Origin of the sequence: Streptomyces sp. SolWspMP-5a-2 (genome assembly GCF_900091845.1) — a bacterium.
GTDB classification, from domain to species: Bacteria; Actinomycetota; Actinomycetes; order Streptomycetales; family Streptomycetaceae; genus Streptomyces; species Streptomyces doudnae.
Genome location: NZ_FMCI01000089.1, coordinates 1 through 50,420, shown reverse-complemented (window position 1 = coordinate 50,420; position 50,420 = coordinate 1). Strand labels below are relative to the sequence as shown.

General features: G+C 70.8%; 45 protein-coding genes and 5 pseudogenes. 23 read left to right on the top strand and 27 right to left on the bottom strand.

The genetic code is table 11. The annotated features are described in order from the left end of the window. The 6 genes from GA0115242_RS08795 to GA0115242_RS08770 form a co-directional block, all read right to left on the bottom strand. On the bottom strand, window positions 1-1,398 hold a 1,398-nt coding region (locus GA0115242_RS08795; protein WP_161353051.1), incomplete at its 3' end, for a DoxX family protein. Window positions 1,399-1,515: 117 nt separating this feature from the next. Beyond that, on the bottom strand, window positions 1,516-2,454 hold the full coding sequence (gene rlmB, locus GA0115242_RS08790) for a 23S rRNA (guanosine(2251)-2'-O)-methyltransferase RlmB (protein WP_093826306.1): 939 nt from the start codon (window positions 2,452-2,454) through the stop codon (window positions 1,516-1,518). Window positions 2,455-2,544: 90 nt separating this feature from the next. Then, window positions 2,545-3,948: a cysteine--tRNA ligase gene (cysS, locus tag GA0115242_RS08785; RefSeq protein WP_093826304.1), complete on the bottom strand. Its 1,404-nt coding sequence runs from the start codon at window positions 3,946-3,948 to the stop codon at window positions 2,545-2,547. 73 nt (window positions 3,949-4,021) lie between these two features. Next, window positions 4,022-4,519, bottom strand: a complete 498-nt coding sequence (gene ispF, locus GA0115242_RS08780; protein ID WP_093826302.1) for a 2-C-methyl-D-erythritol 2,4-cyclodiphosphate synthase — start codon at window positions 4,517-4,519, stop codon at window positions 4,022-4,024. After that, window positions 4,509-5,261, bottom strand: a complete 753-nt coding sequence (gene ispD / locus GA0115242_RS08775; RefSeq protein ID WP_093826299.1) for a 2-C-methyl-D-erythritol 4-phosphate cytidylyltransferase — start codon at window positions 5,259-5,261, stop codon at window positions 4,509-4,511. Before ispD ends, ispF begins: the two co-directional genes overlap by 11 nt. Window positions 5,262-5,549: 288 nt before the next feature. After that, window positions 5,550-6,032: a CarD family transcriptional regulator gene (locus GA0115242_RS08770; RefSeq protein ID WP_003953493.1), complete on the bottom strand. Its 483-nt coding sequence runs from the start codon at window positions 6,030-6,032 to the stop codon at window positions 5,550-5,552. A gap of 622 nt (window positions 6,033-6,654) precedes the next feature. Between GA0115242_RS08770 and GA0115242_RS08760 the strand changes: the two genes are divergently transcribed. Then, window positions 6,655-7,332, top strand: coding sequence for a DUF461 domain-containing protein (locus GA0115242_RS08760; RefSeq protein ID WP_093826298.1), 678 nt, complete (start codon window positions 6,655-6,657; stop codon window positions 7,330-7,332). Window positions 7,333-7,410: 78 nt separating this feature from the next. Here GA0115242_RS08760 and GA0115242_RS08755 read toward each other — a convergent pair whose 3' ends face one another. Together GA0115242_RS08755 and GA0115242_RS08750 are read right to left on the bottom strand one after the other, a co-directional pair. Beyond that, window positions 7,411-8,091: a response regulator transcription factor gene (locus tag GA0115242_RS08755; RefSeq protein ID WP_015659563.1), complete on the bottom strand. Its 681-nt coding sequence runs from the start codon at window positions 8,089-8,091 to the stop codon at window positions 7,411-7,413. Continuing rightward, a complete protein-coding gene (locus tag GA0115242_RS08750; RefSeq protein ID WP_093826296.1) occupies window positions 8,088-9,350 on the bottom strand; it encodes a sensor histidine kinase in 1,263 nt (420 codons plus the stop codon). The genes GA0115242_RS08755 and GA0115242_RS08750 overlap by 4 nt, the downstream gene beginning before the upstream one ends. A gap of 237 nt (window positions 9,351-9,587) precedes the next feature. Here GA0115242_RS08750 and phoU point away from each other — a divergent pair, with 237 nt between their 5' ends. Together phoU and GA0115242_RS40665 are read left to right on the top strand one after the other, a co-directional pair. Next, window positions 9,588-10,289 (top strand): phosphate signaling complex protein PhoU, encoded by a 702-nt coding sequence (phoU, locus tag GA0115242_RS08745; RefSeq protein WP_093826295.1) that lies wholly within the window; start codon window positions 9,588-9,590, stop codon window positions 10,287-10,289. Window positions 10,290-10,410: 121 nt separating this feature from the next. Beyond that, window positions 10,411-10,563: a hypothetical protein gene (locus GA0115242_RS40665; RefSeq protein WP_176729772.1), complete on the top strand. Its 153-nt coding sequence runs from the start codon at window positions 10,411-10,413 to the stop codon at window positions 10,561-10,563. Window positions 10,564-10,638: 75 nt separating this feature from the next. On the opposite strand, the gene GA0115242_RS08740 is transcribed toward GA0115242_RS40665, so the two are convergent. Both GA0115242_RS08740 and GA0115242_RS08735 read right to left on the bottom strand, forming a co-directional pair. Beyond that, the gene (locus GA0115242_RS08740; RefSeq protein WP_093826293.1) at window positions 10,639-14,376 is read right to left on the bottom strand and encodes a WD40 repeat domain-containing protein; all 3,738 of its coding nucleotides are present in this window, start codon (window positions 14,374-14,376) and stop codon (window positions 10,639-10,641) included. A gap of 664 nt (window positions 14,377-15,040) precedes the next feature. Beyond that, window positions 15,041-15,526, bottom strand: a complete 486-nt coding sequence (locus tag GA0115242_RS08735; RefSeq protein ID WP_093826316.1) for a DUF4265 domain-containing protein — start codon at window positions 15,524-15,526, stop codon at window positions 15,041-15,043. 190 nt (window positions 15,527-15,716) lie between these two features. On the opposite strand from GA0115242_RS08735, the pseudogene GA0115242_RS08730 reads away from it, so the two are divergent. Next, window positions 15,717-16,314 (top strand): annotated as a pseudogene (locus GA0115242_RS08730) (site-specific integrase); the annotation flags it as partial. Window positions 16,315-16,361: 47 nt separating this feature from the next. Next, entirely contained in the window at window positions 16,362-16,637 is a 276-nt protein-coding gene (locus tag GA0115242_RS08725; protein WP_093826291.1) for a ribosomal protein L7/L12, read from the top strand. A 104-nt stretch (window positions 16,638-16,741) separates the two neighbouring features. Here the strand turns inward: GA0115242_RS08725 and GA0115242_RS08720 are convergent, their stop codons facing one another. Further along, a complete protein-coding gene (locus GA0115242_RS08720) occupies window positions 16,742-17,503 on the bottom strand; it encodes a phosphoglyceromutase (protein ID WP_093826289.1) in 762 nt (253 codons plus the stop codon). A gap of 162 nt (window positions 17,504-17,665) precedes the next feature. On the opposite strand from GA0115242_RS08720, the gene GA0115242_RS08715 reads away from it, so the two are divergent. Then, entirely contained in the window at window positions 17,666-19,027 is a 1,362-nt protein-coding gene (locus tag GA0115242_RS08715; protein WP_093826287.1) for an MDR family MFS transporter, read from the top strand. Window positions 19,028-19,085: 58 nt separating this feature from the next. Here GA0115242_RS08715 and GA0115242_RS08710 read toward each other — a convergent pair whose 3' ends face one another. Beyond that, window positions 19,086-19,577, bottom strand: a complete 492-nt coding sequence (locus tag GA0115242_RS08710) for a DUF2000 family protein (RefSeq protein ID WP_370672258.1) — start codon at window positions 19,575-19,577, stop codon at window positions 19,086-19,088. Here GA0115242_RS08710 and GA0115242_RS08705 point away from each other — a divergent pair. Next, on the top strand, window positions 19,576-20,394 hold the full coding sequence (locus tag GA0115242_RS08705) for an AraC family transcriptional regulator (protein WP_093826283.1): 819 nt from the start codon (window positions 19,576-19,578) through the stop codon (window positions 20,392-20,394). The genes GA0115242_RS08710 and GA0115242_RS08705 overlap by 2 nt on opposite strands. Window positions 20,395-20,621: 227 nt before the next feature. Here the strand turns inward: GA0115242_RS08705 and GA0115242_RS08700 are convergent, their stop codons facing one another. Both GA0115242_RS08700 and mshA read right to left on the bottom strand, forming a co-directional pair. Next, window positions 20,622-21,131 (bottom strand): YbjN domain-containing protein, encoded by a 510-nt coding sequence (locus GA0115242_RS08700; protein ID WP_093826282.1) that lies wholly within the window; start codon window positions 21,129-21,131, stop codon window positions 20,622-20,624. Further along, the gene (mshA, locus tag GA0115242_RS08695; RefSeq protein WP_161353049.1) at window positions 21,124-22,461 is read right to left on the bottom strand and encodes a D-inositol-3-phosphate glycosyltransferase; all 1,338 of its coding nucleotides are present in this window, start codon (window positions 22,459-22,461) and stop codon (window positions 21,124-21,126) included. The genes GA0115242_RS08700 and mshA overlap by 8 nt, the downstream gene beginning before the upstream one ends. 398 nt (window positions 22,462-22,859) lie before the next feature. On the opposite strand from mshA, the gene GA0115242_RS08690 reads away from it, so the two are divergent. From GA0115242_RS08690 to GA0115242_RS08680, 3 genes are all read left to right on the top strand, one after another. After that, entirely contained in the window at window positions 22,860-23,678 is an 819-nt protein-coding gene (locus GA0115242_RS08690) for a class I SAM-dependent methyltransferase (protein WP_176729771.1), read from the top strand. Between the two features lie 340 nt (window positions 23,679-24,018). Continuing rightward, a complete protein-coding gene (locus GA0115242_RS08685) occupies window positions 24,019-25,167 on the top strand; it encodes a C40 family peptidase (RefSeq protein WP_093826276.1) in 1,149 nt (382 codons plus the stop codon). A 458-nt stretch (window positions 25,168-25,625) separates the two neighbouring features. Beyond that, on the top strand, window positions 25,626-27,047 hold the full coding sequence (locus GA0115242_RS08680; protein ID WP_161353047.1) for a PP2C family protein-serine/threonine phosphatase: 1,422 nt from the start codon (window positions 25,626-25,628) through the stop codon (window positions 27,045-27,047). 259 nt (window positions 27,048-27,306) lie between these two features. Here GA0115242_RS08680 and GA0115242_RS08675 read toward each other — a convergent pair whose 3' ends face one another. The 3 genes from GA0115242_RS08675 to GA0115242_RS08665 form a co-directional block, all read right to left on the bottom strand. After that, window positions 27,307-27,639 (bottom strand): DUF2516 family protein, encoded by a 333-nt coding sequence (locus tag GA0115242_RS08675; protein WP_161353056.1) that lies wholly within the window; start codon window positions 27,637-27,639, stop codon window positions 27,307-27,309. 144 nt (window positions 27,640-27,783) lie between these two features. Then, complete coding sequence (locus tag GA0115242_RS08670) at window positions 27,784-28,458, bottom strand: hypothetical protein (RefSeq protein ID WP_093826272.1); 675 nt, start codon at window positions 28,456-28,458, stop codon at window positions 27,784-27,786. Window positions 28,459-28,551: 93 nt separating this feature from the next. Beyond that, window positions 28,552-29,262, bottom strand: a complete 711-nt coding sequence (locus tag GA0115242_RS08665) for a helix-turn-helix domain-containing protein (protein WP_093826270.1) — start codon at window positions 29,260-29,262, stop codon at window positions 28,552-28,554. Between the two features lie 309 nt (window positions 29,263-29,571). On the opposite strand from GA0115242_RS08665, the gene GA0115242_RS08660 reads away from it, so the two are divergent. From GA0115242_RS08660 to GA0115242_RS08630, 8 genes and pseudogenes are all read left to right on the top strand, one after another. Next, complete coding sequence (locus GA0115242_RS08660; protein ID WP_093826268.1) at window positions 29,572-30,570, top strand: hypothetical protein; 999 nt, start codon at window positions 29,572-29,574, stop codon at window positions 30,568-30,570. Next, window positions 30,567-30,749: a hypothetical protein gene (locus GA0115242_RS08655; protein WP_093826266.1), complete on the top strand. Its 183-nt coding sequence runs from the start codon at window positions 30,567-30,569 to the stop codon at window positions 30,747-30,749. The genes GA0115242_RS08660 and GA0115242_RS08655 overlap by 4 nt, the downstream gene beginning before the upstream one ends. A gap of 270 nt (window positions 30,750-31,019) precedes the next feature. Continuing rightward, the gene (locus GA0115242_RS08650) at window positions 31,020-32,171 is read left to right on the top strand and encodes an HNH endonuclease (RefSeq protein ID WP_237548932.1); all 1,152 of its coding nucleotides are present in this window, start codon (window positions 31,020-31,022) and stop codon (window positions 32,169-32,171) included. Next, entirely contained in the window at window positions 32,168-32,989 is an 822-nt protein-coding gene (locus GA0115242_RS08645; protein ID WP_093826262.1) for an SMODS domain-containing nucleotidyltransferase, read from the top strand. Before GA0115242_RS08650 ends, GA0115242_RS08645 begins: the two co-directional genes overlap by 4 nt. A gap of 18 nt (window positions 32,990-33,007) precedes the next feature. Further along, window positions 33,008-33,502, top strand: a complete 495-nt coding sequence (locus tag GA0115242_RS08640) for a nucleotide-binding domain-containing protein (protein WP_161353053.1) — start codon at window positions 33,008-33,010, stop codon at window positions 33,500-33,502. A 222-nt stretch (window positions 33,503-33,724) separates the two neighbouring features. Beyond that, window positions 33,725-34,027, top strand: a pseudogene (locus tag GA0115242_RS41520) (IS1380 family transposase); the annotation flags it as partial. Between the two features lie 71 nt (window positions 34,028-34,098). Continuing rightward, the gene (locus GA0115242_RS08635; protein WP_093826258.1) at window positions 34,099-35,595 is read left to right on the top strand and encodes an RNA-directed DNA polymerase; all 1,497 of its coding nucleotides are present in this window, start codon (window positions 34,099-34,101) and stop codon (window positions 35,593-35,595) included. 18 nt (window positions 35,596-35,613) lie between these two features. Then, window positions 35,614-36,399 (top strand): SMODS-associated NUDIX domain-containing protein, encoded by a 786-nt coding sequence (locus tag GA0115242_RS08630; protein WP_237548931.1) that lies wholly within the window; start codon window positions 35,614-35,616, stop codon window positions 36,397-36,399. A gap of 345 nt (window positions 36,400-36,744) precedes the next feature. Here GA0115242_RS08630 and GA0115242_RS08625 read toward each other — a convergent pair whose 3' ends face one another. The 6 genes and pseudogenes from GA0115242_RS08625 to GA0115242_RS08600 form a co-directional block, all read right to left on the bottom strand. Beyond that, complete coding sequence (locus GA0115242_RS08625; protein ID WP_161353043.1) at window positions 36,745-38,043, bottom strand: TniQ family protein; 1,299 nt, start codon at window positions 38,041-38,043, stop codon at window positions 36,745-36,747. After that, window positions 38,036-39,295 (bottom strand): AAA family ATPase, encoded by a 1,260-nt coding sequence (locus GA0115242_RS08620; protein ID WP_093826313.1) that lies wholly within the window; start codon window positions 39,293-39,295, stop codon window positions 38,036-38,038. Before GA0115242_RS08620 ends, GA0115242_RS08625 begins: the two co-directional genes overlap by 8 nt. Continuing rightward, complete coding sequence (locus GA0115242_RS08615) at window positions 39,273-41,525, bottom strand: transposase (RefSeq protein ID WP_093826312.1); 2,253 nt, start codon at window positions 41,523-41,525, stop codon at window positions 39,273-39,275. Before GA0115242_RS08615 ends, GA0115242_RS08620 begins: the two co-directional genes overlap by 23 nt. Continuing rightward, entirely contained in the window at window positions 41,525-42,280 is a 756-nt protein-coding gene (locus GA0115242_RS08610) for a TnsA-like heteromeric transposase endonuclease subunit (protein ID WP_093826255.1), read from the bottom strand. Before GA0115242_RS08610 ends, GA0115242_RS08615 begins: the two co-directional genes overlap by 1 nt. A gap of 435 nt (window positions 42,281-42,715) precedes the next feature. Continuing rightward, window positions 42,716-43,254: pseudogene (locus GA0115242_RS41515) on the bottom strand (hypothetical protein). A gap of 62 nt (window positions 43,255-43,316) precedes the next feature. Then, window positions 43,317-43,640: a hypothetical protein gene (locus GA0115242_RS08600; protein WP_093826311.1), complete on the bottom strand. Its 324-nt coding sequence runs from the start codon at window positions 43,638-43,640 to the stop codon at window positions 43,317-43,319. 373 nt (window positions 43,641-44,013) lie between these two features. Here GA0115242_RS08600 and GA0115242_RS41510 point away from each other — a divergent pair. From GA0115242_RS41510 to GA0115242_RS08570, 4 genes and pseudogenes are all read left to right on the top strand, one after another. Further along, window positions 44,014-44,613 (top strand): annotated as a pseudogene (locus tag GA0115242_RS41510) (DUF6461 domain-containing protein). 78 nt (window positions 44,614-44,691) lie between these two features. After that, the gene (locus GA0115242_RS08580; RefSeq protein ID WP_093826309.1) at window positions 44,692-45,096 is read left to right on the top strand and encodes a nuclear transport factor 2 family protein; all 405 of its coding nucleotides are present in this window, start codon (window positions 44,692-44,694) and stop codon (window positions 45,094-45,096) included. A 146-nt stretch (window positions 45,097-45,242) separates the two neighbouring features. Continuing rightward, window positions 45,243-46,310 (top strand): annotated as a pseudogene (locus GA0115242_RS08575) (FAD-dependent oxidoreductase); the annotation flags it as partial. 257 nt (window positions 46,311-46,567) lie between these two features. Beyond that, the gene (locus tag GA0115242_RS08570; RefSeq protein WP_093826247.1) at window positions 46,568-47,431 is read left to right on the top strand and encodes a GNAT family N-acetyltransferase; all 864 of its coding nucleotides are present in this window, start codon (window positions 46,568-46,570) and stop codon (window positions 47,429-47,431) included. 54 nt (window positions 47,432-47,485) lie between these two features. Here the strand turns inward: GA0115242_RS08570 and GA0115242_RS08565 are convergent, their stop codons facing one another. The 3 genes from GA0115242_RS08565 to GA0115242_RS08555 all read right to left on the bottom strand — a co-directional run bounded on the left by GA0115242_RS08565 (window position 47,486) and on the right by GA0115242_RS08555 (window position 49,010). After that, window positions 47,486-47,752, bottom strand: coding sequence for a hypothetical protein (locus tag GA0115242_RS08565; RefSeq protein ID WP_093826244.1), 267 nt, complete (start codon window positions 47,750-47,752; stop codon window positions 47,486-47,488). Then, window positions 47,736-47,987, bottom strand: a complete 252-nt coding sequence (locus GA0115242_RS08560; RefSeq protein ID WP_093826242.1) for a DUF6400 family protein — start codon at window positions 47,985-47,987, stop codon at window positions 47,736-47,738. Before GA0115242_RS08560 ends, GA0115242_RS08565 begins: the two co-directional genes overlap by 17 nt. Before the next feature lie 297 nt (window positions 47,988-48,284). Next, a complete protein-coding gene (locus GA0115242_RS08555; RefSeq protein WP_093826240.1) occupies window positions 48,285-49,010 on the bottom strand; it encodes a class I SAM-dependent methyltransferase in 726 nt (241 codons plus the stop codon). A gap of 287 nt (window positions 49,011-49,297) precedes the next feature. On the opposite strand from GA0115242_RS08555, the gene GA0115242_RS08550 reads away from it, so the two are divergent. Then, on the top strand, window positions 49,298-50,179 hold the full coding sequence (locus GA0115242_RS08550; protein ID WP_093826238.1) for a nitroreductase/quinone reductase family protein: 882 nt from the start codon (window positions 49,298-49,300) through the stop codon (window positions 50,177-50,179). On the opposite strand, the gene GA0115242_RS41225 is transcribed toward GA0115242_RS08550, so the two are convergent. Beyond that, on the bottom strand, window positions 50,176-50,420 hold a 245-nt coding region (locus GA0115242_RS41225), incomplete at its 5' end, for a hypothetical protein (protein ID WP_141721545.1). The two genes, GA0115242_RS08550 and GA0115242_RS41225, sit on opposite strands and share 4 nt — an antisense overlap.

Sequence of the window (50,420 nt, the reverse complement as noted above, 5' to 3'; positions counted from 1 at the left end):
CGTGGAGCCCGCCGAGGTGGCGCCCTGCGTGGGCGAGGTGGCCGCGGACGGCGCCGTCCGCCGCGGGGCGCCGGGCTCCTCCGGGAGCGGCGAGCCGGGCATCTGGTTGCGCGGCGTCTCCCCGGGCCCGGGGACGACGACCCGGTCGGCGTCGCGGACCGCGCCGCCGAGCAGCGAGCCGAGCAGCAGCGTGATGCCGCAGACGATCGCCGTGACCAGGGCGCCCCGGCGCAGCACGAAGACGCGCAGCTCCCAGATGTCGGAGCGGGGCCCGAGCCGCCGCCAGGCGCTGCCCGCGAGCCTGCCGTCCACGGAGTAGACGGGGGCACCGGCGATGATCAGCGGCGACCAGGCGGCGAGGTAGATGATGTCGGGCGCGTCGTAGGCCGGGACCGTCTTCCAGCTGACGGTGACGATGAGCGCCGCCGACAGCAGCACACCGCCCGCGGCGGCCACCCGCTGCCAGCAGCCGAGCACCGTCAGGACGCCGACCAGGACCTGCGCGAAGGCGATGACGAGCCCGGAGCCGACGGGGTGGTGCAGGGCGAACTGGCGCAGCGGCTCGGCGACCTCCCACGGGTGGAGGGTGTTGAGCCACTTCATCATCGAGCCGCGCTTGCCGCCGTCGAAGTAGACGGGGTCGCACAGCTTGCCCATACCGGCGTAGATGGAGATGAAGCCGAGGAAGATCCGCAGCGGCAGCAGCACCACGCCCAGGTTCATCCGGCGGCCCGGGTAGTAGGCGTGCCGGGCCGGGTCGTCGCCGTGGCGGCGGGAGCGCCGGTCGCCGCGCGCGGGCGCGTCCTCGTCGTCGTACCCGGTGAACTGCCGGTCCTCGTACGGGGGTTGCTCGTCGTAGGCGCTGCCGACCGTGCGCATGGGGGGCAGCAGGCGCCCGCCGCCGCTCTCCCCCGAGGTGCGCTGGGGGCCGACGACGGGGTTCTCGACGGTCTGGTCGAGCTGCTGGTAGACGTCGTCGTAGCCGCCCGGCTCCTGCCCGACGCGCGGGATGACCTGGGTGGCGCCGGCGTCGCCCGCGCGCTCGTCGGGGTGCCTGACGCTGCCGCCCCGCACGGCCTGCAGGAGGCGGTGGGCGCCGGTGTCGTCCGGGGCGGACCTGCCGCTCCAGACGACCGGACGGCGGCGGGCGCCGGCGGGCGCGGCGCCTCTGTTCGCCGGGCCGGCGGCGCCCCGGGCGAGGCCCTCGGCGCCGGTCAGGGACCGCGAGGACTGCGGGCGCCGCGACGACGCGCCCAACTGCACGCGGAAGCTCGCATGATTGACGATGACCTGCGCCGGATCGCTCGGCACCTTCACCATGCTCAGCGCGGGAGCGTCGTCGAATCCCGACGAGCGGTCCCCCGTGGGTGTGCGGGGTGTTCTGGTGTCCACACTCATCTAACCGAGTGACGTGTGTTTAGGACACTGCTTTGACCCGCCGGAAGTGTCCGGACCCCGTCAAGCTCGCGCGGGACGCCGGGATTGACCCGCCCGGGTGAGGGCGGGCACAGGTGTTCAGTCGCGTCGGCGTGCCGCCTCGTACAGCACGATGCCCGCGGCGACCCCGGCGTTGAGCGACTCGGCGCCGCCCGGCATCGGGATCCTGACCAGGTGGTCGCAGGTCTCCCCGACCAGCCGGGACAGGCCCTTGCCCTCGCTGCCGACGACGATGACGACCGGGCCGTGCAGCGCCGGGAGGTCGCCGACCTCGGCGTCGCCGTCGGCCGCCAGACCGACGACCGTGATCCCGGCCTTCTTGTACGCCTCCAGGGCGCGCGTCAGGTTGGTGGCACGGGCGACCGGGGTGCGGGCCGCGGTACCGGCGGAGGTCTTCCAGGCACCGGCGGTCATCCCGGCCGCGCGCCGCTCGGGCACGACGACGCCGTGGCCGCCGAACGCGGAGACGGACCGGACGACCGCGCCGAGGTTGCGCGGGTCGGTGACGCCGTCGAGCGCGACGATCAGCGGGTCCTCACCGGCGTCGTAGGCGGCGCTCGCGAGGTCCTCGGGGTGCGCGTACTCGTACGGCGGGACCTGGAGGACCAGGCCCTGGTGGTTGAGGTTGTTGGTCATGCGGTCCAGCTCGGGGCGGGGCGCCTCCATGAGGTGGATGCCGCCGCGCTCGGCCGCGAGCTGCAGCGCCTCGCGGACCCGCTCGTCGTTGTCGATGAACTGCTGGACGTAGAGCGTGGAGGCGGGCACGCCGCCGCGCAGCGCCTCGACGACGGGGTTGCGGCCGACGACCATCTCCGACGTGCCCTTGCCGCCCCGGCGCGGGGTGGGCCTGCGCACGGCCTGCCGGGCCTGGGCGTTGGCGACGCGGTTCTTCTTGTGCCCCTTGCGCATCTCGGCGGGCGGGGTCGGGCCCTTGCCCTCGAGGCCCCGGCGCCGCTGGCCGCCACTGCCGACCTGCGCGCCCTTCTTGCCGGACATGCGGCGGTTGTTAGCGGCCATGACCTACCTGTCTGTGGGAGACGTGCGTGTGTACGTATATGCAGTGTGCCGCCCGGGGGGCCGGGCGGCACAGTCGATCAAGGACGGGACCTACCGGGGGCCGAGGCTCCAGCGGGGTCCCTGTGGTCCGTCCTCGATGGCGAGGCCGGACTGGTTGAGCTGGTCGCGGATGGCGTCGGCGGTGGCCCAGTCCTTGCGTCCGCGGGCCGCCTCGCGCTGGTCGAGGACGAGCCGGACGAGGCTGTCGACGACGCCGTGCAGGTCCTCGCCGCGCTCGGCGCTGTCCCCGGCCCAGTGCGGGTCGAGGGGGTCGAGCCCGAGGACGGCGAGCATCGCGCGCACCTCGGCGAGCCGGGCGACGGCGGCTTCCTTGTCGTCGGCGGCGAGCGCGCTGTTGCCCTGCCGGACGGTGGTGTGGACGATGGCGAGGGCCTGCGGCACCCCGAGGTCGTCGTCCATCGCCTCGGCGAACGCGGGCGGCACCTCGGCGGCCGGTTCGACGGCGGAGCCGGTCTTCTCGATGACGCGCTGCACGAAGCCCTCGATCCGCGCGAACGCCGACTCGGCCTCGCGCAGCGACTCCTCGCTGTACTCGATCATCGAGCGGTAGTGCGGGGTGCCGAGGTAGTAGCGCAGCACGATGGGCCGCCACCGCTTGACCATCTCGGAGACGAGCACGCTGTTGCCGAGCGACTTGGACATCTTGTCGCCCGCCATGGTCACCCAGGCGTTGTGGACCCAGTACCTGGCGAACTCGTCGCCGAAGGCCTTGGCCTGGGCGATCTCGTTCTCGTGGTGCGGGAAGATCAGGTCGAGGCCGCCGCCGTGGATGTCGAAGGCGGAGCCCAGGTACTTGTGGGCCATCGCCGAGCACTCCAGGTGCCAGCCGGGCCGCCCGGGACCCCACGGGGTGGACCAGGTCGGCTCGCCGGGCTTCGCGGACTTCCACATCGCGAAGTCGCGCTCGTCCCGTTTCCCGGTCTCGCCGTCGCCCGAGGGCTGGCGCAGGTTGTCCAGCTCCTGCCGGGAGAGCTGGAGGTAGCCGGGGAACGAGCGCACGTCGAAGTAGACGTTGCCGTCGGCCTCGTACGCGTGACCGCGTTCGATGAGGCCCTGCATCATCTCCACCATCTCGGTGACGTGCCCGGTGGCCCGCGGCTCGTAGCTGGGCGGCAGGCAACCGAGGGCGGTGTAGCCGTCGTTGAAGGCGCGCTCGTTCTCGTAGCCGATGGACCACCACGGGCGGCCCTGCTCGGCCGCCTTCGCGATGATCTTGTCGTCGATGTCGGTGACGTTGCGCACGAACGTGACGTCGTAGCCGCGGTAGGTGAACCAGCGGCGCATGATGTCGAAGTTCAGCCCCGAGCGGATGTGCCCGATGTGGGGTGCCGCCTGCACGGTGGCACCACACAGGTAGATCGAGACACAACCCGCGCTGAGCGGGACGAAGTCACGGATCTGCCGGGCGTCGGTGTCGTACAGGCGAATGGTCACCCCACCAGGGTAGTGGGCGCGGGGCAGTGAAACGCACCGGACTTGTGACTTCGCGACCGACTTGGGACGTCTGTCAGCCCGCGCGCACCACCAGCGCCGTCGCCACCGCCATCAGTCCCTCGCCGCGGCCGGGGAAACCGAGCCCGTCGGTGGTCGCCCCGGAGACCGACACCGGCGCCCCGGCCGCCTCGGAGAGGAGCTTCTCCGCCTCCGCGCGCCGCCTGCCGATCTTCGGGCGCGGCCCGACGACCTGGACGGCGACGTTGCCGATGGCGAAGCCCGCCTCCCGGACGATCCGGGCGGCCTCGGTGAGCAGCACGGTCCCGGAGGCGCCGGACCACTCGGGGCGCCCGGTGCCGAAGTGCGCGCCGAGGTCGCCGAGTCCGGCCGCGGAGAACAGCGCGTTGCAGGCGGCGTGCGCGACGACGTCGGCGTCGGAGTGCCCGGCCAGGCCGGGCCCCTCGCCCTCCCACTTCAGGCCCGCGCACCACAGCTCGCGGCCCTCCTCGAAGGCGTGGATGTCGGTGCCGATGCCGACCCGGGGCAGCAGGGGCGGCCGGTCAGAAGCCATCGTTGAGCCTCCTGCGGGTGAGGACCGCCTCCGCGAGGACCAGGTCGAGCGGCCGGGTGACCTTGAACGCCTCCTCGTGACCGGGCACGACGACGACGCCCAGGCCGAGCTTCTCGACCATGCCCGCGTCGTCGGTGACCTCGTCGGTGACCGTCCGGTGCGCCCTGACCAGGGTCTGCCGGTCGAACCCCTGCGGGGTCTGGACGGCCCGCAGCCGGGCCCGCTCCGGGGTGGCGACGACCGGTTCGGGCGCGCCGGGCGCGGGCGCGGCCCCGACCTCCTTGACGGTGTCGGCGAGCGGCAGCGCGGGCACCACGGCGAGGGCGCCGTCGCGCACCGCCTCGATGACCGCGTCGACGGTGTCGACGGGGACCAGCGGCCGGGCCGCGTCGTGGACCAGCACGATGTCGTGGCCCTCGGGCAGCGCGTCCAGGCCGAGCCGCACGGACTCCTGGCGGGTCTCGCCGCCGGGCACCACCAGGAAGTCGGTGCGCTCGGGCAGCGCGTGCGCGTCCAGCAGCGACCTGACCTCGGCCGCGCCGTCCGGCGGGGCCACGACGACGACCAGGGAGACGGCGCGGGAGGCCGCGAGCGCCCGCACGGCGTGGATCAGCATCGGGGTGCCGCCCAGCGCGCGGAGCGCCTTGGGGGCGCCGGGACCGAGGCGTACACCGCGTCCGGCGGCCGGGATCACGGCCGCCGTCCGGGTTCCCGCGGGCGAAGGGAGCGAATCGTCAGACATCGGTTCCTGTCAGGTTTGTGTGCCGGTCCGGCGTGGGTATGGCCTGGGAAGTGCCGGGCACGACGCCTTGACCGGACCCTTCCGTGACCCCGGTCGAGCCTGCTGCCCGGGCCCGGCACGCCCAGTATCGGGGCTTCCCCGGCATGCGTGGTGCGACGGCTTCCGGGTACGAACATGCCGCAGCGCCCGGCGACAGCTGAGATGTCATCGGGCACCGCGGCATTTCGGTGTGCTTCGTGCTTCGGTGTACTGAGTGCCGAGGCGGGCGGGTGGCCTGCCGTCATGCGTTCAGGACGCGAGAACCTCGTCGAGCAGGGCCTCGGCCTTGTCCTCGTTCGTGTTCTCCGCGAGGGCCAGTTCGCTCACCAGGATCTGGCGCGCCTTGGCGAGCATGCGCTTCTCGCCGGCGGACAGTCCGCGCTCGCGCTCACGACGCCACAGGTCACGCACGACTTCCGCGACCTTGATGACATCGCCGGAGGCGAGCTTCTCGAGATTTGCCTTGTAGCGACGGGACCAGTTCGTGGGCTCCTCGGCGTACGGCGCGCGCAGCACCTCGAAGACCCGGTCGAGCCCGTCCTGACCGACCACATCACGCACGCCGACGAACTCCGCATTGTCCGCTGGCACACGTACCGTCAGGTCGCCCTGGGCGACCTTCAGCACCAAGTAGGTCTTGTCCACGCCTTTGATCTGGCGAGTTTCGATAGCCTCGATCAGCGCGGCCCCGTGATGGGGATAGACCACGGTGTCGCCAACCTTGAACGTCATGTGACAGGTACCCCTTCCGTGGCTATCCAGGGTAACACGGAAACTGCGGGTTCTGAATGGCGTTTTCGCAGGTCAGGGCATATCTCGGGGCTTGACAACAGCAACAGGAACGTGCTTCGCGGGCCGACCGGAAGAAGGTATTCGCAGGTCGGAGCCACTGTTCGAGGGAGCCGAAACCCGTACGTCACACGCATCCGGAGGCCCTCACGAGGGGACGAACGTCCCCATATGTCTGGTTGCAAGCGTGCGACTTCCGCTACTCCGTTCGATGCACGGGAGGCGGGTACGAGACGTTTCCGGAAATGGATCACACCCGCCGCACGGTTCGGCCCGTGATCAATTTCCGGCCGCACCCGGATTCCCCGGATTCCCTTCCGGGGGATTTTCCGGGTGCCGCCATACGTATGCCGAACCTATGACGGAGCTATGCCGGGCGCGGATATGCGAATGACCGGCGCGCGGTCCGGCGCCGCCGCGCGGGCCCCCCTCGGGAGGAACCGGTGCCGCCAGGGGGAGGGTCGGGTGCGGCGGCGCGCGAACGGCTCGGTAACCTGAAGCCGCCGACACATACTTAGGGCGGCTTTACACGTCGCCACGTTCGAGTCAAGGAGTTGCCGCCGCCGTGAGCAGCAGCCTTCGACGCGGCGCCCCCGCCGCCGCCGTCATCGCGTTCTCGATCGCCTCGCTCGCCTCGTGCGCGGCCGGCAACAACGCCCAGACCCTGGAGGTCAAGCCGGACAACGCGGCCACCCAGGTCGGGGTCATCAAGATCCAGAACGCCATCGTCATCACCCAGCCGGACCTGAAGTCGACCGGTCCCGCGGTGGTCTCGGCGACCCTCTTCAACGGCGGCCGCACCGCCCAGACCCTGGACTCGGTCACCCTGCCGGGCACCGGGAAGACCGCGCAGCTCAAGCCTGCGAAGGGCGGCGGCAAGCTGACCGTCCCGGCCGGCGGCTCCCTCGTCATCGGCGGCAAGGGCAACGCGTCCGCGGTCGTCTCCTCCAGCCGTGAGGCCGTCCAGGACGGCAACGCGCAGAAGGTCACCTTCACCTTCAGCAAGACCGGCGCCGTGAGCCTGCGCGCCTTCGTGGTCCCGGCCGAGAGCTACTTCTCGACCTGGGGCCCGACGTCCGTCCCGGCCGCCCCCGGCACCACGCCGAGCGGGTCGTCGTCGCCGTCGGCCTCGGAGTCGTCGTCGCAGAGCGCGGACCCGGCCTCCGGCACCGGCGAGGCCTCGGGCAGCCCCTCGGGCGAGGCGTCGGCGTCGCAGTCGGAGTCGGCCCCCGCCGGTCACTGACCGCGGCGTCCACCCGTACGTGGAGAAGGGCGGGCCCCCGCGAGGGGGGCCCGCCCTTTCTTGTGTGCGCGGGTCGGTCTACGGCTCGAACTTGTAGCCGAGACCGCGGACCGTGACGAGGTAGCGCGGCGCGCCCGGGTCCGGCTCGATCTTGGCGCGCAGGCGCTTGACGTGGACGTCGAGGGTCTTGGTGTCCCCGACGTAGTCGGCGCCCCAGACCCGGTCGATGAGCTGCATGCGGGTCAGCACCCGGCCCGCGTTGCGCAGCAGCATCTCCAGCAGGTCGAACTCCTTCAGCGGGAGGTCGACCTTGGAGCCGGAGACGGTCACCACGTGCCGGTCGACGTCCATCCGGACCGGGCCCGCCTCCAGGGCGGCCGGGGTGACCTCCTCGGGCTCGCCGCGGCGGCGCAGCACGGCGCGGATGCGGGCGACCAGCTCGCGCGAGGAGAACGGCTTGGTGACGTAGTCGTCGGCCCCTATCTCCAGGCCCACCACCTTGTCGATCTCGCTGTCCTTGGCGGTGACCATGATCACGGGGACGTTGGAGCGGCCGCGCAGCTGACGGCAGACCTCGGTGCCGGGCAGGCCCGGCAGCATCAGGTCGAGCAGGACGAGGTCGGCGCCGTTGCGCTCGAACTCGTCGAGTCCGTCGGGTCCGGTGGTCGCGACGGCGACCTCGAAGCCCTCTTTGCGGAGCATGTAGGACAGGGCGTCGGAGAAGGACTCCTCGTCCTCGACGACGAGCACTCGGGTCACGGAAGGACCTCCGGGGCGGGAAGCGGTTCGAACGGGGATGACTCGTCGGACGAGTCGGGGTGTCCGGCCTCGTCGTCGAGGTCGGGGTGCTGCTGTGCGCGGTCGCGGGCAGCCCCCGCCTCCGGCAGTCTCAGGGTGAACGTGGAGCCCTGGCCTTCGGAGCTCCACACGGTGACCTCCCCGCCGTGCGAGGCGGCCACGTGCTTGACGATCGCGAGCCCCAGGCCCGTGCCGCCGGTGGCACGGGAGCGGGCCGGGTCGACGCGGTAGAAGCGCTCGAAGACGCGCTCCTTGTCCTTCTCCGAGATGCCGATGCCCTGATCGGTCACGGCGACCTCGATGGAGTCCCCGCCGGGCGCGCTGGTCCTGCGGGCGGCTATGCCCACGCGGGTGCGGGCCGGGGAGTAGTTGACGGCGTTCTCGACCAGGTTGCCCAGGGCGGCGGCGAGCTGGCCGCGGTTGCCCCAGACGTGCAGGTCGGCGGTGCCGCCCGCGGCCATGGTGATCTGCTTGGTGCCCGCCGCGTGCCGGCAGCGGTCGATGGCCTCGGCGACCAGTTCGTCGACCCGGACCGGCTCGGCGTCCTCCAGCGGGTCGTCGTTCTGCACCCGGGAGAGGTCGATGAGCTCCTGCACCAGGTTGGTCAGCCGGGTCGCCTCGATCTGCATGCGGCCCGCGAAGCGCTCGACGGCCTCGGGGTCGTCGGAGGCGTCCATGACGGCCTCGGAGAGCAGGGAGAGGGCTCCGACCGGGGTCTTCAGCTCGTGGCTGACGTTCGCGACGAAGTCACGGCGGACCGCCTCGATGCGGCGGGCCTCCGTGAGGTCCTCGACGAGCAGCAGCACGAGCCGCGACCCGAGCGGGGCCACCCGGGCGGAGACGGCGAGGGCGTCGCCCCGGCCGGTACCCCTCCTGGGCAGGTCCAGCTCCACCTGCCGTATCTCGCCGTCCCGCCGGGTGTCCCTGGCCATCTGGAGCATCGGCTCCACGGAGAGCCTGCCGCCGCGGACCAGTCCCAGCGCGTACGCGGCGGAGCTGGCCTTGACGACGGCGTCGGCCTCGTCGAGCACGACGGCGGAGGACCGCAGGACCGACAGGACCGTGTCCACGCCGGGCGGGAGCACGGGATCGGTGTGCAGGGAGGTGCGGGTGGGGCGTTTCAGGTCGCGTTCGCTCCAGCGGAACGCCAGCATGGCGATGACACCGGTGAGTACCCCGGCGATCGCTGCCGCTGCGGCGACCGCCGCGTTCACGTCCATGCGACCAGGTTAGGCATGGACGAGCCGCTGGCCACAGCCTCGGAGGTGCGACCTCGAACACTCGTCGCCCAGAGTTCACCTAGGAGCCAGTGGTGGTTCATTTGAGGTGGCGGAAACGGACGCGTACAGGCCGGAACGTGGGAGCGTGGGGGTGCGAAGCGCCGCTTTTCGGCCTTGCCCCTGCCCCGTGGGCCTGCCCCGGGCAGCCCCAGATGATCACGTAGGAGAGGGAACCTGATGCGGGACGCGTACCACGAGGAACTTGATTCGATCGGTGACGGTCTGGTGGAGATGGCCCGGCTGGTCGGCTCGGCGATCGGACGCGCCACGACCGCCATCCTCGACTCCGACCTCAAGCTGGCCGAGAGCGTCATCGAGGCCGACAAGAAGGTGGACGAGCTCCAGCACGACCTGGAGGCGCGGGCGATAGCGCTGCTGGCCCGCCAGCAGCCGGTGGCCACGGACCTGCGCATCGTCGTGACGTCGCTGCGGATGTCGGCGGACCTGGAGCGCTCGGGCGACCTCGCCCAGCACGTGGCGAAGCTGGCCCGGCTGCGCTTCCCCGAGCGCGCCATCCCGCACGACCTGCACTCGACCGTCCTGGAGATGGGCCAGCTCGCCCAGCGCCTGATGGCGAAGGCGGCGGAGGTCATCATCACCAAGGACGTCGACCTCGCGCTCCAGCTGGAGACCGACGACGACGAGATGGACCTGCTGCACCGCACCCTCTTCCAGCACCTGATGGACGACCGCTGGAGGCACGGCATCGAGACGGCGGTCGACGTCACCCTGCTGGGCCGCTACTACGAGCGTTTCGCGGACCACGCGGTGGCGGTCGCGAAGCGGGTGGTGTTCCTGGTGACGGGCGAGCACGCGGCGGACCTCCAGCCCGACATCCAGCCGGAGATCGGCGCGGCGGGGGCGGGCGAGGGGGCGTAGCGGCGTCCCGGGGGGCGGCGCCGAACGGCGCCACAGTGCGCCGTTGATGCGCCCGGCCGAACGGGCATCCAATGGGCGACGGCACCTGCCGCCGCCCCTCGGACTCCCCCCAGGAGGACCCATGGCCGAGACCCCCAGCACGCCCGACCCCACCCAGGAGCGCGAGACGCACCAGCCCGCCGACGTCCGGAGCCTCCCGCTCGTCGGCGCGTGCGGCTGCGGCTCGGGCTGCGGCTGCGGCTGCCAGTCCGGCAGCCCCTGCCAGTGCGGCTAGCCGCCGCACCCGTGCCACCTGACGGGCCCCGGAGCGATCCTCGCGCCGGGGCCCGTCCGCGTGTCCCGGCCCGTCTCAGCCGCAGGGCGGGCGGTAGTCGAGGCGCGGCAGGTACTCCTTCCAGCGCTCCTCGGTGAGGACGTTGCCGGTGCCCGCGCAGATCCGGTCGGTGGCGCGGTCGGTGTCCAGGTTCCAGAGGCGGACGGTGTCGGCGCCGCTGGAGACGCCGAGGACGCTCCGGTCGGGGCTGAAGGCGAGGAAGCTGCCGGTCCTGGCGTTGGGGCTCATGGCCTGGCCGATGGGCGAGGCGGCGGCGGGGTCGGCGACGTCCCAGAGGCGGACGGTGTTGTCGTTGCCGCCGGAGGCGAGCGTGCGGCCGTCGCGGCTGAAGGTCAGGGAGGCGACCGCCTCGGTGTGTCCGGTGAGCGGGGACCCGAGCGGGGCGGCCCGGCGCGGGTCGGCGACGTCCCACAGGCGCACCGTGTCGTCGTCGCTGCCGGAGGCGAGGGTGCGGCCGTCGGGGGCGAACGCGAGGGTGTTGACCGGGCCCAGGTGTCCGGCGAGCGGGGTGCCCAGGAGCCGGGCGCGGTGCCGGTCGGCGACGTCCCAGAGCCGGATCGTGCCGTCGGCGCCCGCGCTGGCCAGCGTCCGGCCGTCGCGGCTGTAGGCGAGGGCGTTGACGTAGCCGGTGTGGCCGGTGAGGAGGCCGCCGACGCGCCGGGGGCGGGCCGGGTCGGTGAGGTCGAGGAGCTGGACGGTGCGGTCGTCCCGGTCGGTGGCGAGGGTGCGCCCGTCGGGGCTGACGGCGAGCGCGGCGGCGCCCGCGTACCGGGTGTCGACCGGGACGGGCGGGCCGTGCGGGACGGGCCGGGCGGGGTCGGCGACGTCCCAGAGCTGGACGGCGTTCTCGACGCCGATCAGGACGGCGAGGGTGCGGCCGCCGGGCAGGAAGGTCAGGGAGCGCAGGGCCCGGTGGCCGGTGGTGAAGCCCCTGCCGAGCGCCGCCGGGCGGGCCGGGTCGCTCATGTCCCAGAGCCGGACGGCGCCGTCGCCGCCGCCGGTCGCCAGGACCTTCCCGTCCGGGCGGAAGGCGCCGACCTGGCCCGGCATGTCCCCGCCCGGCACGGTCCACAGGCGGACCTTGCCGTCGCCGCTGCCGGAGGCGAGGGTGCGGCCGTCGGGGCTGAAGCCGACGGCGTACATCTCGCCGCTGGCGCCCGCGAGGGGTTCGCCGACCCGGGAGGGGTGGGCGGGGTTGGTGACGTTCCAGAGGCTGGCGGTGGAGTCGGCGCTGCCCGCCGCGAGGGTGGTGCCGTCGGGGCTGAACGCGACCGACCAGACGGGGCCGGTGTGTCCGACGAGGGGGCTGCCGAGGGCGCGGGCCCGGCGCGGGTCGGCGACGTCCCAGAGGCGGACGGCGTCGTCCTTGCCGCCGCTGGCCAGCGTGCGGCCGTCGGGGCTGAAGGCGAGGGAGTGGACGGTGTCGCCGTGGCCGGTCAGCGGCGCGTGCAGCGGAGTGGGGCGGCGGGGGTCGGTGAGGTCCCAGAGGCGGACGGTGCCGTCGTCGCCCGCGCTGGCCAGCGTCCGGCCGTCCGGGCTGAAGACGGCGCTGCTGACCCAGCCGGTGTGCCCGGTGAGCGGGGCGCCCAGGGGCTTCGGGCGGGCCGGGTCGGAGACGTCCCAGAGCCGGACCGTCCGGTCGTAGCTCGCGGTGGCCAGGAGCCTGCCGTCGGGGCTGAACGTGGTGAGGTAGACGGGCCCGGTGTGGCCCAGGAGCGGGGTGGCCAGGGGCGCGTTGACGATCGAGACCAGCCGGTTGCCGGTGCCCACGTCGTCCGGGCGCAGCCGGTGGGCGACGAGGGTGAGCTGCGCGGAGAGCGAGGGGTCGGAGTACTGGAAGCGGTCCGCCTCGGCGAGGACCTGCGCGAACACCGCGTCGTCGCGCTGCCTGCGGGCGTCGATCGCCGCCCACCCGGCCAGCACGGCGAGGACCGTCAGCGCGGCGACCGCGCCCCGGCTGAGCAGCCGGGTGCGGCGGCGGACCCGGTTCGACGCGGCCAGGAACTCGGCGGCGGTCCTGGTCAGGAAGGCGTCGCCGGCCGCCCTGGCCCAGGCGTGCGCCTGCGCGAGCCGGGAGCCGCGGTAGAGCAGGGACGCGTCCCTCGCGGACCCCTTCCAGGCGCGGGCGTCCTCCTCCAGGCGCTGGCGCAGCAGGTGGTCGCCGCGGTCCTCGTCGATCCAGCCGCGCAGCCGGGGCCAGGCGTGCAGCAGTGCCTCGTGGGTGATCTCCACGGTCTCCGCGTCCAGCGTCACCAGCCGGGCCCTGACCAGCGCCTCCAGGGACTCCTCCGTCTTTCCCGGGTCGGCCGACTCGTCCGCGAGCTGGCGCCGGGTGCCGCGGCGCCGGGTCGCCTGCGTGTCCTCGCCGAGCCTGACCAGCCGCAGCAGCAGATGGCGGACGGCGGTGCGGGCGGCCGGGTCCAGCCCCGCCCAGGCGCGTTCGGCGGTGGCGGCGACGGCGCCCTGGATGCCGCCGGCCGCCCGGTACCCGGCGACGGTGATCCGGCCGCCGGTGCGGCGCTGCCAGGTGGCGAGCAGGGCGTGCGACAGCAGCGGCAGCACCCCGGAGCCGTGCGCGCCGCGCGCCCCGTCGCCGACCTCCCGCACGATCAGCTCCGCGAGCCCCGGCTCCAGTTCGAGCCCGACGGCCTTCGCGGGGGCGGTGACGGCCGCGCGCAGCTCGGCCCTGGTGAGCGGGCCGAGGACCATGTGGCGGTGCTGGAGGGCGTCGGCGAGTTCGGGATGGGTGAGGCACTGCTCGTAGAAGTCGGCGCGCAGCCCGAGGACGACGAGGACGGGCGGGTCCTCACCGGCGCAGACGGCGTGCAGCAGCCGGACGAAGAGGCGCCGCCGGGCGTCGTCGCCGCAGAGGGTGAACGCCTCCTCGAACTGGTCGACGATGAGAACGGGCCGCGCGAGGGGGTCGGCGGGGCGGCCCGCCGGGCCCTCGGCGCCCGGGGGGTCTGGGGTGCCCGGGGTGCTCGGGGTGCCCGTCGTGCCCGTCGTGCTCGGGTCCCGGGCCCACGCCGTGACGGCGTCCCGGGCGGCGGGGACGAGGCCGGGGGCGTCCGGGGAGCCCGCGGCCCCGGTGACGACGCCGGCCAGGGCGGGTATCAGGGCGGTCAGCGCGGCGACCGGATCGGCGCCGGGCACCAGCCGCGCCGCGGCGCCGTCCCCGAGTGCGGTGACCAGTCCGGCGTTGAGCAGGGAGGACTTCCCCGCGCCTGACGCGCCGACGAGCATGACGAGACCGCCGGTGCGCGCGGCGGAGCGGAGCTGGTCGAGGAGGGCGTCGGTGCTGCGCTCCCGGCCGAAGAACCAGCGGGCGTCCTCGGGCCGGAAGGAGGCGAGCCCCCGGTAGGGGCAGACCCCGCCGACGGCGTCCGCCTCCCGCGCGCCGGGGCCGGTGGCGTCCCCCTCCACCGGGTCGGCGAGGGCCCGTTCCCACAGCCGCTGCCAGTGGGCGATGTCGTAGAGCCCCTCGGAGACGGGCTCGGGCCGGGTCCGGCGGGCCTGCGGGACGAGGACGTGCAGGACGGCGGCGAGGGCGGCGAACTGCGCGGGGACGTTCCGCGCGCGGCGCCAGTCGCTGATGCGCTGCGCGGAGACCCGTACGGGGCGCCCGCGTTCGTCCACGCGCCGCAGACGCGCGACGGCGTCGGAGACGCTCTTGAGGGGCGGGTTCCCGGCCTCCTGGTAGAGCAGCGCGAGCCGTTCGGCGAAGGCGGTACGGACCGTCGAGGCGGAGCCCAAGACCCTCCCCCGTTCTTCCCCTCACGACGCCGGCCGTCCGGACCGGAAAACCCAGCGTACCTGCCTGACCTGCGGAGACGTAGGCCCGGAAAGGGTCCGAACTCCCCCCGCCACCCGCCCCCTTGGCAGGATTCCCCCCGGAACGTCCGGTACCGGTCCCCGCGAGGGGAGGGACCGGTGCCACGGGCGTCCGATCCCCGCGCGGGGGGGGCGTCGGGGGGATGCTTGCGGGGGCGGGGGGGCGTCTGCGGGGGCAGGTGGGGGACACGTGGGGGGACATGTGGGGGCGCCTGCGGGGACCCGTGGGGGGCACCTGCCGGGGGGCCTGCGGGCGGGAATCCACGCTCCCGGCTGCGGCGACGGGGATGCTTGCGGCGACCGAGCAGGCTTGCCGGCATTCGCCGCACCTGACGACCCGGTCCGGCCCGGCCGGGCCCGGCCACAGCAAAAGCCCCCGCCCGCGAGGTGGACGCGGGTCGGGGGCTCGGGGGTCGGGCTACTTCTTCTTGCCCTGGGTGTTGGCGGGGATCTTGGTGAGCTGGGTCTTTGCTGGTCAGGGGTGGTGGGCTCGTGCACCTGGTGGTCGTTGTCGGTCGTCATTGGCCACTGTTGAGCGGCCTCGGACGGCCCAGCGACGGCCCAGCCATGGGCACGCTGAACGGCGTCAGCCGACGGAAGCGGCTCGCCACTGCGCGGTGATGCAGCCCTCTTCCATGTGCCACCACTCTTTGGTCACCCCGTGCCGGAGCAGCCTCTGCACCTTGGCGAGATCAGCGGTGGGTGGGACGTCCAGGGCAACCATGCGGAACCTTTCGATGCCCTCGCCGTCGACGCCGAGTTTGTGGAACGCGTTGATCACGCTCTGCCGTGCTGCTCCCGAACCGCCGTCTCGGAGGACGATGAGGCGGATGGCGCAGTTCTCCGAACGCCGGACCACGTCGCCGGCCCACCGCACACCTTCCTCGTCGGGCTGGGTGGCCACGACGTCCCCGCAGGCGATGCCGCGGACGAACCACGGGATGTTGTCGAGCCGTGCGGTGCCGTCGCCCTGGTCGACCGCCCACAGACTCTCCACCGACGCCGGGGGCCAGTCGTCCTCGATCTCCAGCCGGAAATGCACCTTCACGTAAGGGCCTTCGGGGGTCGTCATGGTGCCCAGGATGCACAGTTCTGCCACGTCAGCCGCAGGTGGGTGACGGGAGAGGTCTGCTCAGAGTTGGACGCAGATTCGTCTGCGCCTCAGCCGACGACAGTCAGCCACTACGGCGGGGGTGTGCCGACCAGAGCAGGCCACGACGGCCGACCCTTGACGACGATGCCGGAGCCCTCAGCTTGGGAAACTGCGGGCCCTTGCGGTTACCGACAGGCGCGTCGCCCCCTGGACGCCGGAAGGCGTCTTCGCCGTCCGGGCCGGCATGCCCGAGCGGTTCCGGGCCATGGTCGACCTGGGAGGCGGCTGCGGGTTGCGACAGGGCGAGATTCTCGGCGTGGCCGTCGACGCGATCGACTTCGAGTCGGACACATTGCACGTGGTCCAGCAGCTCAAGCTGAGCCGAAGCAAGGCAGTGTTCGCGCCGCCCAAGGGGGGCAAGCTCCGGGACGTGCCGCACCGGACCGCGCGGAGGTCACGTCTGGCGGACGTCGCTCAACGAGGAGGCGTGGAAGCGGGCACTGGCTGCGGCTGGCGTGATCCCCGAGCGGAAGCCAGGCGAGCCGTACGCCGGGTCCCGCGAGAACGGTATGCACGCGCTACGGCACTTCTACGCCTCGGTGCTCTTGGACGCGGGAGAGAACATCAAGGCCCACGCCGAGTACCTCGGCCACTCGGACCCGGGCTTGACCCTCCGGGTGTACGCGCATCTGATGCCGTCCAGCCAGGAGAGCACACGCAAGGCCGTGACGGCTTGTCTTCGACGCCACCAGAACTTTGCGACATGACGGCTGAGGGCTCATACCCTCCGAACCGGAGAGGGGCGGGTGAAGCAATGACAGACAGGCACTTCTTGCTGGTGTGCGACGACGTTCCTCAGGACGTGGTGCTCACCGACCCTGGTATCCGTGTGATGGACGTCGTCCAGGTCGTGCGTCGGCTGACGGGGCTGAGCCTCTGGCGCGGCAAGATCCTGGCGGCGCAGGTTCCCGCAGTCATCCTCACCTGCGTGTCCGAGGAGGACGCGGCGGCAGCCGTCTCGGCCCTCCGCGATGCGGGGGCCCGGGCAGAGACAAGAGGGCAGCCGGAGCCGGACTTCCTGAAGCACTGAGTACGGCCCGATCAACCGGCCAACGGCCCAGAGACGGCTCACGCCTACCAAAAAAGCCCCCTACCGACGGAGAACCCGCAGGCAGGGGGCTTGATCAGCGCTGCTTACTTCTTCTTCCCCTGGTTCTTGACCGCCTCGATCGCTGCCGCCGCCGCGGCCGGGTCGAGGTAGGTGCCGCCCGGGGTCAGCGGCTTGAAGTCGGCGTCCAGGTCGTAGGACAGGGGGATGCCCGTCGGGATGTTCAGGGACGCGATGTCCGCGTCCGAAATGCCGTCGAGGTGCTTGACCAGGGCGCGGAGGCTGTTGCCGTGGGCCGCGACCAGGACCGTGCGGCCGGTCAGCAGGTCCGGGACGATCGCGTCGTACCAGTACGGCAGCATGCGGTGGACGACGTCCTTGAGGCACTCCGTGCGCGGGCGCAGCTCCGGCGGGATCGTCGCGTAGCGCGGGTCGTCCGACTGGGAGAACTCGGTGCCGTCCTCGAGGGCGGGCGGCGGGGTGTCGTAGGACCGGCGCCACAGCATGAACTGCTCCTCGCCGAACTCGGCGAGCGTCTGGGCCTTGTCCTTGCCCTGGAGAGCGCCGTAGTGACGCTCGTTCAGGCGCCACGAGCGGTGGACGGGGATCCAGTGGCGGTCGGCGGACTCCAGCGCGAGCTGGGCCGTGCGGATCGCGCGCTTCTGGAGGGACGTGTGGACCACGTCGGGGAGAAGGTCGGCGTCCTTCAGCAGCTCGCCGCCGCGGACCGCCTCCTTCTCGCCCTTCTCGTTGAGGTTCACGTCCACCCAGCCGGTGAACAGGTTCTTCGCGTTCCACTCGCTCTCGCCGTGGCGGAGGAGGATCAGCTTGTACGGTGCGTCGGCCATGGGTCAGAGCGTAATCCACCTGTTCGGGGCCCGTCGCAGGCGCCCGGAGGCCGGACAGTTGACGGCATTTGTTAATCGGGTGGCTCGGGTGAGCGCCGCGAATGTAACTTCCCCATGTCGCCTCAGACACTTACCCACTGTTGTCGGTCCCGGGGGAGAACCATGCCGCTCGCCAGCCTCAGACGCGCCGCCCAGGAGACCGTCTCCGGCCTGCCCCGTGACTTCTGGTGGCTGTGGACCAGCACCCTCGTCAACCGGCTCGGCGCGTTCGTCGCCACCTTCATGGCCCTGTACCTGACGATCGACCGCGGCTACAGCGCCTCCTACGCGGGCCTCGTCGCGTCCCTGCACGGGCTCGGCGGCGTGCTCTCCTCGCTGGGCGCCGGGGTGATGACCGACCGGCTCGGGCGCCGCCCCACCCTGCTCGTGGCGCAGTCCGCGACGGCCGCCTCGGTCGCCCTGCTGGGCTTCATGCACCACCCCGTCGCCATCGCCGCCGTCGCCTTCCTGGTCGGCATGGCGTCGAACGCGTCGCGGCCCGCCGTGCAGGCGATGATGGCGGACATCGTCGCGCCCGAGGACCGGGTGCGGGCCTTCTCCCTCAACTACTGGGCCATCAACCTCGGTTTCGCGATCTCCTCGGTGGCCGCCGGGTTCATCGCCGAGTTCAGCTACCTCGCCGGGTTCCTGCTGGAGGCCGGGATGACGGCGGTCTGCGCGGTCGTCGTCTTCCTGAAGCTGCCGGAGTCCCGGCCGCAGCGGACGCCCGCCGAGAAGAAGGCCGCGGACGAGATCGGCCTCGGCACGGTGCTGCGCGACGGCCGGTTCATGGGCGTCGTCGGGCTGTCGTTCCTGATCTCGGTGATCTTCCAGCAGGGCTCGATCGGGCTGCCCGTCGCGATGGGCGCGGCCGGGTTCACACCCGCCGACTACGGCACGGCCATCGCCGTCAACGGGGTGCTGATCGTCGTGCTCCAGATCCCCGTCACCCGGTTCATCGAGCACCGCGACCCCAAGCGGCTGCTGGTCGTGTCGGCGATCCTCGCCGGGTACGGCTTCGGGCTCACCGCGTTCGCCGGGTCGGTCGGTGTCTTCGCGCTCACCGTCTGCGTGTGGACCCTCGCCGAGATCGTGAACGCGCCGACCCAGACCGGTCTCGTCGTGCGCCTCTCCCCCGTCCACGGGCGCGGCCGCTACCAGGGCATGTACACGCTCTCCTGGGCGGTCGCGGCCCTGGTGGCGCCGCTGATGTCGGGCTTCGTCATCGACCGCTACGGCGCGCAGTGGCTCTGGGGCCTGTGCGCGGTCGTCGGCACGGTGGCCGCCGTGGGGTACGCGGCCCTGATGCGGGGGCTGCCCCCGATCAGCGAGACCGTCACCGCGACGGCCTCGACGGCGGCACCCACGGGAACCGCGGAGTCGGCGGGAACGGCGGGAACGGCGGGAACCGGGGCGGTCGGGGCGGAGGGCGGCGGCCTCTCCGGCGCCGCCGGGCGCTCGGACGCCACCTCGCCCGTCGTCTGAGACGGCGGTCGGGCTGCGACCGCCCCGCGCGGGCGCCCGGCGAGCCCCCGCGGTCTGCTCACGGGTGCATCCGTGCCCCCTTCAGCACCTTGTCCACCGCGTTCCTCGGGCCGTACACCGAGAGGCCGACCAGGTCGAGGGCGGAGGTCGGGACCGCGCGGACCGCCGCCCGGTTCGCCTCGTCGTGGCCGGTCGCGAAGAGGTCCGCCGTGAAGACGGCCCTCGGCAGCGCGCGGGACAGCGCCTTCGCGTGGGCCGCCGTCAGGGTCTCCTTCGCGCCCTCGAAGACCAGCACCGGCTGCCGGAACATCGGCAGGTAGCCGACCCCGTCGGCGTCCTCGTACGGCTCGCCGATCACCTCGGGCAGCCGCGACCCCAGGCCGCTGACCAGGAACGCGGTCACGTTCAGCCGCTGCCAGGGCTCCAGGTCGTCGCGCAGCAGGACGGCGAGCTTGGTGTCGAAGCGGGGCACGGCGGGGGCGGTCGGTTCGCTGTTCATGGAATGAGACTGCCGGGCCCGGTCCCGCCCCGTCTTGTACGTTCTTTGCATGGCCGCCCAGCGCCCCCAGCGGGAAGTGTCCGCCTGGCGCCCCCGGGTCTCCGGTGTGGTGGAGGTCTTCCACGCCCGGTTCACCGAGTACGCCTACCCGATGCACGTGCACGACGCGTGGACGCTGCTCATCGTGGACGACGGCGCCGTACGGTACGACCTCGACCGGCACGAGCACGGCACCCCGCACGACACCGTGAGCCTGCTGCCTCCGCACGTCCCGCACAACGGCGCCCCCGCCACCGCCGACGGCTTCCGCAAGCGCGTCGTCTACCTGGACGCCAGTCACCTCCCGGACGACCTGATCGGACCGGCCGTCGACGGGCCCGACCTGCGCGACCCGCTGCTGCGTCGGCGCGTCGGGCAACTGCACACCGCGCTCGCCCGCCCCGGTGAGGAACTGGAGGCCGGGAGCAGGCTGGCGCTCATCGGGGAGCGGCTGCGGGCGCACCTCGCCGCCCGGCCGTCCGCCCGGCCGTCCGCCGATCCGGTGCTCGCCCGCCGACTGCGCGACCTGCTCGACGAGCACGTCGTCGACGGGCTCGCGCTCGACGACGCCGCCGCGCTCCTGCACGCCCATCCCGCCCATCTGGTACGGGCGTTCAGCCGCGCGTACGGCATCGCGCCGCACCAGTACCTGATGTCCCGGCGCGTCGGCCGGGCCAGACGGCTGCTGCTGGAGGGCGGTCTGCCGGGCGAGGTGGCGACGCTGACCGGCTTCTACGACCAGGCCCATCTGACGCGCCACTTCGGCAAGTTGGTGGGAGTCCCGCCGGGACGGTACCGGGCCGGGTGCGGGGTACGTCCGGTCCCGTAGATCGGTCCGGCCTGGCGGTTCGGTGGACCGGTGGACCGGTGGACCGGCCTAGCGGTTCGGTGGACCGGTGGACCGGCCTACCGGTTCGGCGGACCGGTCCCGCCTACCGGTCCGGTAGGACGTTCCTGTGGATCGGTCCGGTAGGTCCGGCGCCGGTCGGGAGGAGCCGGAGCCGGAGCCGGGAGGGGGCGGGCCCTCCGTGCGAGGGGGTTCGGTGCGCGGGGCGGTCAGTCCGCCGGGCGGTGCGTCAGGTGCGTGAACGCGTCGAGGTTGCGCGTCGACTCGCCCCGGGAGACCCGCCAGGCGTACTCCTTGCGGATCGCGGCGGCGAAACCCAGCTCCAGCAGGGTGTTGAAGGCGCCGTCGGCCGCCTCCAGGATCTGGCCGAGGAGCCGGTCCGTTTCCCGCGGGGTGATCGCGGGCAGCGGCAGCCGGCCGGTGACATAGACGTCGCCGAGCCGGTCGACCGCGTAACTCACGCCGTACAGCTTGAGGTTGCGCTCCAGGAGCCAGCGGTGGACGCCCGCCTCGTTCTCGTCCGGGTGGCGGATGACGAAGGCGTTGAGGGAGAGCGAGTGGCGGCCGACCCGGAGCGAGACGGTCGTCGACAGCTTGCGGGTGCCCGGGAGTTGGACCACGTAGGTGCCCGGCTCCGGGCTCTCCCACGCCAGCTCGGCGTCCTTCAGGACGTCCTCGACGACCCGGGCGGCCTCCTTCTGCGCGTCAGCATCAGCCATGGTGGGAGCGTACGCGACGGCGGTGCGCCTGGGTCGCGGCCGTGTAGACGTCGGCCGTCGCGGCGGCCGAGGCGTTCCAGCCGAAGGCGCGGGCGTGCCGGGCCGCGTTCGCGCCCAGCTCCGCCGTCAGGTGCGGCCGGTCGGCGAATTCGCGCAGCACGCGCGCGTACCCGGCCGGATCGTGCCCGCGCACCAGGAACCCGGTCTCGCCGTCGCGCACCGCCACCGGCAGACCGCCGACGGACGCGGCCAGCACCGGCGTGCCGGTCGCCTGCGCCTCGATGGCGACCAGCCCGAACGACTCGCTGTAGGACGGCATGACCAGCACGGACGCGGCCCTGAACCAGTCGGCGAGCTGGTCCTGCCCGACCGGCGGGCGGAACCGCACGACGTCGGCGACCCCGAGCCTGGCCGCCAGCTTCTGCAACCCCTCCGGCTTGGCGAGGCCGCTGCCGCTGGGGCCGCCGACCACCGGCACGACGATCCGGGAGCGCAGCTCGGGCCGCTCGTCCAGCAGCACCGCCACCGCCCTGAGCAGCACGTCGGGTGCCTTCAGCGGCTGGATGCGGCCCGCGAAGAGCGGGATCAGGGCGTCCTGCGGGAGCCCGAGGCGGGCGCGGGCCGCGGCCCGGCCGTCGGCGGGCCTGAACCGGTCCAGGTTGACGCCCGGATGGACGACGGCGACCCGGTCGGGGTCGGCGTCGTAGTGCCGCACCAGCTCGCCCGCCTCCTCGGCGGTGTTGGCTATCAGGCGGTCGGCGGCGGAGACGACCTGGGTCTCCCCGATCACCCGGGCCGCGGGCTCGGGGCTGTCCCCGGCGGCGAGGCTCGCGTTCTTGACCTTGGCCATGGTGTGCATGGCGTGCACCAGCGGGGCGCCCCAGCGCTGGGCGGCGAGCCAGCCGACGTGGCCGGAGAGCCAGTAGTGCGAGTGGACGAGGTCGTAGTAGCCGGGGCGGTGCCCGGCCCACGCCTGCATCACGCCGTGCGTGAAGGCGCAGAGCTGGGCGGGCAGATCCTCCTTGGCGAGGCCCTCGTAGGGGCCCGCGTCCACGTGCCTGACCAGGACGCCGGGGGCCAGCTCGACCGTCGGCGGGAGGGAGGCCGTCGTCGCCCGGGTGAAGATCTCGACCTCGATGTTGATCTCGGCGAGGCACTGGGCGAGTTCCACGATGTAGACGTTCATGCCGCCGGCGTCGCCGGTGCCCGGCTGGTGGAGCGGTGAGGTGTGCACGGACAGCATCGCGACGCGGCGCGGGCGGCGGTGCAGCCGGAGCCGCGAGGGCGCGCTCGGCGAGCGGCGCCCGAACCTGCCGGCGTACTGGCTCACGTGGCGTTCCTCCTCGCTGCGGGCATGCCGGACGGAGGACCCGGTGCGCCCTCCGAGGCGGTTCAACAGCCACGCGGGCGATTCCCATTCCCGACGGCCTCGCGCGCGAGTGCTTTTATCGAATCATTACCTTCGATCTGTGAACCGGCGAGGCGGGGAGCTCCTGGGAACAGGCTCGCGGACGGGCGGGCTCGGAGAACAGGCCAGGTGGGAGAGGGGCGCGGGCTCGGAGAACAGGCCCTGTGGGGGGGGTCGCGGGCTCGGAGAAGGGGTCCTGAGAGCGTGCGGGCTCCGGGAACGGGCTTCCGGGGCGGGTCGGCGCACGTATTCAGGGAGCTGTCCGGGTGGCCTGGGCCGGGGGCCCGTCGAGGGGTCCGCCCCGGCTTACCCTCGTACCCATGACAGCCCGCGCAGCCGCCCGCCCCGTGGGAACGGTGACGCGCGGCACCACCAACCCCAACCGGCTGCGCCGCATGGACCGCTGGATCGCCGCCACGCACGGCGCCGAGCTGCGCCGCGCCGACGCCCCGCTCGCCGTCGACCTCGGCTACGGCGCCGCCCCCTGGACCGCCGTCGAGCTGCTCGGCAGGCTCCGCGCGGTCGCCCCGCGCGCGTGCGTGACCGGCGTCGAGATCGAACCGGCGCGGGTCGCGGCGGCACGGCCGTACGAGCGCGACGGGCTGGTCTTCCGGCACGGCGGGTTCGAGCTTCCGGTGCCCAGGCCGCCGTCCCTGGTGCGCGCGGCGAACGTGCTGCGCCAGTACGACGAGGACCAGGTCGCCGCCGTCTGGCAGCGGCTGTGCGGGCGGCTGGCCCCGGCCGATCCGGCGTCCGGCTCCCGGGGCGGGCTGCTGGTCGAGGGGACCTGCGACGAGATCGGGCGGCGGCACGTGTGGGTGGCGCTCGGTCCCGAGGGCCCGCGGACGGTGACCTTCGCGACCCGGCTCGGCTCCCTGGAGCGCCCCTCCGACCTCGCCGAACGCCTCCCGAAGGCGCTGATCCACCGCAACGTGCCCGGCGAACCCGTGCACGCCTTCCTCCGTGACTTCGACCGCGCCTGGGCCGCCGCCGCGCCCTACGCCTCCTACGGCGCGCGGCAGCGCTGGATGCGCGCGGTGCGGGCGCTCACCGCGGACTGGCCGGTCACGGACGGTCCCGGCCGCTGGCGGCAGGGCGAAGTGACCGTGGCCTGGGGGGCGTTGGCCCCGCGCGGATGAACGGGACCCGGGGCGGGTAGAGAACGCCCCGACCTCGCCCGTCGCGCCGGGAACGATCGCCGCGGGCCGTTCGTCACAGAGACGGGGACATCGTCACGCCCCGTGCACGGCGGCCGCCCGCCGGGCGCGGGGAGGGGAAGCGGGGCACCGCCGACCGGGAGCCCCGACGGGAGCGGAAGGGAAGGCGGGCGAAGGGGGAAGCGGACGGGGACGGGGACCCGGACGGGGACGGGAAGGGGGAAGTCGGACTTCCACCTGCCTCTGTCGTTCTGGGCACGGCCGTGGCACGATCCCCCAGGCACCGTAAGTTACTGACGGTAAATCAGGTGGGGGGATGCGTATGGGTACCGGCAGACGCGGTCTGATCGCCATGGCCGTGACCGTCGTGTGCGGGGTCACCGTGCTGGCGGCGCCCGCCACGGCGTTCGCGGCCCCCGCCCCGCTCCCGTCGAAGGCGCCGACGTCCGCGGCGAAGGCGTCGCCCACCCCCGCGTCGCCCACCCCCTCCGCACCCTCGTCGTCCGCCTCGCCCGGCACGTCGGCGCCCGCACCCAACAAGGACCTCGAAGCCGTCCGCGAGAAGCTGGAGCGGCTGTACCGCGAGGCGAGCGTCGCCACCGACTCCTACAACGCCGCCGAGGAGAAGGCCGAGCGGCAGTCCGCGGCCATCGTCGAGCTGGCGAAGAAGATCGTCGCGGGCCAGGAGAAGCTCGCCGACCTGAAGAAGCGCGCGGGCGCGGCCGCCGCCTCCCAGTACCGCACCGGCGGCCTCCCGGACGAGGCCCAGTTGCTGCTCAGCGACGACCCGCACGACTTCCTCGACGGCGCGGGCCGGGTGCTCCAGGGGCAGCGCGCGACCAAGGGGCTCATCGGGGAGGTCGCCAGGACCCAGCAGGACCTGGAGCAGTACGCCGCGGACGCCTCCGCCCAGTGGAAGAACCTGGAGGCCAACCGCAAGGCGAAGGACGCGGCCCGCACGAAGATAAAGAAGCGGATCGCGGAGGCCGAGAAGCTGGAGTCCCGCCTCGAGAAGGCGGAGAAGAAGCGCCTCGCCGAGCTGGAGGCGGAGGCCGCCCGCCGCGCCCAGACGGCCTGGCTGGACTCCGGGGCGCTGGACGACGCCGGCGGCAAGGCGACGACGGCCGGGGCGAAGGCGGTCGCGTACGCCACCGCCCAGATCGGCAAGCCGTACGTGTGGGGCGCCGAGGGCCCGGACAGCTACGACTGCTCGGGGCTGACGTCCCAGGCGTGGGCGAGCGCGGGCGACCCCATCCCGCGGACCTCCCAGGAGCAGTGGAAGCAGTTGCCGCACGTCGCCGTGAAGGACATGCGGCCCGGCGACCTGGTCATCTACTTCGACGACGCCACCCACGTCGGGATGTACGTGGGCGACGGCGCGATCGTGCACGCCCCGCGACCGGGCCGGACGGTGACGATCGCGGGCGCGGGCTCGATGCCGATCCTCGGGGTGGTCCGCCCGGACGCGTGAGGCGGCGCACCTCCGCGCAGCCGCGTCGACGGGCCCGCGGCCACGTCGGAGCGCGGGCCGTGCGGCGAGGAGCGGGGGCGCGTGATCCGGGTCGGGGCGCGGGTGCGTCCGGCGGGGAACGGGGGCGCGTGATCCGCGTGTGATTGTGGTCCGTCCGCCGGGGACCGGGATCGCGTGGTCCGGGTCGGGGCGTGGGTGCGTCCGTCTGAGACCGGGGTCACGTGACCCGGCCCACCCGGCCTCGGCCCCCACCGCGCGCCGACGTGACGTTCGTCATTGTCCCAGCTCACCAGCCTGTCCAACTGCGGTGGGGATCAGCGCATATGACGGCGGCTCCGTGCCGGGAGGCGTGGCCCGCGCCATTCCGCTGCGGCGCCGACACCCGCTATGGTCCCGGTCGGTGGGTCGAGGTCCCTCGCCCCGCCATGCCCTCGGGGGGAGGGAAGGAACCCAGGAAGATGCCCGTACCCGTACCGCGGCAGAGAGCGATCCCGGCCGTGGAGAGTGGTCAGGCGCCGGCCGCGCCTTCCGGTGGCGGCCCCTCCATAGACGAGGGTCCGCGCACGCCGGACACCACGACGACCGCGCGACCGCAGGTCACGACACCGGACACCACCGCGTCGTCCACCCCTGCGCCGAACATCCCGAACACCCCGCCCCTCACGCTGCTGCTGATCGAGGACGACCCGGGCGGCACCACCGTCGTGCCCGAACTGCGGGACGCGGCCGACCGCCCCATCCGGGTCCGCAGCGCCCGCAACCTCACCGAGGCCGCGCGGCTGCTCACCGACGACGTCCACTGCATCCTGCTGGACCTCGCGCTGCCCGCCCGCGGCAGGACCGACCCGGACGCCGACAGGACCGACAAGGCGGCCGACGCGCAGGAACCCGGCGACTCCGGCAAGCCCGACGAACTCGGTGTGCTGCGCGACGTCCTCGCACTGGCGCCCCGGCACGCCGTGCTGGCGCTCACCGCGTCCGACGACGCCGAGCGCGGCGCCGAGGCGGTCCGGGTCGGCGCCCAGGACTACCTCTTCCGTGACGAACTGGACGCCCGGCTGCTGAGCCGCGCCATCCGGTACGCCGTCGAGCGCAAGCGGTCCGACACGGCCGAGCGGCGGCTCGCCGAGGGCCGGGTCCGCGCGCAGGAGAACCGCCGCCTGGAGCGCGGCCTGCTGCCGACTCCGCTCCTGGACGGCTCGCCGTTGCGCTTCGCCGCCCGCTACCGCCCCGGCCGCTCCCGCGCGCTGCTCGGGGGCGACTTCTACGACGTCGTGCGGACCCCGGACGGCACGGTGCACGCCATGATCGGCGACGTCTGCGGGCACGGGCCCGACGAGGCGGCGCTCGGTGTGGAGCTGCGGATCGCGTGGCGGGCGCTGACCCTGGCGGGCCTGTGCGGCGACGAGCTGCTGGGCACGCTCCAGCAGGTCCTGGAGCACGAGCGCTCCGACGACGAGATCTTCGCGACCCTGTGCGCGGTCGACATCGCGCCCGACGGCCGCCGGGCCGGACTCTGCCTGGCCGGGCACCCGTCGCCGCTGATCGCGCGCCCCGGCCGCCCGGCGCGACTGCTCCCGTTCGACAACAACGGCCCCGCCCTCGGCCTGCTGCCGGGCGCCCGCTGGCCGCGCACGCAGGTGGAGCTGGGCGCCGAGTGGAGCCTGATGCTCTACACGGACGGTCTGATCGAGGGCCGCACCGGCGCGGGCCTCGAACGGCTCGGCCAGGACGGCATGGTGGAGATGGTCCGCCGTCAGCTCGCCGAGGGACTGACCGGCGAGGCGCTGCTGCGGGCCGCGGTCAACGAGGTGCGCGACCTCAACGGCGGCGAACTGACCGACGACGTGGCGGTCCTGCTGCTCGACCGGACGCCGTGACGCGACGAGCCTCCGGCCCGGGAAGGAACCGGAGGCTCACGGCGAGAAGCGGGGGGCGGGGAGCGAGGGGCGAGGGCGAGGCAGGCGAAGGGTGGCACGGGGTCGGCCCGTGCGGTCGGCGGTGCGGGTCAGCCCAGCCCGTGCCGGATCAGCCCTTGCTGGATCAGCGGCAGTGACAGGTCAGCGGCGGTGACAGGTCAGCGACCTGGCCGGGTCCGGCCGTGCGGGTCACCGGCGGTGCCGGGTCCGGCCGTGCGGGTCAGCGGCCGCCGTTGTAGGGCCCGTAGGGGCCGTCGCTGCTGGAGCCGCGTCGGCTGCGCCCGCCTCCGGAGAGGCCGCGCAGGGCGGGACGGACGTCGACCATGTACACGATCGTCGCGATGAGCCCGATGATCGGCAGGAACGACAGGACGTTGAAGATCAGGTTCACCACGAAGGCGATCCCGAGAACGATCAGCCAGAACGTCTTGCTCTGCTTGTCGGCCGCGCGGTAGGCGTCGTCGCGGCGCGTGACCGCGTCGAACAACGCGAAGCCGCTGAAAACGATCAGGCCCATGCTCAACAGCCACATGAAGCCCGCGAACCCCTGCATCAGCACTCTGTCCACCACCCGACTCGGCTCGTCCGTACGCGGTCACCGTACCCGCTCACGGGGAGCCGCTACCCGGTGAACGGGCCGGGCACTCCAGGAGTGCCCGGCCCGGACCACTTCTCCGCGCTCCGCCTGCGGGGCGCCCTACTTGGCGGGCGGGGTGGTCTTCTTCGCGGCGGGCTTGCGGACGGGCGCCTTCTTGGCCGCGGGCTTCTTCGGGGCGGCGGGGGCGGCGGCGGCCGGCGCGGGGGCGACCGGGGTGTCGCCGCTCACCGTGCCCGGCTTCTCGTCCTTGACCTCGACCGGCTCGCCCTTGGGCTCGACGGCCACGGCGAAGTCCTCGATGCCCTCGGCGGCGTCGCCGCGCCACGTCCGGACGGTCTGCTCGCCGTGCTCGGCGACCTTCTCGTACGTCTCACGGGCCTTGACGGCGTACTCGGCGGCGACGCCGACACCGCGCAGCGCGAGGTCCTGGGCGGACTCGCCGAGCTTCTTCAGATCGGCGTCGATCGTGCTGCCGAGCTTCTTGATGTCGCCGTCGAGGGAGGTGATGAACTCGGAGACCTTCGCCTGGAAGGACTCCTGGGTCTCCTTCACCTTGGCACCGGCGTCCTTGGCGCGGGCCTGGGCCTTCTCCTGGACGGACTTGGGGCCGGTCCCGCGGACGGCCTCGATACGGGCGGGCGCCTCGGCGCGCAGCTGCTCCACCAGGACGGGCACCTTCTTGGCCTGCTGGATGGCCAGGTCGGCGGTGCCGGCGGCGAAGTAGAGCGGCGTCGGGTCGCTGAGGGTCTTGCGGAGGTCGTCGGTGATGGCCATGGTGATGGTCCTCCCGGATCGCGTGTGCAGCTGAGGGTGGTGTGGATGTCCCGCGGCCGGACGGCCGCCGGGCACGACGCGCTGCGGGCGCGTTCAGCCGGCGGGCTGCTGCGGGTCGGCGTCGTTGCCGTCGTCGGTGCCTGAGTTCTCGGCGGCGCCTGCGTCCTTGCCGACGCCTGTGTTCTTGCTGACGCCCGTGTCTTTGCTGACGCCTGTGTTCTTGCTGATGCCCGTGTTCTTCGTGGTGCGGGCGGTCCTGCCGCTGCGGGCGGTGCCGGGGCCGGGGTGGCCGCCGTCCGCGCGGGGCTCGCGCACCGGACGCGGACCGTCGGCACCGGGACCTTCGACCCCGGTCGCCGGGTCGGGAGCGCCGTCGCGGGCGTCCCGGCCGGCGGCCGGACCGGTGGTGGCGGCGTCCGCGTCGGGTCTGCGGGTGGCGGGGCCGTCCTCGGTCCCGAACCCGTTCTCCTTGCGGAAGGACTCGTAGATCTGGAGCAGGACCTGCTTCTGCTGGTCGTTCAGTGTGGGATCGGCGAGGACCACCGCACGGGTCTCCACCTCGTCCCGGTCCCGCTCCGCGTCGAGGATGCCCGCGCGCACGTAGAGGGTCTCGGCGGAGATCCGCAGGGCCTTGGCGACCTGCTGCAACACCTCCGCGCTCGGCTTGCGCAGCCCGCGCTCGATCTGGCTCAGGTACGGATTCGACACCCCGGCGGCGTCGGCGAGCTGCCGCAGCGACAGCTGCGCGGTGCGCCGCTGCTCGCGGAGGTAGTCGCCGAGATTGCCGACGTTGAGCGAAGCCATGCCTCCACCATGCCCCACCCTCGCTAACTTTTGCAAGCGCCTGCTTGCAAAAGTACTCCGGCCGGGGGACGGGGGCTGTTGTGACTTCACGCGATAGATGTCACATTCCAGCGATTCCTGTCACAGCGGTCCCGCACATGACACGTGGCAGCGAGCCGCGACATTCGGCTAGAAGCAGGTCACGAGGTCGCTCGCGCACGATCTCCATTCGATGTGACGGAGGCCACAGGAGGAGTTCTGAGATTCTTTGCCGGAAGTGGGCCGTGCCGGGACCGAGGGGCAAAGGTGTCCACAATCTAAGGAGTTCTCATGACCGCCGAGGACGCCCCGTCCCACTTCCCACCCCTCGACGCAGCCACGCGACCGTGCACCCGCCCGGAGGTCGATTTCGACCTAGTGAGGCGGACAACTCAGTTCCTGGGAACTGCGCAGGCCCCGGCAGACCCGCTGTCCGAGGTCTATGTGGAGTCCGTCATCCCCGTGCACTGGGATGTCGACGGCGGTCTCGTCGCCGTGTATTCGGACGGAACCGTCGCAACCCGTCCGACGGGCAAGGTTCCACCCCGCCATATCCTGGAAGTCGGCGCCCGCGAGCTGCTTGCCCACTCCTCCGAGTACGAGCACGTCCCCACACCCCAGCCGAACGCTGAGACGATCGCCAGGAGCTTCCTGGAGATGGGACGTCCGGTGCCGGACGTTGTCCAGGCGCTCAATGCCCGCCAGGCAGCCCTGCTGGACGACATCCCCCAGATCGACGCCTTCACCTCCGACGTGCTGGGCCTGTGGAGTGGGTGGCGCGAGTCGGTGTCGACCGCGCTGCTGGGCGACTGGGCATCACCGCTGCTGAGCAGCGGCAGCCTCGCACCCACGGCACTCGACTGCCTCAGGACCGAAGCACGCATCCTCCACCGCCAGCTGACTCCCATGTCGCGGCGTCGGGTCGCGGGGGAGCGTCTCTGGAGTCTGGATTTCCGCATCATCGACGACCTGACTACGTACGACCTCATCTCAGACGGCCCGGACCCGTACGAGGTACTGACCGGCACCCTGCCCGACGACCCGCGCGTCACCTCTGTCCTCGCACAGCTCCGTCCCATCGAGCATGCCGTCGCGATGACTTGGGCCAGTACGCGGGTCACCAGCTGGGCCGAGGCCGCTGCCGACGTCATCGCCCTCGATCCGGCGCAGTTCGCTACTTGTGATCCCCGCGCCCTCGGGGAGCGGGTCCGCACCAAGCTCATTCGTCTCGGCAAACGGCACACCGAGCGTGCCGCTGCGGCAGCCGCATGGAAGGGACGGCCCGCATGAACCTGACCGCCCTGCTCCTAATCCTGCTGCTGGTTGTGGTCACGCTGCTCGTCGGCGCCGGCGTTGCGGCCGCGCTCCACCGCCACCCAACCTGGGGCGTCCCAGCCACTGGGGCTCTCGCCGCCATGATGCTCATGGCCACCGCAACCGGATTGCTCATCGCCGTCACCCGCAACTGAACGCATTTCGCTGGCACGTTCATGCGTGCCCGCGAGACCCTCGACAGCCTCCGCATCATGCCAACCCAGGTCATGGCCCGCGACGTAGCGGAGAGGACCGAGCGCAACGCCTTCCAGTTCGAGGCTCGTAGCTATCCATGTGGGGGCGGCAGTCCAAGGAGGTTGTCGGTGAGGCTGGAGTGAGGACGCGCGTGACCCCAACTGTCAGTGGCACGTGCTTCTCTGTAGGTACTTCCGTCTTCGATGGGACGATGCGCGAGAAGAGGGCACATGGCCATCTCTGACACAGAACGCTTGAAAGCTTGGGTCCGCGCCGGGGGGCGCTGTGAGTTCTGCGGCAACTACCTGCTCGAAGGCAAGCTCACGTACAAGGACTTCACCCTCGGGGAACTAGCCCACATCGTGGGCCGAGACGTAGCACCTGGCTCTCCGCGAGGCATGGACCCGCTCCCAGAAGACAAGCGGGACCTAGCTGACAACCTGATGCTTCTGTGTCGAGGTGAGCACGACGAGATCGACCGCAGGGGGTCACTCGACCTCATGACGGTGGAGCGCTTGCGGGCGATCAAGCGCGAGCGCGAGGCTTGGATCCGGCGCATGACTGGTCTGAGTCCTCAGAATGGAACCGCGGTGATCCGGTTGATCGGACCGGTACGTGGCTACGAGGTTGAGCTGACCAAGCCGACGGCCGCCGAAGCGGTGATCCGCTCAGAGGAGCGGTTCCCGGACTTTCCATTGAGCCTGCACGGTGACGGGTTCGAAATCGACCTCCGTAACGTGATCGGAGAGGAGGAGGGCGAGCCAGCCTACTGGGAGCAATGCAAGCGGCAGATCGATCGAATCCTTGAGCATCGGCTCGCTGAGGCACTGCGCGAGGACGCCGTACACCACGTCAGCGCCTTCGGCTTCGCGCGTCTGCCATTGCTCGTCTACTTCGGCTCTCGCCTCGACGACACCTTTGCCGTGACCATCTATCAACGTCACCGCAGCACAGAGGCATGGAACTGGCCCGACAACCCGGCGCCTGGCATCAGCTTCACCACCACTCCACCGCAGAACCACCCACAGGGCGCCAAGGAGGGGGTCCTGGTCCTCAACGTCTCCGGGTCCATCCAGGCAGACGAACTTCCCGAGCATCTAAAGGAACTACCGCGCTGGGTAATCAACCCTGCTGGCAAGGTGCCCTCAGTCGATGTAATCGACTCCCTCGAAACGCTGAGCGAATTCACAAACTCGCTGCGCTCGATGCTCTCCTCCTTGGAAGCCCAGCACAAGCACATGCAGACCCTGCACGTTCTGGCCGCAGCCCCGGTTTCGGCAGCCGTAGCTTTGGGACGAGTCCATGACGCTCATGTGCACCCGAAGATGGCCATCTACGACCGGACTGACGGACGCTACACAGGCGCGCTGGAGATCTCATGAAACTGCTGGCCTACTTCAGTGCATTCCTTGCAGACACTGTGAACCTCAACCAGACACGTCTCGACCAACTCAACGACCGTGTGAACGCGATTACATCGACCCTGAAGTCCGACAGCCAGATCGGCGACCTCTACAAGACGCACATCCCGCAGGGGTCTTGGGCTCACCGCACCATCATCAAGCCATTCAACAATCACGAGTTTGACGCAGACTTTCTCCTTCACATGGATGAGGTGGAGGACTGGAAGCCCAAAGACTACTTTCGGGAGGTCCGGGCTGCGTTCAAGCGGTCCACCACCTACAAGTCGAAGGTCACCAAGAAGAACCGGTGCTGCCGCATCGTCTACGCGGGCGATTGCCACGTCGATGTGGTGCCCTACATCACTCTGTCGGACGGCCGCGAAGTCATCGTCAACTATGCCGAGAATGAATTCGAGGATACCAACCCTCAAGGATTCACCGACTGGATGAAAGAGAAGGATAGTCTGGCCAACGGACAGCTGCGTCGCGTCATCAGACTGCTGAAGTACATCCGAGATTTCAAGCAGACCTTCAGTGTACCGTCTGTCATTCTCACGACTCTGCTCGGCGAACGCATCCAAGCCTGGCACGAAGCTACGCGCTACAGCGACACTCCCACAGCTCTCAAGACGATTCTAGCCGACCTGAGCGCTTGGCTAGACCTGTACCCGCTTATGCCGCCCCTCACCGACCCGAGTTGCCCCGAGACGACGTTCAATCATCGCTGGAACCAGGGACAATACGAGAACTTCCGTAAGAAGATCAACCTGTATAGCTCATGGGTGACCGAGGCCTAGGACGAGGAAGATAAGGCGCTGAGTCTTGCAGCATGGCAGCGTGTCTTCGGTAACTCGTTCCAACGTCCCAGCTCGGCACAGAAGTCCCTGACAGCATCTGCGAGCATTCAACCAACTCGCGAGACCCGTGCCCCACATGAGCAGTACATCGAAGAGTTTGGTTTCAGCTGGCGAGGAGGATACAAGGTGCGGATCAACGCCCAGGTGCTCCCGAAGAGCGGATTTCGTCACGGTCCCCTGCGTCGCCTCCGACGAGTGAGCGTCCTTCAGAGTCTGCGCTTCACCATCACAACCGACGTACCGGAACCGTACGACCTCTATTGGAAGATCAGGAACCGCGGCCCCGAAGCTGCCGCGCTTGATCAACTCCGAGGCGAGATCATTTTCGATGAGGACCGAAGCAGAATCCGCAAGGAGTCGACTTCTTGGAAAGGCCAACATTATGTGGAGGTCTACATCGTCAAGAACGGTCGGGTCCTGGCCACCGATCACCACGACGTCGTCATCAGCTGAGCTAAGAATCGGGATGGGCAACTCGGCCAGTTCCGGCTATCCACTTGCCCACCGACTAGCGAACTCTGGAAGATCACCCTGGCCAGACGCCCGCAGCGCCGCTCTTTCCGACTGCGGCGGTTCTGCGCTGCGGCTGGGGCCGGGGACACCCCTTGCCGTCCTGCGTGGCCTCGTTGATGTCGCTGATGGGCTTGGCGCCGACGTGGGAGTCTCGAATCGTGCGAGGCCCTGCAGGCCATCCGATCGCCTCGGGCCGAAGTCTGTCCTCGCGCCTGGTCGTTGGCCGGCAAAAACGCCCCTGACGCCGAAGGCCACGTCGTAGTCGATCTCAACGGCGTCTCCATGACAGCTCACTCCGACAAGGAGGAAGCGGCCGCGACCTGGGATAACACCTACGCGCATCACTCGCTGATGGCCTTCCTCAACCATGGACCGAGCTGTACCCCTCGCCGCCCTCCTCATGCCCGAAACCCGGGCTTCAACACGACAGCCGACCACATCGCTACCGCCCAACTCGCCCTGGCCTAACTGCCGAAGCGCCAGCGAGGTCGGCCGAAGCAAGCAACTGCGCTCATCCCGCGAGCGCACGTAGGCTGATGACTGTGAGAGGAAACGAGACCCGCAGTCGCTTCGTGAACCGAGCCGCTGGCAGGCTATGGAGTGGCCAAGGGCGCCTTGATCTTCCCGACGTAATTAACTTTCGAGACCTGCAGCCCTTTTGGAGCGAATATCGTTCCGAAATTCTCAATTTCCTCGATCAACACGACTACACGCCAGCTTCCATAAGCCTAGTTGAGCATCCGAAGAATTACTTGGCAACTCGACCATTGGCCCGACTTTCAGTCCAGGATCGACTCATTTACGAGGCCCTGGCATTTGAAGCTTCCGAGTTTATCGATCCCCTGCTCTCAAAAGCAGTCTATAACCATCGTTCCAAAAAACTAGCGGTCCATTCCTCCTGGGACTGGAAAGCTATGCGAACTGAGGCTCGGCGAGTTCTTTCTCACAACAAAGAGCTCGTAATGGCACAGACCGACATAGCGTCTTTCTATGAACACATAGATATCGGGGCGCTGCTCATGGATCTGACATCAGCCGGGGTCCCCAGCTCCGTTGCAACGAAAATACACAGCTTCTTGGAAGGATTTGAGAGCCAATGTCACACTTGGGGACTCCCCCAGGGATCCGCCGCATCGGGGATACTTGCGAATGCCTATCTACTCCCGATTGACAGCTTTATTCAGCAGTTCAACATAGATTTCCTTCGGTACTCTGACGATATCTACCTCTTTGATGTCAATGAGGAGCGCCTACGCTCGATACTGCAGCACGTAAATCGAGCGCTAAGAGCGCGCAGACTGAACATGTCAGCCACTAAGACGCGAATCTATGCGCGGAGCGAGGCTGAATCAAATCTCGACGACAGCCGCAGCGACGGAATTCTGTACGACCTTACCCTACGCAAGCCAGATGCGATAAAGCAGTTGCGTCTATTTTTCAGAGATGCTATTGCCGAAAGCCCGGCAAATGAGCGTAACGTCAAGCTATCACTCCCCTACCTAGGAAAAAGAAGTGATGATTTCGCTTTCACCTGGGCCGTGGGCAACCTGAAGGAATGGCATCACATTTCGCCGCGCATCCTCCGCTACATGGAAAGCGTGAAAGGCAAAGAAGATGAGCTTAAGCAACTCCTAGAGAGCCTACTGGAGAGCGTTCCGACCGTTGACTACCCATTGCTAGAGCGCAACATATTTGAGACCTCGATGCGTTGCGGAATCCGCTCTCCAGTGTTGCTTTCGTGGGCGTGGAGAATAGTTAGAGATAGAAACCGAACTAGCTACCCGCGCGAGTTCGCCGCACGATATATAGGCCTTCTGGGCGCCTCCAACGACGGACAGCTTCTGAAAATGGAGTACGAGGGCGAGTACGATATTGACGTAAGAAGAGCCCTTCTTGTGGCCATGTATGAGGCCGACTACATGCCTAGAGGGCTCCTGAAAAGGCTGAGCAGTCATCCAACCATGCTGAAATGGACTGCTCGATACCTATCGCGCCTGCAGCACCCGTCAACGATTCCACTCCCTAAGTTCTAGATTGGACTTCTGACGCCAATGAGCAGACTTCTCGTTTACGCCGTGCTCTTCATGGCTTCCCTTGCCGCGACTTTTTCATACAACGGGAAAGCGGTAGGAAGCATCGCTAGCGGAGCGGTAATCAGCTTGGTAATTCCGCTTCTGGACAGCGTAGTGGCAAACCGTCTGAATTTGCGCCATCTCTGGTACTCGGTACGGTACGGAAATCAAGATGTGAGAATCTCGGCAGCCTACCTATTCAGAATCAAGATCGATGGTAAATATCTGCTGATCAAAGGCCGACGTTTCTCTCAGCTACAACCAGTCGGAGGTGTCTATAAGGTTTCAGAATCCGGCAAGCATTTTTTGGTGTCCATTGGCGCACAGGATGACTCTTTGATCCCTATAGACACCGCCAGCAGCGACGACTTGCGGGTGCGATTTAAAGGCTCAAAGATTCCCAGATTTTATTCGTGGTTTGATTCCCGAGCGGGTCGCGAAGACTCGCCTTGGAGAGAGTTCCACGAGGAACTAATCGGTCCAGGGATCTTGCCAGCCGAGGTTTTCCCATTTACTTTTCAGGACTATGTGAGGCGTGACGTAGCGAAGATTAGATTTAGCGAACATGCACAATCATGGGAAATATTGATCGCAGATATCTACGAACTGCTTCCTACTGCAGATCAAGAAATCTACTTGCGTCGTCTAATGGAGACACCGCACGCCGACACAGCTTGGGTTTCCGCGGACTCTATTCGCCGACGTGGTGTCCTCCCTGACGGCACAACACTTCCGGTCGCTGCGCACTCTCAAAAACTGCTCTAACCCAGCATTTCACTCGCGATGGCGGCCAGATTCTGAGCAGAAGGCGAAAGTACCTTCTGCGGCTCGGATGATCAGGCTTATCTAGCCTCGACATACTGGGCTCCGAAGGACAGGGTGTAAATACTCTGGACTCCTCGCATGCGGAGGGAGCCCATGTGCCGGCCCGGGGCCGGTGAGCGCGCTCACGCCAGCACAGCCTGTGCCCTGCAGATCGCAGAATCCGTTAAGCGTTGATGCTTTTCCGTCACACACAAATAGGCACTGGTGGCCACAGAGAACCCCCTTACGGTGTCAAAGCACGGCGAACTTAATGAGCTAGAGCCCAGCTCAGCCCCGCAGCGGTGGCTACCCAGAAGAGTCGCGTCCGGTAGCTCGGGTGGCGGTTCCCGCAGAGACGCCTTGGATAACGTCGCTCCGCGTTCTCGACTTTCCCCGGGGGCTGTAGGCGAGGACGACTCGGAGAGGAATCGAGGCGCCGCGAGGGCTGCGAAGGGTGTAACTGAGCGGCTGGTGGATGCGCTTGGCTTCGTCCGCGAGGGGGACGAGGAAGTGTGCTGCGGCTTCTTCGTCTGGTGTGCAGAGGAAGCGGTCTGCGATTTCAAGGACGGCGCCGGTGGCGATGGGATCGTCCGGCGGGTCGGTGTATGCGGTTGACCGCAGGTTCTTCCGTGGCTGGGCACCGCGACGATGGAACAGCTCGTGGCGCCGTTCGGCCTCGGTATCGATGATTCGCGCCAGTTCAGGGGTGGCCGCGTGGGGCCGCGCTTCGGGCCAAGTCATGAAGATCAGGGCGACGACGCCGCGGAGGTCTTGAAAGTACTGTGCCGTGGGGGTCAGCCAGCCGATGCTGCTGACCTGCTCGGGGCCGTGCGCGGACAGGAACGACAGGTACTTCTTCTGCAATGTGAAGAGGACGTCACGTGATTGGTGGTCCCGGGGCATCGGCTCCTCACTCCTGGGAGCTTGGGTGAGGTCGGCTCCGCAGGCTGGTCTCACTGCCCGGGGATTCCCCGGCTTCGGGGTCGCTCTGCATCGCACAGGATGCAGGTCGCTGTCTCGCGGCCGGGCAATCAGGTCGTTGCTGTGGCGATTCTGGGCCAGTTCGCCGCAAAGGTGGCAGTAGCGGCGGAGGAAGCGTTCGTGGTGCGGGCAGGAAAAGACCGGCGGAAGCCTCCAGAGCCTGCGCCACGCGCCGCCGTGACGCTGCTGGATCTCCGAACCGTCTCCGACGAGACAGTCGGGGCAGTACTGGGTCCGCGTGGTCAGGAGCCAGGGGTTGTTGTATTGCAGGCGACTGGTGCCGGAACTGCTCCGGCCGCGAAAATCGGAGCTCAAGGGGCCGTAGCGGGTTCCGAGCGAGGCCAGCAGCAGGCCAGCTGTCTCCTGGCGGGAGAGACGGGTGGCGTGGCAGAAAGCGTCAAGGTCGGCTTCGCCGAGACTGATCGCGCAGGAGATCGGGATGCGGACGAGGGTCGTCCTGTCCTTCCGGCTGCTGGGGATCCCCATGCGGAGGATCAGCGGTCCCGGTCCGACGCCCAGCCGGTGCGAAAGCCGCAGCACATAGCCGGGCAGTGACTCGTCCTCCAGCGGGTCCAGGCTCCTAGGCAGCGACCGCAAAGAGGACAGGCTGGGCAGCTCAGCCACCGGCCGCGCTTCCACCGCGGTCGTCGTAAACGGTGTTACGTCCCTTCCTGCGGGGCTTCCGGGCAGGGACGGGAACATCTGTGGGAACTTCGGGAATCTCCCCAGCTGTTGGGTCACGGTCGGTGAGATTGCCCAGGTTGATCGGGATCGCTGACAGCAGTTCCGGGGTCAGCTCCTCGGCCCCGGACTCGATCGCCTCGGTGCATCCGTCTTCGATCAGCCGTTTGAGGAGTCCGACGATGCCGCGGGTGCGGCGGAACAGGTACTCCGGCATCCCGCCTTCGGTGAGCATCCCGGGCCGGGCCCGAAACAGCCTCAACCTGTCTTCGATGCCAGCCAGGTGCTGGATGAACGCGGTCATGCCCGCAGCGGTGTCGTAGTCGAACGGATCAAGATCGACCAGGTCGAAACGCCGCTCAGTCTGCGTGGCAGCTGACGGGTTGTAACTCTTCCCCGGCTTAGCCGGCGGGAAGACCCACTGCCCCGTACGAGGATCGGGATAACCGCTCCTCAGGAGCCCCGAACGGGGGATGTCGACACCGATCAGCACCAGGGTGACGTTGAGGTCCATCAGCTCTCGGACGAGATCGAGAGTGTCCTGGTCGTCCTCACGGTGGAGCCTGAGCCTGGTGATGTCATCCAGCAGCAAGGCCGTTGTGCGATGGTCCCGCAATGAGTCCCGCACTGCCCGGATCATGCCGTTCAGCGTCTTCGGCAGCGGCGCCCCGTAGAAGTCCAGAACGGCCGCGCACAACCCCTTCGGTGTCGCCCGCACTGGAGTGCGGCAGTAGGCGACGGGGACGAACAGGTCCCGGGTGCCCGGGACCGGACCGGGTAGCAGCTGCCGGTGAAGATCCCGCCACAGCATCTCGAACGTGGCCGCGGCATCGCAGGCCGTTTCCGTCTTGCCCAGGTAACCGCCGCCGCTGACCATCAGCCCGTCGCGAGTGCCCGGCTCGAAGTTGAGCGCGTTGTTCCGCATCCGCCCCCGCATCAGCTTGGTGACCTTCGCGCTCATGGGGGTCTCCAGCAGCCCCATGTTCACGTGCGTCGCGGTCCGGTGCAGGTCATGCAGAGCACGGCGTCTCGGGCTCATCGCCGCGAACTCCTCCGCAGTGAGCCGCGGTGCCGGAATGAAAGTGCTCCGACGTTCCTGCCACTGCCGCCAGCCCTCGACCCTGGTGCGGTCAGGCGGCGGCCCAGCCCGCAGAAAGGGGACGATGCCATTTTCACCCCACGCCTGGTCCGCCATGCCCATCCTCTTCCTCGTCTTCCTCGGGCAGGAGGAAAAGATCACTCTGGCGGTAGGCCTCACCCAGCGGAGGCGGCGGCGTCGGCCTTTCCTGGACTGCCTGCTCACGGCGGTGCCGCCGGTGGCTGTCAATGCTGTCCGCGGCCTGACGCGTCCTGTCCTGCCAGCGCAAGGGACTGACCACCCCATCCCCGACGGCAATCTTGGCAGGTTCACTCTGCGGCCGGTCAGCCCGCGAAGCGGCGGCCTGGACGACCTCACGGGAGTGCTCAGTCCGCGCCGATTTCGGGAGCCGGGTCGGCCACTGACTCACCGGGACGCGAGAGCCGAGCAACTCCAGAAGGACCGGCAGGAGTTCATCGTCTGTGCGGGGCCTGAGCCCGCAAGCTTGGGCCTTCTTGAGGAGTTCGCGTACGCGTGCGTCACCGAAGGCGGGGGCCTGCCCATCAGGCGGCAGCCCGGTCCAGGCAAGGGGGTGCCAGTCGTGGGTGAGCGGGTCCTGGAAGAACACGCTGCGGCGGTCTCGGGGATCCCTGCGGATGACCCACTGGCCCTTGTGCTGTCCGCCGCGGGTCGAATGCTGGCCCCGGTAAGGGTCCAGGGCCGGAGCGTCATACCAAAAACCGCGGATCTTCACTCCCCGCCGAGCATCGATCTTGCGGACGTGGTGGACGGGCAGCAGTTCGTAAAACAGTTCCGCCGAGGGGATCTCCATGGCGAATCCGGCCTGGGCGAACGAGGCGGCGAACAGTGAGTTGGGGCTGTGGTCGCCGCCAGGGTCCCAGCTGGGCGCGTACTGGCCCAGCCGGCGCCGTTGCCAGACTGCAACGATCCAGGTGGCGATCACGTGCTCCATCTCGTCGATGGTCAGCACCGCGTCACCTTCCGGGTCGGCGCCGCGGTCGCCGGGGTCGATGCCGGTGTAGCCGGGCAGCTGCTCGAACAGCAGCGACCTGATCGCGCCGAAGGCCCGCTCGCAGGCGGACTTGTCCGTGGGCCGCAGAACGCGGCTGGGAAGGATGTTGCAGCCGAGCACCCGCTGGGCGTCGACCAGGTGGTGGTTGCGATAGACAGACCCGTGGTCGGTGGTCACGGTCTCCGGCGCGAAGAACGGCAGGCCAGCGACCTTATGCCCGGCGAACTCGGCAACCACCGTGGCGGGCAGGCCGGGATAGGGCCACTCCAGTTCCTCGCTCCAGTCTGCCCGCATCGGCAGGGGCAGCATCACGTCCCGCAGCAGCATCGCGACGTCCACCGACTGGTCGGAGACCAGGGTGAGACGGAAGGCGCAAAGGGAGTGCGTGTGCACGTCCATCGCGAGCGTGAGGTGGCATTTCACCGGATCGCCGAACACGCTCTCGCGGACCATCACCGGCAGCACCGTGGTGTCCAGCGCGACCACCTGGCCGGGCCGGTGGACCAGCACGTGCCCGTTCTTCGACGGCAGTTCAGCCGAGCGCGCGTAGCGCTGGCGGGAGCCTCCCGGTCCGAACCACTCGCGCCAGACCACCCAGAGCGTCTGGTAGCTGGGGACGGTGACGTCCCGGTCGGGGAAGGTCTCGCGTACGTACTGGTGGATCATGCGTTCGCGGGTCCGCATCGTCACCTTCGACCGGTGCAGGGTCTCCGCACGGACCGCGAAGATCGCCTCACGGATCTCCTCCGTGATGCTGGGGTGGCCGCCGCTCTCGCGCAGCCACCGCTCGTCCGCGCATCCCACCAGACCCGATTCTCGCCGTCGGCGGTCCCAGCGGATCAGCGTGCGGTAGCCGACCCTGTCCAGGCCCAGCAGCTTCGCCTGCTGGCGGTCCATAGCGGCCAGTTCGGCGACCTTCGCCAACCGGCGGGCGGTCAGCGTGGTCGTGGCCGGGTCGTACTCCGGTTTCGGCTCGCCCGGCGCGGGACGCGGCGGGTCACCGCTGCGGTAGCCGGTCTCCACCTCCAGCAGGTGGGCCAGGCGGCAAGCGGCCAGCTCCCGCCGTCTGGGCTCCAGATCCTGCACGGTCTTCGGCTGCCGGCCCCGGCCGGAGCCCTGGGCTGTGGTCCGGGACGAGGGACGGCAGTTGGGATGGTTGGCCAGGAAGCGGAAGGTCACCGGCTGCCGGGTGCCGTCGTCACCGACCAGGTGGACCCGCCCAAGCTCTGGCTCGCGGCGCTCGACAGTCCAGTGCCTGCCGTCCAGCACCAGGGCCGCCCCCGGCGACAGGTCCAGGACGGCCGCCGTCCCCATCACGCCCACCCGGCGGGGTCGATCACCGTGGACCGGTTGCCGAAGGGCCGGTTCAGGTCCGTGCCGAGGCGCCGGTGCCAAAGCAGGTGCAGAAGCTGGGCACGGGCCAGAGGCGGAAAGGGGGTGGCGTCAACGAGTTCGCCGAACGTGCCGCCCTCACGGGCAGCCGCCACGAGCACCGGCCGTAGTCCCAGCGGGTCGGACAGCGGCCGGCGTTGGGAGGAGAAGACATCGATCGCAGCGGCAACATGATCCCTCCAGCCCGCCACGACGGTGTAGTGCCAGCCGCAGGCCAGCGCGACCTCGGCGGTCGCAGCGAACGCTTCCAGGTCCTTTGGCGCGATCAGTGCCCGTGGCCGTACGTCGATCAGCCAGATGCCGGTCCGCGTCACCGCTAGGAAGTCCGGGATGTGTCCCCTGCGGTCGGTCGCGGTGTCGAACCGCAGCCGCAGAGGCTGCGACAACACGTCGACGAGACCGCCCGCGAAGTCGAGGACCAGAAGCAGTCGTGCCTCCTCCAGGCTCTCGGCCCCATGATGACGGCCGGTACTGACGAGGAACTGAAGGCTGGGGCGGTGGCGTTGGGCCCGGCGCCAGGAAAACCAGCGCATCGGAGTGCCGTCCGCGAGTGGCGTGTGGGCCAGGTCCCGCACGGTGCAGGACACCTCGTCGCCCGCTGTCCGCCAGGTCACCGTCCAGCGGCGCGTCCACTCCGGCCCGAGGCCGAGGCTGTCCCTGCCCAGCGCCACGGACACGGGGACGAACAGGTCCTCCCACCAGCAGCTCTGTGACCACAGCCCACCGACCCAAGCCTCAGCAGGAGACGCTGGCTGTACGAGGGAACGTGCTCCGTCCACGGCACCACTCGACCACCGTCGAGAGCGGCAAGCAGAGTGATCTCCGGATCTGGTGACAACTGGGCCGAGAAACAACCGGAAGTGACAACTACCGCATGAATCTGGTGGCAGGAAGCACTGGAATGACGAGAGAACACGTCAGGTCAAAGGCCCTCACCGGTGACACCTAACGCTGGAAGTCACACTGCTGCCGTCTCACCGCCGTCGACGACCGCCCGCGCGGCGCCTTCGGCAACACCTCGCCCGCCACCCGCCTCCGGCGGAACTCCGCGGTCGCCCGCGAGCACCTGCCCCGCGCGCCGGCCCCCTCTCGCGTGGTGACTCGCTGGCCGCTCAGCCGTCAAAGTGGAGCTCAGCCCGGGTCCAGAGAGTGAGGTCACTGCCGGTGGCGACCGCGAGGGTCAGGACGGAGGGAGAGAATCCGGCTGCGCGGAGTTCTGAGCACTCGGAGTGGAAGACGTGCCACCACGTCCCTCCCGCCGGCCCTTCGCGGGACCCGCCGTCGGCGGAGAGAATGACGCGGTCGTGGGGCCACTCGGGGCTGACGACGTCGAGGGTCCAGCCACCGGCGTGGTGCTGTGCAGTCCGCCGCCGAAGAGTCCGGCTATGCGTACGGGGACGCCTGCGATCGGGCCGAGCCCGGGGCAGGTGAGGTCCGGGTGGGCGTCGGGGGTGCGTGTTTCTGGGCCAGGGTCCCGGTCGCGGGCGACCTTATCGCGGGTGACCGCGTCGAAGAGTCCATGGCCGTCGCTGGACACGACCATGACGAGGTCGTGGCCGCTGTCGGGATGGACGGCGAATCCGATACCGAGGAGGCCCCCGATGGAAGTCCTGCGATCCAGCACCGGCTGCCACGGCTCGGGAGCCGACATGACGGTGGCCGCGAGGTAGCGCTCGCACGGCTTCTGCTGCTACTCGGTGATCAAGTCGTCCCCTATGTGCGATCCGCGTCGAGGGTCTCTCGCGCAGCGGCCCACGTCGACTCGAATTCTTGACGGGTGATCTCGGCAGCGCCGTCCGCTTCTTGCCAGCCGTGCAGGGTGCCTTCCGCGAGGACGCCGAACTGACGCTCGTAGGCGGCCATGGCTGAGAGGTCGCCACCGTCACGGATTTCGACGACTTCCGCCAGCGAGGCTGCGGTGACGGGCCGGCGCTGAAGTCCTTGCACGTCAACGTGCCGCAGCGCCCATTCCTCGTCGTCGAGCTCGAAGTACGACCAGACATCGCTCTCGCCGTGGTAGGCGCAGATCCACTGCATCACGCCCACATGATCTCTCGGCAGGAAGAAGGCGCGTCCGGCGAGGCCCACGGGCCAACTGCTCAGCCGTCCGGCTCGGTTGAACGGGCCCTTTTCAGAAGAGGCTCGGCTGATCACCTCAACTGGGAACGGACAACGGTCACGTCCCCCACGCTCGCCGGACGGCGCGTCACCGACCCTCCGGAGCTGTACCCGGCGCCCGGTGAGACGGCCGACGACCGGGAGGCCATGCCCGCGGCCGTCTCGCCGCCGTCGACGACCGCCTGGGCGGTGCCTTCGGCAGCATCCCGCCCGCCACCCCGCTCAGGCGGGACTCCGCGGTCGCCCGCGCCCCCGCCCCCCGCCCTGTCAGTGGTCGCGGGCACACTCGCCCATGCAGACCAGCGCCCGTGACTTCCTCTGGTTCGACGACGAGTTTCCCGATCTCGCGCGGGCCCACTGCCTCACCTTCGTGCGGGACGTGCCGCCGCGCGAGCTGGTCCGCAGGCTGGGGGGCCGGGTGGAGCCGGGGGTCACCGGCATCCACGCGCTCGTCGACGCCGCCTACGACCGTCCGTCCGGCGCCGGGCGGACGGTCTTCGGGACGACGGTGCTCGGGGAGTGGACCCTCTTGGTCGAGCCCAACGGCTGGCACGGCTCGGACGAAGCCCTGGCCCTGCCCTGATTGGCCAGCACCCGGTGGGTCTCCGTGTACGACAACCACGACTCGAACGCGGACGGCACGTTCCTCTGGGCCGAGGACACCGACGTGCAGCTCCGGTTCCGGTTCGAGGACGTCCCCCGGTGCTCCGGCGCCCGCGCCGACGATCTCCTCGGGGTGGTCCGGGACCTCGGCCTCGAGATCGCCGGCGAGGGCGACGTCCCGGCCGGGCCCGCCGCCCTCGCGCTCGCCGCGCACCTCACCGGGCTCCGTCTCACCCCCGCCCACCTGCGGGACAGCGTCTTCGTCCGCGGTTCCGCCGCCGGGGGCTGACATCCACGGCGGCCCCGGCCCGGCCGGTCTACGCTGGCTGTGGTGGCCGTCGTCCGGCGGACGCGGAGGGACGTGATCATGGACGATGACACGCGGACCCGGGCCGCGATCGAGGAGCACTGGCGGGCCTCGGAGCGCGGGGACGTCGTCGCCGAGCACGTCCTGTACGCCGACGACGCGATCCTCGACTACCCCCAGTCGGGCGAGCGGTTCCGGGGGCGCGCGGCGATCGCGGCGCAGCGCGGTGGGCACCCCGCCGACCGGCACTTCTCGCTGGAGCGCCTCACCGGGAGCGGTGACCTCTGGGTCAGCGAGTGCGTGATCACCTACGACGGTGTCCCCACCCGGGCCGTGAGCGTCATGGAGTTCTCCCGCGGGCGCCTCGCGCACGAGACCCAGTACTCCGCCGGGCCCTTCGCCGCCCCCGCCCGGCGTGCCGCGCTCGCCGAACCCATGCCCGGCCGGGACATCGCCGTCGCCTGAGCGCAGGGGCTGTCGGTGGCCCGGTCTGCGTGTCGGGAGCTTGTCGGGGCGCTGTCGGGGGCCTGTCGACGCGGGCTGGCAGGTTGCTCGTGGGCCCGCCGGTGAACCGCCCGGCAGGCGTGCGACACGCAAGGGAGCACACCACCATGACCACTCACGTCACGATCATCGGTGCCGGACTCGGCGGCCTCACCCTCGCCCGGATCCTGCATCTGCACGGCATCCCCGTCACCGTCCACGAGGCGGAGCCGTCCCCGGCGGCGCGGACGCAGGGCGGGATGCTCGACATCCACGACTACAACGGGCAACTCGCTGTCAAGGCAGCCGACTTGATGGACGAGTTCCGCGCCCTCGTGCTGCCGGGGCGGGAGGCGATCCGGGTCCTCGACCAGCACGGCACCGTCCTGGTCGACCAGCCCGACGACGGCACCGGCGGGCGTCCCGAGGTGCAGCGCGGCGAGCTGCGGCAGATGCTGCTCGACTCGCTCCCGGAGGGCACCGTCCGCTGGGGCCGCAAGGTCACCGGCGTCCGCTCCCTCGGCGGGGGTGCCCACGAGGTGACGTTCGCGGACGGCGACACGGTCGTCACGGAGCTGCTGGTCGGCGCGGACGGCGCCTGGTCCCGGGTGCGGCCCGTGGTCTCCGCCGCGCCTCCCGAGTACGTCGGCCAGGCGTTCGTCGAGACGTACCTGTACGACGGCGACACCCGGCACCCGCTCGCCGCGCGGACCGTCGGCGGCGGCAACATGATGGCGTTCGGCTCGGGCGGGCAGTGGATCGGCGCGCACCGGGAGCGCGGCGACACCCTGCATGCCTACGTGGTGCTGATCAGGCCGCAGGAGTGGTTCGCGGAGGTCGACTTCACCGACCGCGCGGCGGCCACCGCCCGGATAGCCGAGGAGTTCGCGAGCTGGGCCCCCGAGCTGACCTGCCTGATCACCGAGAGCGACACCGCGCCGGTCCTGCGCCCGCACTTCACCCTGCCGAAGGACCACCGCTGGGACCGGACGCCCGGTGTGACCCTCGTCGGTGACGCCGCCCACCTCACCGCCCCGAACGGCGAGGGCGCCAACCTCGCCATGCTCGACGGCGCCGAACTCGGGGAGGCGCTCGCCGCGCACCCGGGTGACGTGGAGGCCGCGCTCGGCGTGTACGAGGCGGCGATGTTCCCGCGCAGCGCCGCCGTCGCCGCCGCCGGAGAGGACCTGGACGACCCCACGGCCGCCGACGTCATCCACTCTTCGGCCGGGACAGGCGCGGACAGGACGGAGAAGGTGACGGGGGCGGGGTCCGGGGCGAGCGGGCGTCCTGAACCAGGGCCTGCCGCGGTGCGGCGCGCCGCTGCGCGGACCGGCGGATCCGCCGGGGAGAGGCCGGGGAGGGGCCGGGGAGGGGGCCGGGGCGCGCGGGTGGGCTCCCTGTCGGCGCCGTGCGGCTCGACCCGTCCTACCGCCTCGGCCATCATGCCGCCATGCGCTCCGACGACTGGCAACTCACCGACGACGTCGACCACTTCCTCGCGCGGGCCGGGGACTTCCTGCGCTCGCGCCGCACCGTCCACACCACCTGGCTCACCCTCACCGAGAAGCTGCGCACCCTCGGGGTGGCCGCCCACGGCGCCGGGGTGCCCGTGCTGGGGCGGGCCGAGCGGGACGGCACGGTGCGGGCCGCCTTCTTCAGCTTCCCGGCGAGCCGCCGTCTGACCGTCACCGCGCTCACCGCCGGGCAGGCCGACGGACTCGCCGCCCTGCTGATCGCGCGCGGCCACCGGCTCACCGGGGTCACGGCCGAGGAGGAGACCGCCGCCGCCTTCGCCGCGGCCTGGCGGCGGCGCACCGGCGCGACGCCGTCGGTCCGCGTCCGGATCCGGCTGCGCCGCCTGGGCACCCTCACCCCGCCGCGGCCGGTTCCGGCGGGCGGCGCGCGGAGCGTCGGCGAGGACGACCACGAGCACCTGATGAGCTGGTGCCGCGCGTTCGCGGCGGACGTCGGGGAGGACGTCACCGTCGACGCCGCCACCTGGGCCGGGACCCGCTTCGCGGAGAAGCGCTACACCTACTGGCAGACCCCGGACGGCACCCCCGTCTCGATGGCGGGCGCCAACCCGATGGTCGCCGGGCAGGTCCGGATCGACCCCGTCTACACCCCGTCCCACCTGCGCGGACACGGATACGCGGGCGCCGTGACGGTCGCCGCGGTCCGGGCCGCGCTGGCGGCGGGCGCCGACGAGCTGGTGCTGTTCACCAACGCGGCCAACCCCACCAGCAACGCCCTGTACGAGCGGATCGGCTTCAGCCCGGTGACCGACTTCGTCGCGTACGACTTCACGGACTGAGGACGCCGACGGCCTGCAAAGGGGGCGGACGGCGGCAGAGGCGGTCACCGCCGGTCAGTGGCAGGGGCGGTCGGTGCCGGGGCGCGGGGTGGTGCCGGGGCGCGGGGTGGTGCCGGGGCGGGTGTCCAGGGACCACAGGTGGCCGCACCCGGGGCACTGGAGGTGGACGACGGGACCGCGGTTGGAGAGCAGGTAGCGCCAGTGGTCGTCGCAGTTGCGGCGCTCGGCGCAGGTCGCGCAGTGCCGGGCGTCGTCGCAGCCGGGGCAGGCCACCCAGGCGCGGCGGGAGGGGTCGGCCTGCGGGTCAGTGGGAAGGCGCACGGCCCGGCCCCTCCCCCGGCAGGACCCCGGCGGCCACGAGCATGTCGTAGGTGCGCTGCTGCTCGGCGTCCAGGCCGGAGTAGAGGAGGGCGTACGCCTCCTCCTCGCCCCGGAGGGCCGCCACCGGGTCCCAGTCGGGTCCGAGCGCGGCCACGACCTCGGTCCGCCGCCTGATCTCGTCGAGGGTCAGGTCGAGGGCGAAGGGCGTGAGAGCGTCGGCGTTGTCCTGGTTCATGGCGAGACTTCCGATGTGCTGGCAGAACTCCCCCATCTGTACCAGCGGGCCCGGCGGCGGGGAAGGGTGACCTGGGTCGCCCCCGCGCGGCCTCCGCGCCCGTCGTCCACCGCGCGGCTCCCGGATCGGCGGACGGGGACGGGCCGTTGCGCGCGCCCGCTCCCGGACCGGACCGGGGACCCGGCACGGCGACGTGACACACCTCACGGCAGACCCCCGCCGCCGCTCCGCTGCCCCGCCCCGCCCCGCTGCCCCGCCCCGGCCCGGTGCCCCATCCCGCCCCGCCCCGGCCCGCCGTCAGTCCCGGCCGGCCACGAACACGAACTCGCGTCCCGGGCGGTCGGGCGCGTCCCGCACCTCGTGGAGGACGAAGCCCGCCGCGGCCAACTCCTCGGCCACCTCGTCGCGTTCACGGAACCGCAGCGTCGAGTCCGACGTGAGGACGGCGCCGTCGGAGGCGAACGCGTACGTCCAGCGGAACGTCACCAACGGCCCCCGCACCTGGACCAGTTCGACCCAGCTGCGGACCGCGCCGACGCCCGGCACCTCGGTCACGGTCTCGGACTCGGCCCGGTTCCACCGCTCCCACGCGCGTCCCGCCGGGTCCCGGGTCTCCAGGACCAGCCGCCCGCCGGGGCGGGACGCGGCGTGCGCGGCCCGGAGCGTCCCGTGCCAGGCGGCGGGGTCGGCGATGCCCTGGGCGACGTTCGCCGTCATGGTCACCAGGTCGGCGCGCAGGGGCGGCAGCACCGTCGCGTCGCCGTCGTACCAGCGCACCCGGTCGGCTCCCGGCTTGCCGCGCGCCACGTCGACGGAGGCCCGCGCCGGGTCGACGCCGACGACGTCGAACCCGTGCCCGGCCAGCAGCAGCGCGAAGACGCCCGTCCCGCACCCGATGTCCAGCACCCGGCGCGCCCCGAACTCCCGCGCCATCGCGAGGTAGGCGTCGAGGTCGGCGCGGTCGGGGTCGAGGGCGTCGTAGATCGCGGCGAGCCGCGGTTCGGCGAAACACTCGTCCATCAGGCACCCTCCTCGGTGTTCCCGACCCTACCCCTGCCCCCGTCCCTGTCCCCTGCGCCTGCCCCCGTTCCCGCCCTTGCCCCCGTCCCTGTCCGGGCCGGGGAAAACCTGTGGCGGCGCCGCCCGGCCCCCGCTATCTTCGCCCCATGACTGCCGGGTCGGCCTCGTGCCGTGATCGAGTCGGGTTCCCGGCCTCTGAGTGAGGCCGGGGCGGGCCAGGGGCCCGCCTCCTCTCTCCGCGCCACCCCATCCCCAGGGAATCCAGCGAGAGAGAGCGGACACAGCGCACCATGCCCGACGCCAACGACGACTCCACCAGCGCCTCCGGCGCCCCCACCGACTTCAACCAGCGGATCATCGACGAGTTCCGCGCCCGCCACGGCCGCGTCGGCGGCTTCTTCGAAGGGGCCAGGCTCCTTCTGCTCACCACCACGGGCGCCCGCACCGGCGCCCGGCACACCACCCCCGTCGGCTATCTGCCTGACGGCGGTGACCGGGTCCTGGTCATCGCCTCGGCGGGCGGCTCGCCCCGTCACCCCGACTGGTACCGCAACCTGCTGGCCCACCCCCATGTCACCGTGGAGAGCGGGGTGTTCACCTACGAGGCGCGGGCCGTCGTCCTCACCGGGGCGGACCGGGACCGGGCCTGGGAGCGGGCCGTGGCGGGCGACCCGGGCTGGGCCGCCTACCAGGAGAAGACGACGCGGGTCATCCCGGTCGTCGCCCTGCACGAGATCCCCCGCGAGGGGCCGCCGCGCATCGCGGCCGGATCGCCGGGCGAGGCGATCAAGGTGGTGCACGACGCCTTCCGCCGTGAACTCGCCCTGATCCGGGACGAGATGGCGAACGCCGACACGTCCGGCCGGGCCGGGCTCGGCGCCCAGCTCCGGGTCAACTGCCTCACGTTCTGCCAGGGTCTCGACCGTCATCACACCGGGGAGGACCAGGCCCTCTTCCCGTTCCTCGCCGACCGGCATCCACGGGCCGCCCCCGCCCTCGCGCGGCTGGCGGCGGAGCACACGCACATCGCCTCCCTGGTCGGGGAGTTGCGGAACGCGGTGACCGGCGACCCGGCCACCGCCCGCGCCGAGGTCGAGCGCCTCACCCGCGCGCTCGAAGCCCATCTGACGTACGAGGAGGAGGAGTTGATCCCGCTGCTCGACGCGCCCTAGAAGGGCAGCGGCCTGCCGTGCACCACGTCGAAGCGGGAGACCGCGCGGGTCAGCACCACGTGGAGGCGGTGCGGGCCCCGGTGTTCCGCCTCCGCGATCGCCACCGGTTCGACGGCGCCGACGGCGACGGCGACGACGGCACGCGGCGCCCGCCCGACCCGGCGGCGGTCGCGACGGGACCGGCGGCGGTCGCGGCGAGGCCGAGGGCGGTCGCGGGGCGGTCGCGGCGGGGTCGGGGCGA

What these genes read in the sequence shown, in the direction of transcription:
- GA0115242_RS08670 (WP_093826272.1), bottom strand. Translation starts at nt 28,458, where the DNA reads ATGGCCATCACCGACGACCTCCGCAAGACCCTCAGCGACCCGACGCCG.
- GA0115242_RS08550 (WP_093826238.1), top strand. Translation starts at nt 49,298, where the DNA reads ATGCCCGACGCCAACGACGACTCCACCAGCGCCTCCGGCGCCCCCACC.
- GA0115242_RS08665 (WP_093826270.1), bottom strand. Translation starts at nt 29,262, where the DNA reads ATGGCTTCGCTCAACGTCGGCAATCTCGGCGACTACCTCCGCGAGCAG.
- GA0115242_RS08615 (WP_093826312.1), bottom strand. Translation starts at nt 41,525, where the DNA reads ATGGGGACGGCGGCCGTCCTGGACCTGTCGCCGGGGGCGGCCCTGGTG.
- GA0115242_RS08735 (WP_093826316.1), bottom strand. Translation starts at nt 15,526, where the DNA reads ATGACGACCCCCGAAGGCCCTTACGTGAAGGTGCATTTCCGGCTGGAG.
- GA0115242_RS08650 (WP_237548932.1), top strand. Translation starts at nt 31,020, where the DNA reads ATGGCCATCTCTGACACAGAACGCTTGAAAGCTTGGGTCCGCGCCGGG.
- GA0115242_RS08655 (WP_093826266.1), top strand. Translation starts at nt 30,567, where the DNA reads ATGAACCTGACCGCCCTGCTCCTAATCCTGCTGCTGGTTGTGGTCACG.
- GA0115242_RS08715 (WP_093826287.1), top strand. Translation starts at nt 17,666, where the DNA reads ATGCCGCTCGCCAGCCTCAGACGCGCCGCCCAGGAGACCGTCTCCGGC.
- rlmB (WP_093826306.1), bottom strand. Translation starts at nt 2,454, where the DNA reads ATGGCCGCTAACAACCGCCGCATGTCCGGCAAGAAGGGCGCGCAGGTC.
- GA0115242_RS08720 (WP_093826289.1), bottom strand. Translation starts at nt 17,503, where the DNA reads ATGGCCGACGCACCGTACAAGCTGATCCTCCTCCGCCACGGCGAGAGC.
- GA0115242_RS08600 (WP_093826311.1), bottom strand. Translation starts at nt 43,640, where the DNA reads ATGCAGTGGATCTGCGCCTACCACGGCGAGAGCGATGTCTGGTCGTAC.
- GA0115242_RS08570 (WP_093826247.1), top strand. Translation starts at nt 46,568, where the DNA reads ATGCGCTCCGACGACTGGCAACTCACCGACGACGTCGACCACTTCCTC.
- GA0115242_RS08685 (WP_093826276.1), top strand. Translation starts at nt 24,019, where the DNA reads ATGGGTACCGGCAGACGCGGTCTGATCGCCATGGCCGTGACCGTCGTG.
- GA0115242_RS08560 (WP_093826242.1), bottom strand. Translation starts at nt 47,987, where the DNA reads ATGAACCAGGACAACGCCGACGCTCTCACGCCCTTCGCCCTCGACCTG.
- GA0115242_RS08680 (WP_161353047.1), top strand. Translation starts at nt 25,626, where the DNA reads ATGCCCGTACCCGTACCGCGGCAGAGAGCGATCCCGGCCGTGGAGAGT.
- GA0115242_RS08770 (WP_003953493.1), bottom strand. Translation starts at nt 6,032, where the DNA reads ATGACGTTCAAGGTTGGCGACACCGTGGTCTATCCCCATCACGGGGCC.
- GA0115242_RS40665 (WP_176729772.1), top strand. Translation starts at nt 10,411, where the DNA reads ATGGCCGAGACCCCCAGCACGCCCGACCCCACCCAGGAGCGCGAGACG.
- GA0115242_RS08660 (WP_093826268.1), top strand. Translation starts at nt 29,572, where the DNA reads ATGACCGCCGAGGACGCCCCGTCCCACTTCCCACCCCTCGACGCAGCC.
- GA0115242_RS08675 (WP_161353056.1), bottom strand. Translation starts at nt 27,639, where the DNA reads ATGCAGGGGTTCGCGGGCTTCATGTGGCTGTTGAGCATGGGCCTGATC.
- ispF (WP_093826302.1), bottom strand. Translation starts at nt 4,519, where the DNA reads ATGGCTTCTGACCGGCCGCCCCTGCTGCCCCGGGTCGGCATCGGCACC.
- GA0115242_RS08750 (WP_093826296.1), bottom strand. Translation starts at nt 9,350, where the DNA reads ATGGACGTGAACGCGGCGGTCGCCGCAGCGGCAGCGATCGCCGGGGTA.
- GA0115242_RS08635 (WP_093826258.1), top strand. Translation starts at nt 34,099, where the DNA reads ATGACTGTGAGAGGAAACGAGACCCGCAGTCGCTTCGTGAACCGAGCC.
- phoU (WP_093826295.1), top strand. Translation starts at nt 9,588, where the DNA reads ATGCGGGACGCGTACCACGAGGAACTTGATTCGATCGGTGACGGTCTG.
- GA0115242_RS08645 (WP_093826262.1), top strand. Translation starts at nt 32,168, where the DNA reads ATGAAACTGCTGGCCTACTTCAGTGCATTCCTTGCAGACACTGTGAAC.
- GA0115242_RS08690 (WP_176729771.1), top strand. Translation starts at nt 22,860, where the DNA reads ATGACAGCCCGCGCAGCCGCCCGCCCCGTGGGAACGGTGACGCGCGGC.
- GA0115242_RS08725 (WP_093826291.1), top strand. Translation starts at nt 16,362, where the DNA reads ATGACAGACAGGCACTTCTTGCTGGTGTGCGACGACGTTCCTCAGGAC.
- GA0115242_RS08580 (WP_093826309.1), top strand. Translation starts at nt 44,692, where the DNA reads ATGGACGATGACACGCGGACCCGGGCCGCGATCGAGGAGCACTGGCGG.
- GA0115242_RS08700 (WP_093826282.1), bottom strand. Translation starts at nt 21,131, where the DNA reads ATGGCTGATGCTGACGCGCAGAAGGAGGCCGCCCGGGTCGTCGAGGAC.
- GA0115242_RS08620 (WP_093826313.1), bottom strand. Translation starts at nt 39,295, where the DNA reads ATGGCGGACCAGGCGTGGGGTGAAAATGGCATCGTCCCCTTTCTGCGG.
- ispD (WP_093826299.1), bottom strand. Translation starts at nt 5,261, where the DNA reads ATGTCTGACGATTCGCTCCCTTCGCCCGCGGGAACCCGGACGGCGGCC.
- GA0115242_RS08705 (WP_093826283.1), top strand. Translation starts at nt 19,576, where the DNA reads ATGGCCGCCCAGCGCCCCCAGCGGGAAGTGTCCGCCTGGCGCCCCCGG.
- GA0115242_RS08710 (WP_370672258.1), bottom strand. Translation starts at nt 19,577, where the DNA reads ATGCAAAGAACGTACAAGACGGGGCGGGACCGGGCCCGGCAGTCTCAT.
- GA0115242_RS08630 (WP_237548931.1), top strand. Translation starts at nt 35,614, where the DNA reads ATGAGCAGACTTCTCGTTTACGCCGTGCTCTTCATGGCTTCCCTTGCC.